The sequence below is a fragment of the Streptomyces sp. NPDC020742 genome (assembly GCF_040641675.1).
In the GTDB taxonomy this organism is placed as follows: domain Bacteria; phylum Actinomycetota; class Actinomycetes; order Streptomycetales; family Streptomycetaceae; genus Streptomyces.
Window position 1 is genome coordinate 1 of record NZ_JBFAEA010000034.1, and the last position, 56,761, is coordinate 56,761.

49 protein-coding genes (1 of these 49 cut by a window edge) are annotated in these 56,761 nt (G+C 73.5%); 14 read left to right on the forward strand and 35 right to left on the reverse strand.

The features are described 5' to 3' along the window. Positions 1-189 precede the first annotated feature (189 nt). Positions 190-1,089, reverse strand: a complete 900-nt coding sequence (locus AB0G84_RS33150; RefSeq protein ID WP_361329298.1) for a S1 family peptidase — start codon at positions 1,087-1,089, stop codon at positions 190-192. 977 nt (positions 1,090-2,066) lie between these two features. Between AB0G84_RS33150 and sepF the strand changes: the two genes are divergently transcribed. Further along, entirely contained in the window at positions 2,067-2,519 is a 453-nt protein-coding gene (gene sepF, locus AB0G84_RS33155) for a cell division protein SepF (protein WP_361329301.1), read from the forward strand. A 47-nt stretch (positions 2,520-2,566) separates the two neighbouring features. Here sepF and AB0G84_RS33160 read toward each other — a convergent pair whose 3' ends face one another. Beyond that, a complete protein-coding gene (locus tag AB0G84_RS33160) occupies positions 2,567-3,772 on the reverse strand; it encodes an acyl-CoA dehydrogenase family protein (RefSeq protein WP_361329305.1) in 1,206 nt (401 codons plus the stop codon). A gap of 130 nt (positions 3,773-3,902) precedes the next feature. After that, positions 3,903-5,549, reverse strand: a complete 1,647-nt coding sequence (locus AB0G84_RS33165; RefSeq protein WP_361329308.1) for an MFS transporter — start codon at positions 5,547-5,549, stop codon at positions 3,903-3,905. 212 nt (positions 5,550-5,761) lie between these two features. Between AB0G84_RS33165 and AB0G84_RS33170 the strand changes: the two genes are divergently transcribed. Beyond that, entirely contained in the window at positions 5,762-6,955 is a 1,194-nt protein-coding gene (locus tag AB0G84_RS33170) for a hypothetical protein (RefSeq protein WP_361329311.1), read from the forward strand. A 284-nt stretch (positions 6,956-7,239) separates the two neighbouring features. Further along, positions 7,240-8,274 (forward strand): phosphatase PAP2 family protein, encoded by a 1,035-nt coding sequence (locus tag AB0G84_RS33175; RefSeq protein WP_361329314.1) that lies wholly within the window; start codon positions 7,240-7,242, stop codon positions 8,272-8,274. Between the two features lie 115 nt (positions 8,275-8,389). Here the strand turns inward: AB0G84_RS33175 and AB0G84_RS33180 are convergent, their stop codons facing one another. From AB0G84_RS33180 to AB0G84_RS33195, 4 genes are all read right to left on the reverse strand, one after another. Then, positions 8,390-8,605: an I78 family peptidase inhibitor gene (locus tag AB0G84_RS33180; protein ID WP_361329317.1), complete on the reverse strand. Its 216-nt coding sequence runs from the start codon at positions 8,603-8,605 to the stop codon at positions 8,390-8,392. Positions 8,606-9,297: 692 nt separating this feature from the next. Then, positions 9,298-10,293, reverse strand: coding sequence for a hypothetical protein (locus AB0G84_RS33185; RefSeq protein ID WP_361329320.1), 996 nt, complete (start codon positions 10,291-10,293; stop codon positions 9,298-9,300). After that, complete coding sequence (locus tag AB0G84_RS33190) at positions 10,290-11,549, reverse strand: glycosyltransferase family 4 protein (protein ID WP_361329323.1); 1,260 nt, start codon at positions 11,547-11,549, stop codon at positions 10,290-10,292. The genes AB0G84_RS33185 and AB0G84_RS33190 overlap by 4 nt, the downstream gene beginning before the upstream one ends. A gap of 262 nt (positions 11,550-11,811) precedes the next feature. Then, positions 11,812-12,396, reverse strand: a complete 585-nt coding sequence (locus AB0G84_RS33195) for a transglycosylase family protein (RefSeq protein ID WP_361329326.1) — start codon at positions 12,394-12,396, stop codon at positions 11,812-11,814. A gap of 283 nt (positions 12,397-12,679) precedes the next feature. Between AB0G84_RS33195 and AB0G84_RS33200 the strand changes: the two genes are divergently transcribed. Further along, on the forward strand, positions 12,680-13,480 hold the full coding sequence (locus AB0G84_RS33200) for a hypothetical protein (protein WP_361329329.1): 801 nt from the start codon (positions 12,680-12,682) through the stop codon (positions 13,478-13,480). A 119-nt stretch (positions 13,481-13,599) separates the two neighbouring features. After that, entirely contained in the window at positions 13,600-13,938 is a 339-nt protein-coding gene (locus tag AB0G84_RS33205; RefSeq protein ID WP_361329332.1) for a hypothetical protein, read from the forward strand. Positions 13,939-14,037: 99 nt separating this feature from the next. Here AB0G84_RS33205 and der read toward each other — a convergent pair whose 3' ends face one another. The 5 genes from der to aroH form a co-directional block, all read right to left on the reverse strand. Then, positions 14,038-15,498, reverse strand: coding sequence for a ribosome biogenesis GTPase Der (der, locus tag AB0G84_RS33210; protein ID WP_361329335.1), 1,461 nt, complete (start codon positions 15,496-15,498; stop codon positions 14,038-14,040). Positions 15,499-15,564: 66 nt separating this feature from the next. Further along, positions 15,565-16,164 (reverse strand): lysophospholipid acyltransferase family protein, encoded by a 600-nt coding sequence (locus AB0G84_RS33215; protein WP_361329451.1) that lies wholly within the window; start codon positions 16,162-16,164, stop codon positions 15,565-15,567. Positions 16,165-16,271: 107 nt separating this feature from the next. Continuing rightward, a complete protein-coding gene (gene cmk, locus AB0G84_RS33220) occupies positions 16,272-17,003 on the reverse strand; it encodes a (d)CMP kinase (protein ID WP_361329338.1) in 732 nt (243 codons plus the stop codon). 86 nt (positions 17,004-17,089) lie between these two features. Further along, the gene (locus AB0G84_RS33225) at positions 17,090-18,175 is read right to left on the reverse strand and encodes a prephenate dehydrogenase (protein WP_361329341.1); all 1,086 of its coding nucleotides are present in this window, start codon (positions 18,173-18,175) and stop codon (positions 17,090-17,092) included. Continuing rightward, entirely contained in the window at positions 18,172-18,534 is a 363-nt protein-coding gene (gene aroH, locus AB0G84_RS33230) for a chorismate mutase (RefSeq protein WP_361329344.1), read from the reverse strand. The genes AB0G84_RS33225 and aroH overlap by 4 nt, the downstream gene beginning before the upstream one ends. A gap of 233 nt (positions 18,535-18,767) precedes the next feature. On the opposite strand from aroH, the gene AB0G84_RS33235 reads away from it, so the two are divergent. Continuing rightward, positions 18,768-19,463, forward strand: coding sequence for a nucleotidyltransferase domain-containing protein (locus tag AB0G84_RS33235; RefSeq protein ID WP_361329347.1), 696 nt, complete (start codon positions 18,768-18,770; stop codon positions 19,461-19,463). Here AB0G84_RS33235 and AB0G84_RS33240 read toward each other — a convergent pair. The 11 genes from AB0G84_RS33240 to AB0G84_RS33290 form a co-directional block, all read right to left on the reverse strand. After that, positions 19,449-20,345 carry a nucleotidyltransferase domain-containing protein gene (locus tag AB0G84_RS33240; protein WP_361329350.1) on the reverse strand — a complete coding sequence of 299 codons (897 nt, stop codon included), beginning with the start codon at positions 20,343-20,345 and terminating at the stop codon, positions 19,449-19,451. The genes AB0G84_RS33235 and AB0G84_RS33240 overlap by 15 nt on opposite strands. Beyond that, positions 20,338-21,360 carry an ADP-ribosylglycohydrolase family protein gene (locus tag AB0G84_RS33245; RefSeq protein ID WP_361329353.1) on the reverse strand — a complete coding sequence of 341 codons (1,023 nt, stop codon included), beginning with the start codon at positions 21,358-21,360 and terminating at the stop codon, positions 20,338-20,340. The genes AB0G84_RS33240 and AB0G84_RS33245 overlap by 8 nt, the downstream gene beginning before the upstream one ends. 129 nt (positions 21,361-21,489) lie before the next feature. Continuing rightward, positions 21,490-22,608: a pseudouridine synthase gene (locus AB0G84_RS33250; RefSeq protein WP_361329356.1), complete on the reverse strand. Its 1,119-nt coding sequence runs from the start codon at positions 22,606-22,608 to the stop codon at positions 21,490-21,492. Continuing rightward, a complete protein-coding gene (gene scpB, locus AB0G84_RS33255) occupies positions 22,608-23,363 on the reverse strand; it encodes an SMC-Scp complex subunit ScpB (protein ID WP_361329359.1) in 756 nt (251 codons plus the stop codon). The genes AB0G84_RS33250 and scpB overlap by 1 nt, the downstream gene beginning before the upstream one ends. Beyond that, positions 23,360-24,562 carry a segregation/condensation protein A gene (locus AB0G84_RS33260; RefSeq protein ID WP_361329362.1) on the reverse strand — a complete coding sequence of 401 codons (1,203 nt, stop codon included), beginning with the start codon at positions 24,560-24,562 and terminating at the stop codon, positions 23,360-23,362. Before AB0G84_RS33260 ends, scpB begins: the two co-directional genes overlap by 4 nt. Before the next feature lie 157 nt (positions 24,563-24,719). Continuing rightward, complete coding sequence (locus AB0G84_RS33265) at positions 24,720-25,376, reverse strand: hypothetical protein (protein ID WP_361329365.1); 657 nt, start codon at positions 25,374-25,376, stop codon at positions 24,720-24,722. Continuing rightward, the gene (locus tag AB0G84_RS33270; protein WP_361329368.1) at positions 25,361-26,377 is read right to left on the reverse strand and encodes a ParA family protein; all 1,017 of its coding nucleotides are present in this window, start codon (positions 26,375-26,377) and stop codon (positions 25,361-25,363) included. Before AB0G84_RS33270 ends, AB0G84_RS33265 begins: the two co-directional genes overlap by 16 nt. A 483-nt stretch (positions 26,378-26,860) precedes the next feature. Then, positions 26,861-27,976 (reverse strand): alanine dehydrogenase, encoded by a 1,116-nt coding sequence (gene ald, locus AB0G84_RS33275; RefSeq protein WP_361329371.1) that lies wholly within the window; start codon positions 27,974-27,976, stop codon positions 26,861-26,863. A gap of 168 nt (positions 27,977-28,144) precedes the next feature. Next, complete coding sequence (locus AB0G84_RS33280; protein WP_361329374.1) at positions 28,145-30,280, reverse strand: tetratricopeptide repeat protein; 2,136 nt, start codon at positions 30,278-30,280, stop codon at positions 28,145-28,147. 220 nt (positions 30,281-30,500) lie between these two features. Continuing rightward, a complete protein-coding gene (locus tag AB0G84_RS33285; RefSeq protein ID WP_361329377.1) occupies positions 30,501-31,127 on the reverse strand; it encodes an NUDIX hydrolase in 627 nt (208 codons plus the stop codon). Positions 31,128-31,225: 98 nt separating this feature from the next. Then, positions 31,226-32,881, reverse strand: a complete 1,656-nt coding sequence (locus AB0G84_RS33290) for a CTP synthase (protein WP_361329380.1) — start codon at positions 32,879-32,881, stop codon at positions 31,226-31,228. Positions 32,882-33,391: 510 nt separating this feature from the next. On the opposite strand from AB0G84_RS33290, the gene AB0G84_RS33295 reads away from it, so the two are divergent. Beyond that, positions 33,392-35,194 carry a glycoside hydrolase family 15 protein gene (locus AB0G84_RS33295; RefSeq protein ID WP_361329454.1) on the forward strand — a complete coding sequence of 601 codons (1,803 nt, stop codon included), beginning with the start codon at positions 33,392-33,394 and terminating at the stop codon, positions 35,192-35,194. A gap of 121 nt (positions 35,195-35,315) precedes the next feature. Here AB0G84_RS33295 and AB0G84_RS33300 read toward each other — a convergent pair whose 3' ends face one another. Both AB0G84_RS33300 and AB0G84_RS33305 read right to left on the reverse strand, forming a co-directional pair. Next, positions 35,316-36,521 (reverse strand): beta-1,3-glucanase family protein, encoded by a 1,206-nt coding sequence (locus AB0G84_RS33300; protein ID WP_361329383.1) that lies wholly within the window; start codon positions 36,519-36,521, stop codon positions 35,316-35,318. Then, the gene (locus AB0G84_RS33305; RefSeq protein WP_361329386.1) at positions 36,518-37,654 is read right to left on the reverse strand and encodes a glycoside hydrolase family 16 protein; all 1,137 of its coding nucleotides are present in this window, start codon (positions 37,652-37,654) and stop codon (positions 36,518-36,520) included. Before AB0G84_RS33305 ends, AB0G84_RS33300 begins: the two co-directional genes overlap by 4 nt. Before the next feature lie 475 nt (positions 37,655-38,129). Between AB0G84_RS33305 and AB0G84_RS33310 the strand changes: the two genes are divergently transcribed. From AB0G84_RS33310 to AB0G84_RS33320, 3 genes are all read left to right on the forward strand, one after another. Continuing rightward, positions 38,130-38,282, forward strand: coding sequence for a hypothetical protein (locus AB0G84_RS33310; RefSeq protein WP_361329389.1), 153 nt, complete (start codon positions 38,130-38,132; stop codon positions 38,280-38,282). Then, the gene (locus AB0G84_RS33315) at positions 38,275-39,315 is read left to right on the forward strand and encodes a LacI family DNA-binding transcriptional regulator (RefSeq protein WP_361329392.1); all 1,041 of its coding nucleotides are present in this window, start codon (positions 38,275-38,277) and stop codon (positions 39,313-39,315) included. Before AB0G84_RS33310 ends, AB0G84_RS33315 begins: the two co-directional genes overlap by 8 nt. A gap of 77 nt (positions 39,316-39,392) precedes the next feature. Continuing rightward, a complete protein-coding gene (locus tag AB0G84_RS33320) occupies positions 39,393-41,024 on the forward strand; it encodes a PucR family transcriptional regulator ligand-binding domain-containing protein (RefSeq protein WP_361329395.1) in 1,632 nt (543 codons plus the stop codon). 237 nt (positions 41,025-41,261) lie between these two features. On the opposite strand, the gene AB0G84_RS33325 is transcribed toward AB0G84_RS33320, so the two are convergent. The 3 genes from AB0G84_RS33325 to recN form a co-directional block, all read right to left on the reverse strand. Then, the gene (locus AB0G84_RS33325; protein ID WP_361329398.1) at positions 41,262-42,434 is read right to left on the reverse strand and encodes a glycosyltransferase family 4 protein; all 1,173 of its coding nucleotides are present in this window, start codon (positions 42,432-42,434) and stop codon (positions 41,262-41,264) included. Between the two features lie 741 nt (positions 42,435-43,175). After that, the gene (locus AB0G84_RS33330; RefSeq protein WP_361329401.1) at positions 43,176-43,967 is read right to left on the reverse strand and encodes a hypothetical protein; all 792 of its coding nucleotides are present in this window, start codon (positions 43,965-43,967) and stop codon (positions 43,176-43,178) included. A 198-nt stretch (positions 43,968-44,165) separates the two neighbouring features. Beyond that, positions 44,166-45,902, reverse strand: a complete 1,737-nt coding sequence (gene recN / locus AB0G84_RS33335; protein WP_361329457.1) for a DNA repair protein RecN — start codon at positions 45,900-45,902, stop codon at positions 44,166-44,168. Positions 45,903-46,202: 300 nt separating this feature from the next. Here recN and AB0G84_RS33340 point away from each other — a divergent pair, with 300 nt between their 5' ends. After that, positions 46,203-47,723, forward strand: a complete 1,521-nt coding sequence (locus tag AB0G84_RS33340; RefSeq protein ID WP_361329404.1) for a S41 family peptidase — start codon at positions 46,203-46,205, stop codon at positions 47,721-47,723. A 131-nt stretch (positions 47,724-47,854) separates the two neighbouring features. On the opposite strand, the gene AB0G84_RS33345 is transcribed toward AB0G84_RS33340, so the two are convergent. The 3 genes from AB0G84_RS33345 to AB0G84_RS33355 are packed head-to-tail and all read right to left on the reverse strand — an operon-like array spanning position 47,855 to position 49,897. Continuing rightward, on the reverse strand, positions 47,855-48,796 hold the full coding sequence (locus tag AB0G84_RS33345; RefSeq protein ID WP_361329407.1) for an NAD kinase: 942 nt from the start codon (positions 48,794-48,796) through the stop codon (positions 47,855-47,857). Next, positions 48,793-49,608, reverse strand: a complete 816-nt coding sequence (locus AB0G84_RS33350) for a TlyA family RNA methyltransferase (RefSeq protein ID WP_361329410.1) — start codon at positions 49,606-49,608, stop codon at positions 48,793-48,795. The genes AB0G84_RS33345 and AB0G84_RS33350 overlap by 4 nt, the downstream gene beginning before the upstream one ends. A gap of 7 nt (positions 49,609-49,615) precedes the next feature. Further along, positions 49,616-49,897: a hypothetical protein gene (locus AB0G84_RS33355; protein WP_361329413.1), complete on the reverse strand. Its 282-nt coding sequence runs from the start codon at positions 49,895-49,897 to the stop codon at positions 49,616-49,618. 293 nt (positions 49,898-50,190) lie between these two features. Here AB0G84_RS33355 and AB0G84_RS33360 point away from each other — a divergent pair, with 293 nt between their 5' ends. Then, a complete protein-coding gene (locus tag AB0G84_RS33360) occupies positions 50,191-50,538 on the forward strand; it encodes a sterol-binding protein (RefSeq protein WP_361329416.1) in 348 nt (115 codons plus the stop codon). Here the strand turns inward: AB0G84_RS33360 and AB0G84_RS33365 are convergent. The 3 genes from AB0G84_RS33365 to AB0G84_RS33375 form a co-directional block, all read right to left on the reverse strand. Then, positions 50,522-51,352: an ABC transporter ATP-binding protein gene (locus tag AB0G84_RS33365; RefSeq protein WP_361329419.1), complete on the reverse strand. Its 831-nt coding sequence runs from the start codon at positions 51,350-51,352 to the stop codon at positions 50,522-50,524. The genes AB0G84_RS33360 and AB0G84_RS33365 overlap by 17 nt on opposite strands. A gap of 103 nt (positions 51,353-51,455) precedes the next feature. Next, positions 51,456-52,553, reverse strand: coding sequence for an iron chelate uptake ABC transporter family permease subunit (locus AB0G84_RS33370; RefSeq protein ID WP_361329422.1), 1,098 nt, complete (start codon positions 52,551-52,553; stop codon positions 51,456-51,458). After that, positions 52,550-53,599 carry an iron chelate uptake ABC transporter family permease subunit gene (locus tag AB0G84_RS33375; protein ID WP_361329425.1) on the reverse strand — a complete coding sequence of 350 codons (1,050 nt, stop codon included), beginning with the start codon at positions 53,597-53,599 and terminating at the stop codon, positions 52,550-52,552. Before AB0G84_RS33375 ends, AB0G84_RS33370 begins: the two co-directional genes overlap by 4 nt. A gap of 61 nt (positions 53,600-53,660) precedes the next feature. On the opposite strand from AB0G84_RS33375, the gene AB0G84_RS33380 reads away from it, so the two are divergent. Together AB0G84_RS33380 and AB0G84_RS33385 are read left to right on the forward strand one after the other, a co-directional pair. Then, entirely contained in the window at positions 53,661-54,689 is a 1,029-nt protein-coding gene (locus AB0G84_RS33380) for an ABC transporter substrate-binding protein (protein ID WP_361329428.1), read from the forward strand. Positions 54,690-54,777: 88 nt separating this feature from the next. Next, positions 54,778-55,668 carry a siderophore-interacting protein gene (locus tag AB0G84_RS33385; protein WP_361329431.1) on the forward strand — a complete coding sequence of 297 codons (891 nt, stop codon included), beginning with the start codon at positions 54,778-54,780 and terminating at the stop codon, positions 55,666-55,668. 314 nt (positions 55,669-55,982) lie between these two features. Here AB0G84_RS33385 and AB0G84_RS33390 read toward each other — a convergent pair whose 3' ends face one another. Then, positions 55,983-56,761, reverse strand: the 3' portion of a protein-coding gene (locus AB0G84_RS33390) for an HAD-IIA family hydrolase (protein ID WP_361329434.1). 247 nt of this gene lie beyond the right edge of the window; 779 of the gene's 1,026 nt are visible here — the last part of the coding sequence; the start codon falls outside the window, past its right edge; it ends in the stop codon at positions 55,983-55,985.

Here is a 56,761-nt window from a genome sequence, read left to right on the forward strand (position 1 = left end):
CCACCTACATCAACACCCCTCCCATCACATTCCCCCCCACCCCGCCGCTCTCCCCCCGGGGGCCGGGGGGTGGGTGGCGCCCTCGCCGTTCGGCGCCCGGCCGGGGGGGGGCGGGGCCCCCGCCCCGCGCGCCGCGGGCCCGGGGGCCGGGGCCGGCGTGACGTCCGTACCTGGTTCAGCAGCCCCGCGTCAGTAGACGCTCACGCCGTACGCGCTGAGCGCCTCGGTGACGGGCTGGAAGAAGGTGGTGCCGCCGGAGGTGCAGTCGCCGCTGCCGCCGGAGGTCAGCCCCAGCGCCGTGCTCCCCGAGTAGAGGGGACCGCCACTGTCGCCGGGTTCGGCGCAGACGGTGGTCTGGATGAGGCCGGAGACGATGTCGCCGCCGCCGTAGTTGACGGTGGCGTTCAGTCCGGTCACCTTCCCGCTGTGGATGCCGGTCGTGGAGCCGCGCCGGGTGACCGACTGCCCGACGCTCGGGGTGCCGGCGCTGGTGATGTCCTGGCTGCCGACGGTGCCGGGGTGGGAGGCCGAGCCGGTGTACTGGACGATGCCGTAGTCGTTGCCCGGGAAGCTGCTGCCGACGGTGTTGCCCAGGCTCGCGCCGGAGCCGGTGCTCCAGGGCGGGTTGCCGTCCGTGCAGTGACCGGCCGTCAGGAAGTAGTAGGTGCTGCCCTTGCGTACGTTAAAGCCCAGTGAGCAGCGCCAACTGGGGGCGTAGATGGCGTCGCCGCCCGAGATGTACTTGCGAAAGGCGCCGGCGACCCGGTCGATGCGGACCGCGGCGGCATTGTCGCCCGCGGCCCGCTGGATCTCGGCGATCCCGGCGCGGGAGACGGTGCGGTCGGCGGTGACGACCAGAGTGTGGGTGGCGCTGTCGACCCGCCAGGCAGTGCCGGGGACGTCCGCGGCGCGTACCGCGGCGCCGGCGGCGCTGAGCTGGGTGGCGCTGAACGTCCGTGCCGGTGCGGGGATCTGGGCGTGGGCGGCGGGGACGGCGAGGGCCCCGATGGCCACCAGTCCGGACGCGACGGCGATCAGCCGGGTGCGTCTCGCGACGCCGCTGTGGGGGATGGTGCGCTCGTTCCTCACTGATTCCTCCGAGGGGGATCGGGGGGCCGCAGATGAGCAGCCCGGTGAGGCGCAGCCGAAGGGCACGCAGGAATCCGCACGTTCATTTTCGGCGTGCCCCTGACAAGCGCTGAGCGGAGTCTCGGGTGCACCGCCCCCACAGCGCAAGAGGCCTTCACTCACGTCTTTTCCGGGGCTCGGTCCGCGGCCGGCCCCCGGCCCCTGACACTCCGCCCCGGCAGCCGCGTTGGCGGGCTGCCGGGGCGGCGCTGACCCCCTCGGTCAGCACTGGGACGGGCCGGCGGACCATCCGGTTCCGCTCCCCGCGCAGAAAGTGCACGCCGGACGCCGGACCCGATGGCGTCCAGGACTTCGCCGCCCGACTCCGGGGCGAGCCGGGGCGGCTCGTCGAGGAGCGGCAGCCCGGATCCCCCGGGGTGAGAGCCCCCGCGAGGGCCGTTCGCCGCCGCTCCACCCGGGCCGCGGTCAACCGCTTCAAAGAGGGGGCACTTACGAGCGGAATCTCGCGCCCGAGGGAACCGCCCGTCGGCGCTCAGCACCGAGCGGAACGGCCCGCCGAAGATCGGATGAACCGGGGCGCACGGGGGCGCGCGCCCCCGGCTTCTGCAGCGGGACTTCAGAACCGGCCGGCGTTGTCCGATTATCGCGGTACTCCCCGTTCGGGGGAGGCCGGTCCACGAGACCGCCGGCCCGCGCGCCGGCCCCGTACGCCCGCGGGACCAGGGCTTTGCCGCAGATGCCGGCCCTGGAGCGGCACCACCGGCCAGCACCCGACACCACCCGGTCGGGTACCGAACGTCATGCTCTTCGTACTGTCAGTTTCCTTGCCGGGCGCGCAAGCTGATAGTGCGCCACCCTCTTTGCACCAGATGTGTCACGAACCCCCCGTGCGGCGGCTATCCGCTTGGCACACTGTCGGCCTCATGGACGACGATAGGGGTACACACACAGACACCGCGGGCTGAGAGGAGGCGTCAATGGGATCGGTGCGCAAGGCGAGTGCCTGGCTTGGCCTCGTCGACGACGGTGACGACGAGCGCTACTACGACGACGACTACGCCGAGGGACCCGATACGGGCGACTCGGGCGGCAGCAATCCCTGGGTGACCGACCCCCGGGTCCGGGTGGCCGACGAGACCGCCCACGACCAGGGCACCCGTATCGCCACGGTCACCCCGGAGAGCTTCCGGGACGCCCGCGGCATCGGCGAGCTGTTCCGGGACGGTGTCCCGGTGATCGTCAACCTGACGTCGATGGAGTCCGCCGATGCCAAGCGTGTGGTGGACTTCGCAGCCGGCCTGACCTTCGGCCTGCGCGGGTCGATCGAACGGGTCGCCACCCGCGTCTTCCTGCTCACCCCCGCCGACTACCGGGTGCTCAGCGGCGAGAGCCGCGACCACCGCAACGGCGGCTTCTTCAACCAGAGTTAGGGGCAGGGCCGCTCACCGGACGGCGCGCCGGGCACCCGCCGGTCCGGCTACCGGAAGGCATCCAGGCCGGTGAGCGCCTTGCCCAGCACCAGCTGGTGCATCTCGACGGTGCCCTCGTAGGTCAGCACCGATTCGAGGTTGGTCGCGTGCCGCATCACGGGGTACTCCAGCGAGATCCCGTTGGCGCCCAGGATCGTCCGGGACGTGCGGCAGATCTCGATCGCCTCCCGTACGTTGTTCAGCTTGCCGAAGCTGATCTGCTCGGGGCGCAGCCGTCCCGCGTCCATCCGCTGCCCCAGATGGTGGGCCAGCAGGATCCCCTTGTGCAGTTCGACCGCCATGTCGGCGAGCTTGGCCTGGGTGAGCTGGAAGCCGCCGATCGGCCTGCCGAACTGCTCCCGGCTCCGGGAGTACGCGAGCGCGGCCTCGAAGCTGGCGCGCGCGGCGCCCATGGAGCCCCAGACGATGCCGTAGCGCGCGTGGCTCAGACAGCCGAGCGGACCGCGCAGACCGGTGGCCCCGGGCAGCACCGCATCGGCCGGCAGCCGCACCTCGTCCAGGACGAGTTCGCTGGTCACCGAGGCCCGCAGGGACCACTTGTGGGTGATCTCGGGGGCGGTGAAGCCGGGGGTGCCGGCGGGGACGAGGAAGCCCCGGATGCCCTCGTCGGTACGGGCCCAGACCACCGCGACACCGGCCACCGAGCCGTTGGTGATCCACATCTTGCGCCCGCTGAGCACCCAGTCCGAGCCGTCGCGCTTGGCGTGGGTGCGCATCGCGGCCGGGTCGGAGCCGATGTCGGGCTCGGTCAGACCGAAGCAGCCGATGGTCTCGCCGGCCGCCATCGTGGGCAGCCACTGCTGCTTCTGCTCCTCGGAGCCGAAGCGCCAGATCGCGTACATGGCGAGCGAGCCCTGGACCGAGACCAGCGAACGGATGCCGGAGTCGGCGGCCTCCAGCTCCAGACAGGCCAGGCCGTACTGGATGGCGGAGGCGCCGGCGCAGCCGTAACCGGTCAGGGACATGCCGAGCGCGCCGATCGAGCCGAGCTCGCGGGCCAGTTCGCGGATACCGGGCAGCTCGCCCGCCTCGTACCACTGGGCGATGTGCGGCAGGACGCGGTCGGCGGCCCACCGGCGGACGGTGTCACGGACCGCCCGGTCCTCGTCGGTGAGCAGGTCGTCGAGGCCCAGCGGGTCGCCGGGATCGAACGGCGGGACCGTCGAGGAAGCAGCGGACGGCTGTGCGGACATGCGGGCCTCCGGCGGGTTCAGCGCTCGCGCCAAAACTAGCAGTGGTAGTTATGCGCTCCGACGGTACGGCCCGCGACGGCCGTGCGGCAAGGGTCACCGCCGCACGGCGCCGTGAGGAAAGACCGGGCCGTCAGCGGCCCGAGCGCGCCGCGGCCGGCTCGCCGCCGCAGCCGGCGCCCGCAGCGTCGGCCGGCGCGGCCTCGCCCTCGGCCTCCGCCCGCTCCGTGGTCTCCGCGGCCCGGCGCGGCAGCCGCAGCGCGATCCCGGCGCCGATCAGCAGCAGCACGGCGCTGGCGACCAGGGTGACGTGCAGTCCGCGTACGAAGGAGTCGCGGGCGGCCTCACGCAGCGCCGCCCGGGCGGCCCCGCCGAGGCCGGCAGCCACCTTGTAGGCCTCGCCGAGGGAGTGCGCGGCCGAGGCGGAGGCCTTCGCGGGCACCCCGTCGACGCGGCCCAGGCCGGGCGCGTAGGCGGCGTTCATCACGCTGCCGAGCAGCGCGACACCGATGCCGGCGCCCAGCTGGTAGGCGGTCTCGCCGAGGGCCGCGGCCCCGCCGGACTGCTCGGCGGGCGCCTCGTTGAGCATCGATTCGTACGCTCCGAAGAGCGTGGACTGGAAGCCGAAGCCGAGCAGGACGAAGCCGCCGGCCAGCAGCCAGGGGCGGTCCTGAGCGGACATCGCGGTCAGGCAGAGCACCGCGGCGGCGGTCAGCACGAAGCCGAACGAGACCATCGCGCGCGGGCCGAGCGCCTGCAGCAGCTTGGAGCCGGTGAGCCCGGCGGCCATCGCCGCGAAGACCAGCGGCAGCATCCGCAGCCCGGTCTCCAGCGGGCTGAGCCCCAGCACCAGCTGGAGGTACTGGACGGCGATCAGCTGCAGGCCGACCAGGGCCAGCATGGCCAGCACGATGCAGCCGACGGAGGTGCCGAACGCGGGCCGGGCGAACAGCCGCATGTCGATCAGCGGATGGGTCCGCCGGCGCTGGCGCCGGACGAAGAGGATCAGCAGCGCGACGCCGAGCACGATGGGCAGCAGGGTGGTCGGGCCGACCAGGGTGGCGCCGCTGCCGATCCGCTTGACGCCGAGCACAATGCCCAGCACACCGAGCGCCGCGACGATCGCACCGATCACGTCCCAGGGGCCGTTGCGCTCGCCCCGGGACTCCGGCAGCAGCCACCGGCCTATCAGCAGCATCGCGGTCATCATCGGGATGTTGATGAGGAAGACCGAGCCCCACCAGAAGTTCTCGACGAGGAAGCCGCCCAGCACCGGGCCGACCGCGGCACCGACGGCGGCCACCGCGCTCCACACCCCGATCGCCACCGCGCGCTCCCGCCGGTCGGGGAAGACCTGGCGCAGGATCGACAGTGTCGCGGGCATGATCATCGCGCCGCCGATGCCCAGCAGGGCACGGGCCACCATCAGGGTCTGCGGATTGGGCGCGAGCGCCGCGGCGGCCGAGGCCAGGCCGAAGAGGCCGTAGCCGAGGAGGAGGACGCGGCGGCGGCCGACGCGATCGCCGAGGGTGCCGAAGAGGATCAGCAGCGACGCCGCGATCAGCGGATAGACGTCGACGATCCAGAGCAGCTCCACCGGCCCGGGACGCAGATCCTCGGTCACCGACGGCACGGCGACGTAGAGGATCGTGGTGTCCAGCGCGACGAAGAGCAGGCTGACACAGAGCACGATCAGCACGGTCCAGCGGTTCACACCGCCGCCTGAAAGCCGGGGAACACCAGCCGCCCGTCCACTGCCGGACGCGGTCGTCCCGGACATAGCACCTCCAGTCATGCTTCTCGCGGCCACGGATCAGGGCGCGCAGAACGCCCCGGGAGAACCGGTGGCACGGGCGAGTTTGAGACGTCAGACTACGCGAGTCCCCGGAGCCGCCGCGTGGCTCACCTCACGATGAGACGCGCATCGCAGCCCCCTGCGTTCCCCCGCCCGCGGCCGACCGTCGTTCTTCGGCCACCTGGATAATCGTCGGGATGAGCGATCTTGCCTCTGCCGCCGTTCCCGGCCGGGCCCTGAGCGACGGCACCGGTGCCCGGGCCGCGCTGCGCCGGGCGGCGCCCGCACTGGCGGTGTACGCCGCCATCCGGCTGCTGGGCCTGACGGTGCTGGCCGCCTGGTCGGCGGCGGACGGCAAGAGCTGGCACACCCTGCTGACCGCCCGCTGGGACTCCCTCTGGTACACCCGGGTCGCCGAGCAGGGCTACGGCTACGCGGTGCAGCTGCCCAGCGGTGACATCCACTCCAACCTGGCGTTCTTCCCGCTGTTGCCCTGGCTGGAGCGCGGCCTGTCGGCGGCCCTGCCGGTGTCGCCCGCGGACGCCGGGATGGCGGTGGCCTGGCTGTCCTCGCTGGCCGCGGCGGGTGCGCTGTACCTGACCGGGGAGCGGCTGCACGGGCCGCGGGCCGGGGCCCTGCTGGCCGCGCTGTGGGCCGCACTGCCGGTCGGGATCGTGCAGTCCATGGCGTACTCCGAGTCCCTGTTCACCGCGCTGGCGGCCTGCGGGGTCTACGCCGTACTGACCGGGCGCTGGGTGTGGGCGGGGGTGCTGTCCTCACTGGCCGGGCTGACCCGGCCGGTGGGTGCGGCGGTGGTGGCGGCCGTGTGGATCACCGCGGCGGTGACGCTGTGGCGGGAGCGGACCGACGGCGCCGGGTTGCGGGCGGCGCTGCGCCGGCACCCCGGCCTGCTGTCCGGCGTCCTGCTCGCCCCGCTCGGCTGGTGCGGCTTCTTCCTGTGGGTCGGGGCGCGCCAGGGCTCGTTCACCGGCTACCTGGACGTCCAGGGCGGCTGGGGCAACGGCTTCGACGGCGGGCTCGCCTTCGGCACGTTCATCTGGCAGCAGTTGTCCGGGCCGGCCCTGCCCGCCGGGCTGGCGCTGCTGGCCGGCGTCGGGCTGGTGCTCTGGCTGTACGGGCACGGCGTACGGCGGGGCCAGCCGCTGCCGCTCATGGTGTACGGCGGGGTGGTGCTGCTGCTCGCGCTGACCGCCAAGGGCTACTTCGGGTCCAAGCCGCGGCTGATGATGCCGGCCTATCCGCTGCTGCTGCCGGTGGCGACGGCCCTCGCTCGGTGCCGCCCGGTGCGGGCCTGGTGGGTGGTCGGGCTGGTGGCGGCGGGCTCGGCGATCTACGGGGCGTTCTGGCTGAACGGGTCCGGCCCACCATGATCATCTTTCGGCCAGATGGCCCGAAGGTGGCGGTCCACCCGCGCGGCGACGGGGAAACGGTACACAGCGCCCGGGCAAATGAAGGATAAACTCCTCCAGGGAAAAGAAGATAAGGCGCTGAGCGGTCCGACACGCGGCCGCCGGCAAGGGATTCGGATTCGCCTGGAATTCGCTTCCAAATCCCAGCGACGAAGCCTCGATTGAGACTCATTCCACATCACATCGTCATTACAAAGCGCACAGTTTGACCAAGCGCCTACATCACACGCGGTAACGTCGATTGAGTGCGTACCGATGAGAAGCTCGACCAGATGGAGGAGCACCCGACCGATCGTGCCCGATCACCGCAGATGACCCGGACCCGCCATTGGCTGTTCGGCGGCACGCTGGCGGTGTACGCGGCGATCGTGGTCGGAGTGCTGACCACTTCATGGCTGGTCACCTTCGACTGGCAAGTCATGTTCTTCCGGCCCTACAAGCAGTGGCCGGAGATCCACGCGTTCCTCGACTACTTCGTGGTGCTCGGCCAGCGCGGCCCGACCGCGGTGGCGGTGGCGGCCTGGCTGGGCTGGCGCTGCTGGCGGCAACGGAACCTCCACCCGCTGCTGGTGCTCGGCGCCTCGCTGCTGCTGCTGAACGTCACCGTGGGCGCGGCCAAGCTCGGCATGAGCCGGCTCGGCCCGCACTACGCGACCACCGTCGGCGCCAACGAAATGGGGCTGGGGGGCGACATATTCCCCTCGGGCCACACCGCGAACGCCGTGGTCACCTGGGGCGTGCTGGCCTACCTGGCGACCACCCCGCTGCGCCGCCGCACGCTGTCGGTGATCGCCGCGCTGGGTGCGCTGGGCGTCGGCATGACGACGGTCTACCTCGGTACGCACTGGGTCAGCGATGTGCTGCTCGGCTGGGCGGCCGGCCTGCTGGTGCTGCTGGCGCTGCCGTGGCTGGAGCCCGGCATCATCTGGGTGGAGGACCGCCTCATGGGCATCCTGCTGCGGCTGTGGCTGCGGCTGCGCCCCGATTCCCTGCGCGGCCCGCTGCCGGCCGGCTCGCTGGCCCCCGGGGTCTCCCGGCAGCGCATCTCCCCCGAGGGCGAGGTGCTGGTCCGCGGGCCCATCGGCGCCCCGGCCTCCGTCCGTTCCGCCACCCGCGCCCCGGACGGCTGGCCGCACCACCCACCGCGCCCGCACACCGCCCGCTCCGAGCGCACCCCGGTCACCCCGACCGGCAGCCGCCGGCCGCCGCACGCGGACCGCGTCCCGCGGACCACGCCGCTGAGTCCGGCCTCCGGGCGCGGCCGCAACACCAACGGCTGACCGCCCCACCAGCCGCGGGGCCGGTACGCACACCCCACCCCGCCACGAAGGCCCCGGCCGCTCCATCTGGAGCGGCCGGGGCCTTCGTCGTCGTACGGGCCGGTGCCCGCCCCGCTCAGCCCTGCCAGCTGCGGCGCACCGCGCCGTCCTGCACCTCGAAGTTGAGCCGGCCGGCGAGGTACTCCATGGTGACGATCGCGCCCGGCGGCAGCGAGCGGACCGTGGTCCAGCCGCGCTCCCTGGCGCGCTCCTCGGCGTCCTGCTGGCCGAGGCCGACGTACGCCTCGACGTCGTCCGGCGGGTTGTCCGGAAGGTTCGGTAGATCATCCATGACGCCACCGTAGGCGCCGGCCCCCGGCCCGGGGAAGGCGGGGCCGTCGCACACCGCGGTGACTTTCCGGTCCGCCGATGGTCACACTTGTGTCACAGCTATCGATCCGGCGTTTGCCGGAACTTCCGTCACCCGTACGCGCCGGGTGACGGCGCAACCGGGTGGAAAATAAAACCGCCGGAATTCCGCCTTGATCAAACACGGAACGAACGGGTGTGGTCCGGGGCAGTCCAGCCGGGACGGCCGGCGATCCGGAATTTAATCAGTCGTCAGTGCCGGATTTCCCTTGCCGAGCGCCCCTAATCGACCGGCCGGAAATTAGCCAACGTGACACACCCCGCACACATTTTCCGCACATCGCCCAGCGGGCCGGATCACGGACACTTCTCCCGCGCCTGCCAGCGGCCTCGACCGGCCCGCCCCCGGGCCGCCGGTTCGGTGCTCGGTGCCCGGCACTCGGTGCTCGGTGCTCCGCGCCCGGGTGGGCCGTTCCCGGGGCAGCGGGGGCCGTGCGGTGGGGTGAGGGGGTCCAGTCGCTGCGCGGGGTCCGCCGGTCCGCGCGGCCGGTGTCACGAGGGGCGGCGGCAGCGAAGGGAGCTTCGGTCCATAGGACGGCGCGACCGCCCACCCGGGGCGGGCAGGCGGTCGGGCGTTCGGCCGGGAGTCGAGCGGGCAGGCGCTCGGCCGGGCGGTCAGCTCTGGTCCGGACCGGCGACCCGGACGGCCAGGTCGTTGTCGAGGGTGTAGTACGGGCCGACCCGGACCTGGCCGGCCGGGCAGCTCACCGCGAGCGCCGGATAGCTGAAGACCTGCTTCTTGTCGGCCACGTCGTCCAGGAGCCGGGCGATCCGGACCGGCCGGGCGCCCTCGGCGGGGCGCAGCCACAGGTCCCAGGGCTCGCTGCCGCTCTCCCAGTGCGCCGCCAGCTCCGCGTAGGGCAGGGTGAAGGTGAACTCCGGGCCCTCGATGTCCAGCGGGACGGTGACGGTGGCCGGTCCGCCGCCGTCCGGGGACTCCCCGCGACGCCGCGCCCGGGCCTCGGCCTGGGCGCCGGTGGCGGCCGGTGCGGCGCCGTAGAGACGCCCGGAGACCGTCATCCCGTCGGGCGCCACGAGGATGTCCCCGGCCTCCGCATGCGGGCCGCGCAGCCAACTGCGCAGTGCGAGGTTGCCGAACTTGGTGGCGTACGGGATCCGTACGCCGAGCCGGCCGATGCCCGCCAGTGGGCGGCGGTCCACCAGGGACCGCAGGTCGTTGACCCCGGGCAGCAGGCGGCGCGGGTCGCGGCCGTCGCCGAGGTCGGCATAGGCGTTCCAGCGGCCCTCGGCGAGCGCGACGGTGCTGGGCAGCACGGCGCGCAGCCGGCCGGCGCCGTTGGGCCCGAGCGGCAGCCGCACCTCGCCGTCGCCCGCGCCGTCGCCGCCGCGCAGCCGCAGCACCAGGGCCGCGCTCCAGGCGGCGGGCGCGTCCTGTGGGGCGGTCAGGTCGAAGGTGAGACCGCCGGCGGAGTCCGCGATGCAGTCGGCCCGCAGCTCCTCGGGCTCCGGCTCCCGGTCCTTACTCCTCCCCGGCGGGGTCCGCCGCTCGGCGCCGCCGGGGTCTGGTCTCACGGCTGTGGGTTCCTGCTCGATGGCGGCGGACTCCTTCGTCTCGTCTCCAGTCACGGTCATTTGGCGCGCTGCGGTCATGCCGTCCGCACCCCTCCCAGCACGGCGCGGGCCGCGTCCTTGGTGGCGTATGCGCCGCTGAGCAGGGCGCCCCGGGCACGGTGCAGGCTGCCGTGCAGCCGGCCGGACCCGCGGCGGGTGCACAGCTCGCGGAAGAGCTCCTCGTAGCGGCCGGCGATCCGGTCGGGGTCGAAGCGGGCGGACGAGGCCAGCGCCGCACGGCCCATCCGCGCCCGGGCGTCATCGTCCCGGATCAGGGCGAGCAGCCCGCCGGCCAGCGCCTCGGGGTCACCGACCGGCACCAGCGAGCCGTCCACGCCGTCGGCGATAATCTCGCCGGGCCCGTGCGGACAGTCGGTGGCCACAACCGGCAGACCGCACCGCATCGCCTCGACGATGGTCATCCCGAACGACTCCAGGCTGGAGGAGACCGCAGCGATCGAGCCCTTGGCCCACTCGGCCTCCAGGGGGTTGGCCGGGCCCATCAGGAACACGTGGTTGTACAGGCCGAGTTCGTCTATCAGGGCGCGCAGCGCGGCCTTCTCCGCGCCACCGCCGTAGATCCGCAGCCGCCAGTCCGGTCGTTCGGCGACGACCTGCGCGAAGGCCCGGATGAGCACGTCGTAGCGCTTGACGCGGGCCAGCCGGCCGGCCGCGACGACCCACTTGTTGCCGCCGTCCGCGGGCGGAAGTCCGGGCGCGGGCACACTGTTGGGCACGGCCTCGACGCGTACGCCGGGCAGCCGGAGCGTGCGGCGGTAACTGCGGGCGTCGGCCTCGGTGACGGTGGTGACCGCGTCCAGCCGCGGATAGGCGCTGCGCAGCGCCAGCTTGAGCGGCCGGCTGTGGGTGTCCAGGGTCAGGTGCTCCTGCCCGACGCGGACCGGGCCGCGGCGCGCCTGCTTGGCTATGTGGACGTTCAGCCCCGGCCGGGTGCCGACCACCACGTCCGCCGCCACCCCGCGCAGGTGCTGGGCTATCCGCTGGTCGGTCAGCTCGCTGTACTGGCCGTAGCGGTTCTCGGCGGCCGGGAAGACCTTGGCGGGACGGGCGTACGCCGGGTCGGCGCCGTCGTAGTCGGGGCTGGACTCCCTGATGTCGACGAGGTGCCGCAGCGCGACGCGGGGGCCGAAGTCGAAGACCGGGTCATCGCGGTGGCGCAGCACGGACACGATCTCGACGTCATGCCGCTCGGCCAGCGTCCGGGCCAGGTTGACCGTGGTCCGGATCGTCCCCCCTATGCCATAGGCATTGTGAATCAGGAATGAGATATGCATCCGTCCCCGTGTCCCCTGGTCTTCCGTGCGGATCCCCGCGCCCCCAGGGACCGCATCGCGCTCCCCTGCCGCGACGGGTCCCTCCCACCTACTGAACGCAGAGACCACGCGGGGCGGTTCCGGGTTGGGCGGTTTCGCCAAGATGTGCCGAAAGCGTTGCGGCATCGGTAACGGGCAGCGGGAACCCCGGGCCGATGGTTTCCGTCCACCCCGGTAGGGACACCGGGGCGGACGGGACAGCCGAACGCCTTGCGGGGACGCCCTAAGGGAGGATCAGCCGGGCGCCGGGCACCAGCCGGTTCGGGTTCGCCCCGAGCGCTTGCCGGTTGGCCTGGTGCAGCGCCTGCCAGCCGCCCGTGACGCCCTGTCTGCGGGCGATGTCGCGGAGGGTGTCTCCGGGCCGTACGACATACGTCCGCTCGCCGCGGACCAGACCGTAGCGCCTGGCGCACACCGGCCAGGCCCCCCATCCCTGGGCCGCCTGCACCTTCTTGGCGATCACGATCTGCTCCTTGCGGCTGGCGAGGTCGGCCCGCCGGGCGAAGGCCAGGCCGCCGAAGGCCTCCCAGGTCGGCTGCCAGAACTGCAGCCCGCCGTAGAAGGAGTTGCCGGTGTTGACGTGCCAGTCGCCGCTGCTCTCGCACTCGGCGAGGCAGCCCCAGGGCCACTGGTCGACGGCGCAGGCGTGCCGTGCCTTGTCCCCGTCGGCGTACGGGACCGCGGTGCCCCCCTGTGGTCCGTCGGCGGCGGCCCCGACGGGCAGGGCCAGGACCAGGGCGGTGGCCGCCGCGGTGAACAGCCCGGCGGTTCCCGGAAAGCGCCGTCGCGCCCATGAGTTGTCCGACATAGCCGGTGACCGTAAGCAGCCGTCCGCCGTCCACCCGCGCGCCACGCGCTCCCGGCCCCGGACCCACCCGCTCCGGTGTACGGAACACCGCCAACTGCGCCATCTGCGGCGCCTGGAGCGGCGGTGGGCGACGGCTCGGGGGAGGTCATTTCGTGGTTCTCGGCTGTGCGGAACCGGTTCGATTCCGTTCGCGTCGTCGCGTGACCCCTGCCGCAGGTCACCCGTTGTCCTTGTACGAGCCGGGAGACCACCCGGCGGACGCACAGAGATCGAGGAGCCACCCGTGCCGCGCATGCTCGACGTCAGTGACGACGTTCGCGCCGAGATCGGCGATGAAGAAGCCGACCGCCTGCTGGCCGGTGGCGACGCCCCCGGCAGCTACGACTGCACCTCCTGCCGGACCCCCGGGGACAGCGAGCAGGAGCGCACCAGCACCGTCCTGTTCGTGGGCGAGGAGACCGCGGTGCTCGCGTTCGCCCACGCCACCTGCATCCCCTCGCAGGTCGTCCCGGTTTCGGAGGAGCAGCTCAAGGGAGCCGTGCGCTCCATCACCGGCGAGGACACCGGCCCGGGACCGCACGCCGCACAGGCCACCCCGCTCCCGATCGGTGAGCGCCAGGCGACCCTCGGGATCACCTGCGGGCTGGTGCTGGTCGAGGACGATCTGCGCCCGGCCCTGGTCGTCGAGCCGGACGGCCCGATCGCCCGCCCGGGCTCGGTCGGCCTGGACGACAACTTCCTGCCGCTCCTGATGGAGCAGGGCTTCCAGCGGGTGACGGACATGAACCAGCTGCCGGCCCTCAACCCCGGCTGGTCCGCCCTGCTGGCCATGGGCAAGCTGCACGCCGTGCTGCAGCCGGGCAGCACCGGCGGCCAGGCGGCCTGGTGGCAGGCGCACCAGCCGCTGGCGGTCTCCGACGGCTGGCGCACCGCGGCCAACAAGGCCCAGACGGTACTGATGTACGCCGCGCCCGCGGGCACCATCGGCCACCAGCCGCGCGAGGACCTGATGCGGCAGGCGCTGGAGGAGGCCGCCGCCAAGGGCGCCCTGGTCGCCGCGGCGATGCCGCTCGCGGGCACCTGACGGCCCTGGTAGCACCCGATCGCGGGGGCGGACCGCCGAGCCGGCCGGTCATGCCCTCGCGATCCGCCATTTCCACCGCAAAGCCGCATCCCCCGGCGACCGGGGTCGTTGGCACAGACGTGCACGCATACGACCCCTCCGCCCGCGCCCCGTACGTCCCCATCCCCGCCATGCGCCCCTCGCACGAACGCGGGGCGGCGTACACGGTGGGACGCGGCTCGGCCACCCCGATCTACGACGAGCTGTACGCCGAGTACCGCCGTGCCTTCCGCGCGCTGCCCGGTGACCGTACGGACGAGCCGGAGCTTCCGGAGGTGCTGCGCGGCGGCGGGAGTTGGGGCCGCCCGGCGGCGGCCGGCGGGCACTGGGAGGTCATCGGGCGCCAGCCCTACCACCCGCGGGCGCACCTCCCGGCCCTTCCGCCGGGGCCGCGCGAGGCCCGTCCGCACGGCCACTGACCAGCCGCACGGCTCCCGTCCGCGTCCGCACGGCCACTGACCGCCCTGCCGGGGCCGGGCGTCCGCGGCTCAGGCCGCGGACCGTGCCCGGCGCGCCGGCTACTTCTTCTTGGTCCGCTTCTCCCGCACCCGCACCGAGAGGTGGATCGGGGTGCCCTCGAAGCCGAACTCCTCGCGCAGGCGGCGCTCGATGAACCGCCGGTAGCCGGCCTCCAGGAAGCCGGAGGCGAACAGCACGAAGCGCGGGGGCTTGGTGCCGGCCTGGGTGCCGAAGAGGATGCGGGGCTGCTTGCCGCCCCGGATCGGGTGCGGGTGGGAGGCGACGATCTCACCGAGGAAGGCGTTCAGCCGCCCGGTGGGGACACGGGTCTCCCAGCCCGCCAGCGCGGTCTCGATCGCCGGGACCAGCTTCTCCACATGGCGGCCGGTGCGCGCGGAGACGTTCACCCGCATCGCCCACGGGATCTGCACGAGGTCCCGCTCGATCTCCCGCTCCAGGTAGAACCGGCGCTCCTCGTCCAGGTTGTCCCACTTGTTGTACGCGATGACCAGGGCGCGCCCGGCCTCCACGGCCATGGTGATGATCCGCTGGTCCTGGACGCTGATGGACTCACCGGCGTCGATCAGGACGACCGCGACCTCGGCCTTCTCCACGGCCGCGGCGGTGCGCAGCGAGGCGTAGTAGTCGGCGCCCTCCTGGAGGTGCACCCGACGGCGGATGCCCGCGGTGTCGACGAACTTCCAGGTCTTGCCGCCCAGTTCGATCAGCTCGTCGACCGGGTCGCGGGTGGTGCCGGCGAGTTCGTTGACCACCACCCGCTCCTCGCGGGCGACCTTGTTCAGCAGCGAGGACTTGCCGACGTTCGGACGGCCGATCAGCGCGATCCGACGGGGGCCGCCGCCGGCCGCGCCGAAGGTCTGCGCGGGCGCCTCGGGCAGCGCCTCCAGCGCGGCGTCCAGCATGTCGCCGGTGCCCCGGCCGTGCAGTGCGGAGATCGGGTGCGGCTCACCGAGGCCCAGCGACCAGAGCATCGCGGCGTCGGCCTCGCCGGACGGGCCGTCGACCTTGTTGGCGACCAGGACGACGGGCTTGCCGGAGCGGCGCAGCAGCTTGACCACGGCCTCGTCGGTGTCGGTGGCGCCGACCTTGGCGTCGACGACGAAGACCACCGCGTCGGCGGCCTCGATGGCGAACTCGGCCTGCATCGCCACCGAGGCGTCGATGCCCAGGACGTCCTGCTCCCAGCCGCCGGTGTCGACGACCTTGAAGCGGCGGCCGTTCCAGTCGGCCTCGTAGGTGACGCGGTCGCGGGTGACGCCCGGCCGGTCCTCGACGACCGCCTCACGGCGACCGATGATGCGGTTCACCAGCGTCGACTTGCCGACGTTGGGGCGGCCGACGACAGCGAGGACGGGCAGCGGGCCGTGGCCGGCCGCGGCGATGTCGCCCTCGACCTCCTCGAGGTCGAAGCCCTCCTGCGCGGCGAGCTCCATGAACTCCGCGTACTCGGCGTCGCCAAGCGCACCGTGCTCGTCGCCGGTGGGGATCTGGTCGTTCATGAAGTCCGTTCCTCGTTCATCATCATCGGTGGACCGCTCGTCCGCGGCCCACTACTCATAGCTGGCTCAGCGCCCGGTCAGGCGCCTGGCCTCTGCCAGGTGGGCGGTCAGCCGCTCCTGGATCCGTACGGTCGCCTCGTCCAGCGCCTTACGGGTACGCCGGCCGCCACCGCCCCCGGCCCCTTCCTGGGCCTCGAAGGCGTCGCCGAAGACGACGTCGATGCGCCCGCGCAGCGGCGGCACGGCGCGGGTCAACCGGCTGTGCCGGTCCGTGCCGCCGAGCACCGCCACCGGTACGACGGGAGCGCCGGAGCGCACCGCGAAGTACGCCAGGCCCGCCCGCAGGGAGGCGAAGTCGCCGGTGCCGCGGGTGCCCTCCGGGAAGATCCCCAGCACCCCGCCGCGCTGCAGCACGCCGAGCGCGTCGGTGATCGCCTTGCGGTCGACGGTGCTGCGGTCCACCTTCAGCTGCCCGATGCCCCGTAGGAACGGGTCCAGCGGGCCGACGAAGGCTTCTTTCTTGATCAGGAAATGCACGGGCCGGGGCGCGGTGCCCATCAGCATCGGCCCGTCGATGGCGCCCGAGTGGTTGACGGCCAGGATCACCGGGCCGGCGGACGGCACCCGCCAGGCGCCCAGCACCCGCGGCCGCCACAGCCCGTACATCAGGCCGATGCCGATCCGGCGGCCGAGTACGGCGCCGGAAGCGCTCGGGGCGTCGGGCCGGGGCGAGGCCCCGGCGCCGGCCGGGGGCGGCACCGTGCCAGCTCCGGTCACCGGGCGAGTCCCGCCTTTTCGGCGCTGACGCCCTCGATGAGGGTGACCACGCACTCGATGACCTGCTCCAGCGTCAGCTCGGTGGTGTCCACCTCGACGGCGTCGTCCGCCTTGGCCAGCGGGGAGGTCTTGCGGGAGGAGTCGGCGGCGTCCCGCTTGATCAGTGCCTCGCGGGTGGCGGCCAGGTCGGTGGCGTCCTTGCCCTTGAGCTCCCCGGTGCGGCGGGCCGCACGGGCCTCGGCGGAGGCGGTGAGGAAGATCTTGAGGTCGGCGTCGGGCAGGACCGTGATGCCGATGTCCCGGCCCTCGACGACGATGCCCTTCGGCGCCGAGGCGGCGATGGAGCGCTGCAGGTCCGTGATCAGGGTCCGCACCTCGGGCACCGCGCTGACGGCGCTGACCGCGGAGGTGACCTCCTGGGTGCGGATCGGGCCCGCGGCGTCCAGGCCGTCGACGGTGATGGTCGGGGCGGCCGGGTCGGTGCCGGAGACGATCACCGGCTTGGCGGCGGCGTCGGCCACGGCGACGGCGTCCTTGACGTCGATGCCGTTGTTCAGCATCCACCAGGTGATGGCGCGGTACTGGGCGCCGGTGTCGAGGTAGCCCAGGCCCAGCTCGGCGGCCACCGCCTTGGACGTGCTGGACTTGCCCGTGCCTGCGGGTCCGTCGATGGCGACAATCACTGCAGCCGGGGCGGTCCGAGCGGCGGTTTCCACGGTGACGAACACCTTTCTTGTCCACGGGGCGGGGGTCCAAGGGCCGTAAGGGCCTCGCACAAGGTTACTGGCTCACCCGGACGGCGCCGTCCACGGTGTCACTGCCGGATCGACCACCCGCGCTCCCGCAGCTCCGCGGTCAGCACCGGCACCGTCTGCGGCTCGACCATCAGCTGGATGAAGCCCGCCTGCTGACCGGTGGCGTGCTCGATGCGGACGTCCTCGATGTTGACCCCGACCCGGCCGGCGTCGGCGAAGATCCGGGCCAGCTCGCCGGGCTGGTCGCCGATGTACACCGCGACGATCTCGTACGCGGCGGGGGCGGCGCCGTGCTTGCCGGGGACCCGCTCGCGGCCGGCGTTGCCGCGCCGCAGCACGTCCTCGATGCCACTGGCGCCGCCGCCGCGCTTCTCCTCGTCGGCGGACTCCAGGGCGCGCAGCGACCGCACGGTCTCGTCGAGGTCGGCGGCGACCTCGGCCAGGACGTCGGCGACCGGTCCGGGGTTGGCGGAGAGGATGTCGATCCACATCGCCGGGTCGGAGGCCGCGATCCGCGTCACATCCCGGATGCCCTGGCCGCAGAGGCGGACGGCGGTCTCGTCGGCGCCCTTGAGCCGGGCGGCGACCAGGCTGGAGAGCAGCTGCGGGGTGTGCGACACCAGGGCGACGGCGCGGTCGTGCGCATCGGCGTCCATCACCACCGGGACGGCCCGGCACAGCGCGACCAGCTCCAGGGCGAGGTTGAGCACCTCGGTGTCGCCGTCGGGCCGCGGGGTGAGCACCCAGGGGCGGCCCTCGAAGAGGTCGGCGGTGGCGGCCAGCGGGCCGGACCGCTCCTTGCCGGCCATCGGGTGGGTGCCGAGGTAGCCGGTCAGGTCACAGCCCCGCTCCTCCAGCTCGCGGCGCGGGCCGCCCTTAACGCTGGCGACGTCGATGTAGCCCCGGGCCACGCGGCGCCCGATGGCGTCGGCCAGCGCGGTGGCGACGTGTGCCGGCGGCACCGCCACCACGGCCAGGTCGACCGGCTCCGGCGGCACCTCGGCGGTGCCGGCGCCGAGCGCGGCGGCGGTCAGCGCCTGGGCCTGGTCGTGGTCCTCGAGGTACACCTGGACGCCGCGCGCGTGCAGCGCGAGGGCGGCCGAGGTGCCGATCAGGCCGGTTCCGATGACGAGTGCGGTTCTCACTGCGCGATGTCCTTTCGCAGCGCCGCGGCGGCACCGAGGTAGACGTGGGCGATGCCGGCCTTGGACAGTCCGGTCTCGACGTGGGCCAGCACCCGCACCACGCGTTCCATGGCGCCGTCGACCGCGAGCTCCTGGGCACAGATCAGCGGGACGTCGGTGATGCCCAGGGCACGGGCGGCAGCGGCCGGGAAGTCGCTGTGCAGGTCCGGGGTGGCGGTGAACCAGACGCTGATCAGGTCGTCCGCGAGCATCCCGTTGCGCTCCAGGACGGCGGTGAGCAGCTCGCCCACCCGCTCCTGCATGTGCGCGGCGTCGTCCCGCTCCAGTTGGACGGCCCCGCGGACCGCTCGTACCGCCACGTCACTGCTCCCCTTGTGTTGTGTGCCGTGTCACGCACCCGTGCTCGCACTGATCAGCGTAACCAGCCGCACTGACATTCCGTACGCGGCGGGTGACCGCGGGACGAGCCGGAACGCCTCCCGGCGCGGGCGGCGACCGCCCGCCCACCGAGGGTGATCATGCCGGTGACCACTGCGTGACGGGTGTCCCAAACCTGGTGACATCCGCCGCCCCACCAGCCACAATCGCCGCCATGCCGGAAGCCTCCGCAGAGCACTCGCTGGTCGTCGAGCACACCGTCTACGCGTGTGTGATGGGCTCACGCGCCTTCGGACTGGCGACGGAGAACAGCGACATCGACCGGCGCGGGGTCTTCCTCGCGCCGACCCGTCTGTTCTGGGGCTTCGAGAAGCCGCCGACCCATGTGGAGGGGCCGCGCGAGGAGGAGTTCTCCTGGGAGCTGGAACGCTTCTGCCAGCTGGCGCTGCGCGCCAACCCCACCGTCCTGGAGTGTCTGCACTCGCCGTTCGTCGAGCGGATCGACGACACCGGTCGGGAGCTGCTGTCGCTGCGCGGCGCCTTCCTGTCCCGGCAGGCCCACCGCACCTTCACCGGGTACGCCACGGGGCAGCTCAAGCAGCTGCGGGCGGATGTGCGGCAGCGCGGCGCACCCCGCTGGAAGCACGCCATGCACCTGCTGCGCCTGCTGGCCAGCTCGCGCGACCTGCTCCGCACCGGCGCCCTCACGCTCGACGTCGGCCCGGCCCGGGAAGAGCTGCTGGCCGTCAAGCGGGGTGAGGTGGCCTGGGAGACCGTGGAGCGGCGGATGGCACGGCTGTCCGAGGAGGCCGACGCTGCGGTGTCCGGCTCGCCGCTGCCGGCCGAGCCGGACCGGGCCCGGGTGGCGGACTTCCTCTTCCGGGCCCGGCGGACCTCAGCGCTCGTCTGAGGCCACGGCCCGCGGGCCGGGCTCCGGGTACCCGGGCGCCGCCAGTCGGGCCCGGACGACCAGGTCGTGGAGCGCCGCACGGGCGCCCGGTACGTCCGGCAGGGCGGTCGCGGCCTGCGCGGCGTCCAGCCGGGCGTGCAGCGCCTCGACGTCCGCGCGTAGCCGCGCCGCGTCCACTACGTCACCGGCCGCGCCGTGTTCGGCCGCCTCCTTGGCCGCGATCAGCTCGGGCACATAGGCGGGCGCGGCCACCTCGCCCACCAGGGTGGGCAGGTGGGGCTGCACCCGGCGGCCGGTCATCAGGTGGATCCCGGTGAGCAGCACCCGCAGGGTGTACAGCAGCGGCTTCAGCTCGCCGGTCTTCTCGAAGAGCCGCCACTGGGTCCGGGCGAAGCCGCGGTAGTGGTGGGCGTGGTGAGAGGTGAGCAGGTCGGGGGCGAGCGCGACCAGCTCCCGATGGACCTCCGTGGTGTGCACGACCAAGGGGGAGAGCAGCTGTTCCAGGACGTAGCCGTTGCGGCGCAACAACAGGCGGGCGAACTTCCGCAGGTCGTGGGAGACCAGGTCCGTCTCGACGCCGTCCCGGTCCCCCATCCGGGTCCGGGTCTCCTCCGGCTCGTGGAGGCCGACCAGCGCGGCCGTCGGCAGCAGGTGGGACCCGCGCAGGTCGACGTCGGAGTCGTGGGAGGGAAAGCCGTACAGATGCGCGCCGGAGACGGTGGCGAAGACCAGCGGGTCGTCCGCCTCCGCCAGCACCGCGCTCAGGTCGACGGCGGGCACCCCGGCCGCCCGGAGGACGGCGTCCCGCTCGGTGGCGCCGGTGAGGCCACGAGCGCTCTCAGGCGCGGCCTCGGGCGGGCTCTCGGGCAGGGTCTCAGGCATCCCAGGCCTCCCCCAGCGCCAGCAGCTCCTCGCGGTACTCGATACGGGCGACCCACTCCTCGGGCCAGGCGCCGGCTCCCCGATGGGCACCCGCGAAGGCGCCGGTGAGGCAGGCGATCGAGTCGGAGTCGCCGGAGGTGCAGGCGGCCCGGCGCAGCGCGGTGAGCGGCTCGTCGGGGAAGAGCAGGAAGCAGAGCAGGCCGGTGGCCAGCGCCTGCTCCGCGATCCAGCCGGCACCGGTGGCCAGGCAGGGGTCGGCCTCCGGGTCCGGTGCGGCGAGCGCCGCGTCCAGGCGGTCCAGCACCCCCAGGCACTCGTCCCAGCCCCGGGCGATGAACCTCGTCGGGGACGGGTCCTGGCCGTGCCGCCACAGGTCGCCGAGCCAGTCCTCCCGGTAGACGGTGCGCCCCGCGCGGGCGTAGGTCCGCAGCAGGTCCGGCAGCTCGGCGGGTCGGGCGCCGTCGGCGAGGACGCGGACGGCGAAGGCGGTCAGGTCGCTCGCGGCGAGCGCGGTGGGGTGCCCATGGGTCAGCGCGGACTGCAGCTGGGCGGCGCCGGACCGCTGCTGCGGACTCAACCCCGGGGCGAGCCCGAGGGGGGCGACCCGCATATTGGCGCCGCACCCCTTGGACCCGATCTGGCTCGCCGCGACCCAGGGCCGGGCCGGGGCGGCGAGCAACTCACAGGCGCGCAGGCAAGTGCCGCCCGGTGCACGGTTGTTGTCCGGCGAGCGCCACCAGGCGACGTACTCCTCGCGCACCGGCCCTTCGAGCCCCGCCGCGGTGAGTTCGCCGCGCCCCATGGCCGTCCGCAACCCCCGCCCCAGCGCCAGCGTCATCTGGGTGTCGTCGGTGACGAAGGCGGGCTCGGGCAGCGGCATGCCGCGCCACGGCCCCGCCTTCGCGAGGATCGCCGGTACGTCGTTGAACTCCGTGGGAAAGCCCAGCGCATCGCCGAGCGCCAGGCCGATCAGCGCGCCGGTTGCGGCGGACCGCGTTGCCCCCGTGGACCCCATGAAAAACCACCCCTTAATCGTCATGGTGACGTTAAGGGGTGGTGGGGTGCGACCGCAAGGCGATATCCGGGAGCGGCTCCCGGGATACCGCCAAGCGAGGCCCGGCCGGGCGGACCGGCCACGGCGTGCTTACAGCTCGACCTCGCGCATCAGCATGCCGACCTCGGTGTTGGTCATCCGGCGCAGCCAGCCCGACTTCTGGTCACCCAGCGAGATCGGCCCGAACGCGGTCCGCACCAGCTTGTCCACCGGGAAACCCGCCTCCGCCAGCATCCGGCGCACGATGTGCTTGCGGCCCTCGTGGAGCGTGACCTCGACGAGGTAGTTCTTGCCGGTGTTCTCGACCACCCGGAAGTGGTCGGCGCGGGCGTAGCCGTCCTCCAGCTGGATGCCGTCCTTGAGCTGCTTGCCCAGGTCGCGCGGGAGGGGGCCCTGGATCGCGGCCAGGTAGGTCTTCTTGACGCCGTAGCGCGGGTGCGTCAGGCGGTGCGCCAGCTCACCGTGGTTGGTGAGCAGGATGATGCCCTCGGTCTCGGTGTCCAGCCGGCCGACGTGGAACAGCCGCGTCTCGCGGTTGGTGACGTAGTCCCCCAGGCACTGGCGGCCGTCCGGGTCCTCCATCGTGGAGACGACGCCGGCCGGCTTGTTCAGCGCGAAGAAGAGGTACGACTGGGTGGCGACCGTCAGGCCGTCGACCTTGATCTCGTCCTTCTCCGGGTCGACCCGGACGCCCTGCTCCATGACGATCTTGCCGTTGACCTCGACCCGTGCCTGGTCGATCAGCTCCTCGCAGGCCCGCCGCGAGCCCATACCGGCTCGGGCCAGCACCTTCTGCAGCCGCTCGCCCTCCTGCTCGCCGAACGTCTTGGGCGTCTTGACCTGCGGCTTGTTGTGCCGGGCGCGGTTGCGCTCCTCGACCTGGGCGTCGTACTCACGGGGCCGCGCGGGGCCCTGACCGCGGCCCCGCTGGGGCCCGCCCTTGCCACCGGCACCGCCCTTGCCACCGGCCGCGGGCTTGGCGCCGGTACGGGGACCGCCCTTGGCACCACCGCGGGCCGCCGCGCCGCGGCTGCCACCGCCCTTGCGCTCGTCCTTGGCACCACCGGGGCCGCCCTGCCCGCCCACGTCGTAGCGGCGCTCCTCGGGACGGGGGCGGCCCGCGCGCTGCTGCTTCTCGTCCCTGCCGTTGCCGGCGCCGCGGTAGTTGCCGCGCCCGCTGTCCCTGTTGTTCCTGCCGCTGCTTCGCATCAATGATCCGTCTGAGAGTCGCCGCTGTCGTCTACGTCGAACGACGGGATACCTTCCGCAGAGTCGCCCTCGACCGCGTCCGCTTCCGGGAGGAACGGTGCGAGCTCGGGGAGCTCGTCCAGACCGCGCAGGCCCATCCGCTCCAGAAAGTAGTTCGTCGTCCTGTACAGGATCGCACCTGTTTCAGGTTCCGTCCCCGCCTCCTCCACCAGGCCGCGCTGGAGGAGCGTGCGCATCACACCGTCACAGTTCACTCCGCGGACGGCCGAGACGCGGGAACGGCTGACCGGCTGACGGTACGCGACCACGGCCAGAGTCTCCAATGCGGCCTGGGTGAGCCGGGCCTGCTGGCCGTCCAGGACGAAGCTCTCCACCGCGTCCGCGTACGCCGCGCGGGAGTAGAAGCGCCAGCCGCCGGCCACCAGGCGGAGGTCGAAGCCCCGGCCCTGGCGCGCATAGTCGTCGGACAGCTCGCGCAGCGCCAGCGCGACCGCGCGCCGGGGCCGCTGCAGCACGCGGGCCAGGTGCTCCTCGGTCGCCGGCTCGTCGACGACCATCAGCACCGCCTCCAGCGCGGGCTTCAGCTCCAGCTCGGCGACGCCCAGGGAACCGGTCGGCTCCTCCGGGCGCTCCCCCGGTCCGCCGCCGTCCGCGCCGGCCTCGGTGATGTCGTACGTCTCGGTGGTCCCGTACGCCTCGGAGGTTCCGTGGGGGCCGGTCGCCCCGTACGTGCCGCCACCGGCCGCGCCGTTCATGCCTGCTCCTCTTCCGCTTCCGCGCGCTCGTCCCGTCCCGCCCCGGTGGCGGTCCGCTCCCCCGGTTCCTGGTCGAACTCGTCCGTGACCTGTGGGACGGCCCCCTCCGCGCCCGTCCAGCGCACCGCCAGCGCGCCCAGCGCCTCCTCCTGGTCCAGCGCCACCACCCGCTCCCGGTAGAGCTCCAGCAGAGCCAGGAAGCGCGCCACGACGGTCAGGGTGTCCGGTGCGTCGGCGACCAGTTCCGCGAAGGTGGTCCCGCCCACCTCCCGCAGCCGCGCCATCACCACCTCGGCCTGCTCCCGCACGCTCACCAGCGGAGCGTGGATGTGGTCGACGAAGACCTGTGGTCGGGCCTTGGGCTGCATCGCCTTGACCGCGAGCCGGGCGAAGCCCTCGGCGCCGATGCTGAGGGCGACCTCGGGCAGCAGCTCGGCGAACTGCGGCTCCAGCCCGACCGTCCGGGGGTGGCACCGCGCCTCGTCCGTCAGCCGGCCGCTGAAGATGTCCGCGATCCGCTTGTACGCGCGGTACTGCAGCAGCCGCGCGAAGAGCAGATCGCGGGCCTCCAGCAGCGCGAGGTCCGCCTCGTCCTCCACCTCGGCGGCCGGCAGCAGCCGGGCCGTCTTCAGGTCGAGCAGGGTCGCCGCGACGACCAGGAACTCGGTGGTCTGGTCCAGGTCCCAGTCCGGCCCCATGGCCCGGATGTGCGCCATGAACTCGTCGGTCACCTTGGACAGCGCCACCTCGGTGACGTCCAGCTTGTGCTTGGAAATCAGCTGCAGGAGGAGGTCGAAGGGACCCTCGAAGTTGTCCAGGCGGAGGGTGAACCGTCCGTCGCCGCCGTCGGCCGGAGCCCCGTCGGAAGCATCATCGGACGCGATGCCGGAAGGAGCGCCGGACCCGGTATCGGAAGGAGCGCCGGACGCGGTGCCGCACGGAGGACCGGGCGCGGCATCGGCAGGGACGTCGGGAGCGCCATCGGACACCGCGTCGGAAGCGGCGTCGGCGGCCGGCGTCCCGGCGGAATCACCGGCCGCAGCGGGCGCATCCACCTCGCCCGACGCCGCGGGCGGAGCGGACTCCTCCGGCAGCTCCCCTCCCGCGGGCGCCGCCGGCTCCGCCGTCCCGGCGCCCGGCCCGCGCCCGAGTTGTCTGCGGGCGCGGGGCGCGGGGGCGTCGTCGTGGGTCGTCGGCATCGTGGTCCTGGTGCTGCGGTCCCGCGCCGGGGGCGACGGGCTGGTCACGGGCGGGAAGACCCGCCGGAGAGGCAGGTTATCCCCTCCCCGCCCGGGACACGCTCCAGGCCGCGCGGCAGGCCCCGCCCCGGAGCGGACGGGAGTGTGACGGCGGGGCCTAACGCCCGCGCAGCCGCCGTACCAGGATGCTGGCGTCGCCCCGCGACTCCAGGTCGGCGAGGACGACGGCGACCGCCTCGCGGACGATCCGGCCGCGGTCGACGGCGAGGCCGTGCTCCCCGCGCAGGACCAGCCGGGCGTGTTCCAGGTCCATGAGCTCCTCGGCGGAGACATAGACGGTGATCTTCTCGTCGTGGCGCTCCCGGCCGCTGGGGCGGCGGTTGGCGCCGCGGGTGCCGCCGCGCCGACGGCCCTGGCCACCCGCCTGCGCGGCTGCCGCGGCGTCGGGAGCGGACGGTCCGGACTGGCCTGCCTGTGCGCGGTGGCCCTTGGCCGGACTGCCGTCCGTCTCACGGCCGTTGTGCTCGGCGGGGGCCCCGACCGGAGGCACCCGGGGCGGGGTGGCCGGCCCGCCGTCACCCGCGGTCGCCGCGGCGTCCGGGGTGTCGTTCCCGGGCCGCCGCTGCCGGACCGCGGCGGCGGCCTCCGGCGCCTCGGCGGCCGGATCGGACTCGCCGGCCGGCGGGGGCACGCGGGGCGTCTCGCCGCCCGCCGCACCGTTCGCCGAACGGCGGGGGCTGGAGGGCTGCAGCCCCACCCCCCCGGTGGTGCGGAAGAGTTCGTCCGCTCCCGGCAGACTCACTCGGCGTGACACCGGGCGAGCACCTCCCTGGCGAGCTGGCGATAGGCGGCGGCACCGACGGAGTTGGAGGCGTACGTGGTGATCGGCTCGCCCGCGACGGTGGTCTCGGGGAAGCGGACCGTCCGGCCGATGACCGTGTGGTAGACGTGGTCGTCGAAGGCCTCGACGACCCGCGCCAGCACCTCACGGCTGTGCACGGTGCGGGAGTCGTACATCGTCGCGAGGATGCCGTCGAGCTGCAGCTCGGGGTTGAGCCGCTCCTGGACCTTCTCGATGGTCTCGGTGAGCAGCGCGACACCGCGCAGCGCGAAGAACTCGCACTCCAGCGGCACGATGACCTTGTGAGCGGCCGTCAGGGCGTTGACGGTCAGCAGGCCCAGGGAGGGCTGGCAGTCGATGACGATGTAGTCGTAGTCGGCCAGCAGCGGCTTCAGGGCGCGCTGCAGCGTCGACTCCCGGGCGACCTCGCTGACCAGCTGCACCTCGGCGGCGGACAGGTCGATGTTGCTGGGCAGCAGGTCCATGTTGGGGACCGCGGTCTTCAGCAGCACCTCGTCGGCCGACATCCCCCGCTCCATGAGCAGGTTGTAGACCGTCAGATCGAGTTCCATCGGGTTGACGCCGAGTCCGACCGACAGGGCGCCCTGCGGGTCGAAGTCGACGAGCAGCACCCGTCGTCCGTACTCGGCGAGTGCCGCGCCCAGGTTGATGGTCGAGGTGGTCTTGCCGACCCCGCCCTTCTGGTTGCACATCGCGATGATCTTTGCCGGGCCGTGGTCCGACAGCGGTCCCGGGATGGGGAAATAAGGGAGCGGGCGTCCGGTCGGGCCGACGCGTTCGCGGCGCTGGCGCGCGGCGTCCGGCGCGAGCGTCGCGGCGTATTCGGGGTCCGGCTCGTACTCCGCGTCCGGATCGTAGAAGTGCCCCTCGGGCAGGTCGTCGTAGTCGGCGAGACGGGCGGGTTCTCCACTGCCCCGGTCGCCGGCCATGGCGTTCACGTGATGGCCGTCCATGCTCTGGTGGGCTGTCGTGGAAATGCTGGCTGCGAAGGTGCGGACCGCGACGGAGCCGACAGCCTTCAGCCCCGGGGGACCCTGGACCCCTGCAACCGCTCCTGGTTGACCACCTCCGGGAGTAAATGTCGACTCATTCACAAGTCGTCTTACCTCCTTGGATGTGACCAGGAAACTTTATCGATAGGTCAGCGTGGCACCATGCCGACGGTTGGCGACTCTATGGCGTGTCGGGCGTCCGCAGCAACACAATCCACCGGACCCGGCACGATGTGTCGGTAACCGGACCCCTCGATGTCAAGAGCGCAAGCGGTATCGGACCGATGTTTCGGGGGTACACGAACCGGTTAAAGGGTTACGTTCACGGCGAGTTGGGGTCCGGCGATCCGGAACCCCTCCTTCCGGAGGTCGCACATGCGACCGGCCGGGCCCTGTTACCAAGGCCCGGCCGGATGTGCAGCGTTGACGCGCGTCGTTGACGCCTCAGCCGAGGAGGGTGCGCAGTTCGATGGTCTCCAGGCCGTGGGCCTCGGCGACCGGGCCGTAGACGACCTTGCCGTCGTGCGTGTTCAGACCCTTGGCCAGCGCCGGGTCACGGCGCAGCGCCTCGACCCAGCCGCGGTTCGCCAGCTCCACGATGTAGGGCAGCGTGGCGTTGGTGAGCGCGTGGGTGGAGGTGTTCGGCACCGCGCCGGGCATGTTGGCGACGCAGTAGAAGACCGAGTTGTGGACCTGGAAGGTCGGCTCGGCGTGGGTGGTCGGACGGGAGTCCTCGAAGCAGCCGCCCTGGTCGATCGCGATGTCGACAAGGACACTTCCGGGCTTCATCTTGGCGACGAGCTCGTTGGTGACCAGCTTGGGGGCCTTGGCACCGGGGATCAGGACCGCACCGACGACGAGGTCGGCCTCGATGACGGCCTTCTCCAGCTCGAAGGCGTTGGAGACGATCGTCTGCACCTTGGTGCCGAAGATCTTGTCGGCCTCGCGGAGCTTGTTGATGTCCTTGTCGAGCAGGGTGACGTGGAAGCCCAGGCCCACGGCGATCTGCACGGCGTTCCAGCCGGAGACGCCACCGCCGATGACGACGGCCTTGCCCGCGTGCACACCGGGGACGCCACCGGGCAGCACACCGCGGCCGCCGGCCTGGCGCATCAGGTGGTAGGCGCCGACCTGCGGGGCGATCCGGCCCGCGACCTCGGACATCGGGGCGAGCAGCGGCAGCTGACGGCCGGCCGTCTCGACGGTCTCGTAGGCGATGGCGGTGGTGCCGGACTCCAGCAGCGCGTCCGTGCACTCCTTGGAGGCGGCGAGGTGCAGGTAGGTGAAGAGCGTCTGGTCCTTGCGGAGGCGGTGGTACTCCTCCGCGATCGGCTCCTTGACCTTCAGCAGCAGGTCAGCGGTGCTCCAGACCTCGTCCGCGGTGTCCAGGATGGTGGCACCGGCGGACACGTACTCCTCGTTGGTGATGGACGAGCCGAGGCCGGCGTCCTTCTCGAGGAAGACCTGGTGGCCGTGGCGGACGAGTTCGTTGACTCCGGCGGGCGTGATGGCCACGCGGAACTCGTTGTTCTTGACCTCGCGGGGGATACCGACCTTCACGTCGATCACGGTCCTTGAAAGAGAGGGTGCAGGAGGAATTATCCCCTCATGCGATGCATGACGGAACTGGCCGCGCCGTACGCGGTTCAGCCAGTCTATTGAAGGAGCCGTTCTTGTCTAGCCTTGCAAAGCATTAATTTCTGCGAGAAGCACCACCGATTTCGTAGGTCAGTCCGGATGATCTCCGAGGAGGTGCTCCCCCACGGAACGGTGGAGGCCTGCCGCCGCGGGGTCGCCGAGCCGGTCGAGGGTGTCCGCAATCCGCAGTTGCAGCACCGCCTCCAGGTGTCCGTCCGCCGCCTTCCGGGCCAGGTCGAGGGCCTCCTGGCAGATCCGCAGGGCCCGCTCGGGCCGCCCCGCGCCCTCGTGCACCCGGGCCACTTCACCGGTCGCCCGCGCCTGACCTGCCCCGTCGCCGAGCCGGCGGTACGTCCTGGCCGCGGCCCGCCAGTGCCTGAGCGCCTCCTCCCACCGGCCCACGGAGCTGTGCGCGCCGCCGATCCGGCCGTACAGCCGCGCCGCGTCCGGGGTCTCCCCACGGGCCAGCCGCAGCTCCAGCGCCCGCCCGTACCAGTCGGCGGCCCGCTGCCCGTCGCCCAGCTCGGTGTAGGTGTCGCCCAGCGACTCCAGCGCCCGGCCGGTGGCCACCGGGTCCTTCACCGAACGGGCCGCCTCCAGCGCTCCCCGGTAGCGCGTGGCCGCCTGGGCGGTGCGTCCTGCCCGGGTGTCGAGGTCGGCGAGGTTCAGCAGGGCCGCGGCCCGCTCCCTCGGCAGGCCGCGCCGCTCGGCGACCCGGAGCACCAGCCCGTGCAGCGCGTAGAGGTCCGGAGCGGCGGCCTCGTCCCCCAGGTGCACCAGCAGCGAGCGGGTCAGCACGGCCATCAACCGCCGGTCCAGGGTGTCGAGTTCACCGTCCGCGACGGCGACGGCGGCGGCGTCCAGCAGCGCACCGCGGCGGCTGCGCAGCCAGTACGCCGCGGCGTCGCCGGAGGCGAAGCGCATCGGGCGGGGCAGCGCGGCGGCCTTCTGGCGGGCGGGCGCATCGGCCGGCTCACCCATGGCCCGGCAGGACTGCAGCAGCCGCACCGTCCGCTCCAGCATCCGGGCCCGGGCCAGCCGGATCTCGGCCGGCCGTTCGTGTTCCCCGAGCAGGGCGCGTACCTGCGGATCGAGGCAGCCGGGGAGGGTGTAGGCGGGGTACAGGGCGCCATCGGGCATCCGGACGCCCGGGGGCGGGCCGTCACCGGCGGGCGCCGGCCGCAGCAGGCCCAGCGCCGCGAAGTCCCCCAGGGCAGTGGCGGCCGTGGCCACCGAGCACCCGGCCAGCGCCGAGGCGATCTGGGCGTCCACCAGACCGGCCGGTGCCAGGGCGGTCAGCCGCAGTATCCGGGCGGCGGCGGGCGAGAGTGCCTGGTGGGCCAGGTGGAAGGCGCGGAACAGCGGACGGGCGCCGCCGGCCAGGTCCGGGGGCACCGGGACGGCTTGCAGCGCCCGGAGCAGGTCGGCGACGGAGGAGGTGGGGCGGGCGGCCAGCCAGGCACCGGCCAGGATCAGTGCGGCGGGCTGGCCGCCGCACTCCTCGGCGACGCTGTCGGCGGTCCGCGGATCGACGGTGATCCTGGTCGGACCGGCGTAGCGGCTGAGGATCTCGACACCGGCCGGGCCGTCGAGGCCGCCCAGCGCGCACGGCCGGACGTCCGGGATGCCGGTCAGCGGCCCCCGGGAGACCACCACGACCAGGCAGTCGGGGGCGTCCGGGAGCAGCGGTGCGACCTCGTCGGCCCCCGGGGCGTCGTCCAAGAAGAGCAGGACGCGGCGGCGGGCGAGCGCGCGGCGCAGCTGTTCGGTCAGCTCGTCCTCGACCGAGCCCGGGGAGACCCGCGCCCCGAGCGCGGCCAGCAGGTCCCGCGCGATGCGGCCGGTGTCGGTGACCGCACCGTCCGGCCCGGTCAGCCTGGCCCGCAGCACCCCGTCCGGGTAGCGGTCGGCCAGCCCCCGCAGCAGCTCCTCGGCCAGCGCGGTACGGCCGGACCCGGGCCGGCCGGCGATCAGCAGCACCCGGCTGCGGGCGCCCTTGCGGCCGGAGAGGGTGTCCAGACCGGCCCGGGCGATATCGGCGTGCAGCTCCTTGAGCTCGCGGCGCCGGCCGGCGAACCCGGTGGCGGGCGGCGGGGGGCCGGCAGGGCGGGCGGCGGCGCCGTCCGCGCGGCGGGACTCCGGTGCCCGCCGGCCCGGTGCCGCCACGGCGGGCACCTCCACCGTCCGGGGCGGGAGGTGTCCCCCGCCCACCGCCTGCTCCGTCACCGGTCACGCTCCCGTCCGCCCGCGCGTACGCTCCCGGCGCACGCGCGCACGGGACACCGCTGTCGAGCGTAGTTCACAGCCTGTCACGTTCCGTACGGAGCGCGGCGGTTGGGCCACTCGATCGGATCGGCGGATCATGCGACCGGCGCCCTGGACGGGGCACGGCGGGGCGGACCGGTACGCCGTGCCGGGAAGGTGCGGAGCGGGCGGGGCCGGGGCGTCAGGCTTGGAAGGGGCGGGCCGGCCAGGGCGCATCGGCCGGCCGGAGCGCGTCCAGGCTCCCGGCGCCCTGCGCCGCGGTGAGCGCCAGCACCCCCACCACCAGGCAGTTGTTGTGCAGCTCACCGGCGAGGACGCCGCGCACCAGCTCGTCCTGCGGCACCCGCGCCAGCTCCATGTCGGCCTCCTCCTCGGAGACCTCGAACCGCTCGCCCTCGGCCGCGGACAGCCCACGGGCGAGGAAGATCCGTACCGCCTCGTCGCAGCCGCCGGGCGTGGTGTAGACGTCGGTCAGCACCCGCCAGTCCTCGGCCTTGACGTGCGCCTCCTCGTAGAGCTCGCGCTGTGCGGCGTGCAGCGGGTTCTCCCCGGGGACGTCCAGCAGGCCGGCCGGGATCTCCCACAGCCGCTGGCGGACGGGGTGGCGGTACTGGCGCAGCACCAGCACCCGGCCCTCGTCGTCGAGCGCGAGGACGGCGACCGAACCGGGGTGGACCTGGTAGTCACGGGTGACCGACGAACCGTCCGGCATGACCACCTCATCGGTGCGCACGCTGGTCTTGTTCCCGGTGAACGGCGTCGTGGTCGCGGTGACCGTCCACTCCTCCGGGATGTCCTTGATCGCCATGGCGCGTCCTCCTGTGATGAGCGTTGACCCACGTGGAACCGGGGTACGGCCGGTCACTCCCGGCCGTACCCCGGCAACCGTATCCGCCGGTCCGCCGCCTACTTCGCGGTACCCGTCTTGCGCGCGACCGCGGCCTTCACCAGCCCCGCGAACAGCGGGTGCGGGCGGGTCGGGCGGGAGCGCAGCTCCGGGTGCGCCTGGGTGGCGACCAGGTAGGGGTGGATCTCGCGCGGGTACTCGACGTACTCGACGAGCTTGTTGTCCGGCGAGGTGCCGGAGAACTGCAGGCCGGCCTTCTTCTCCAGCTCACCGCGGTAGGAGTTGTTGACCTCGTAGCGGTGGCGGTGGCGCTCCTCGACGTACGGGGCGTCGCCGTAGACCTCGCGGACGATGGAGCCCTCGGCGAGCTTGGCCGGGTACATGCCCAGCCGCATCGTGCCGCCCATGTCGCCCTCACCGGCGACGATGTCCAGCTGCTCGGCCATCGTGGAGATCACCGGGTGGGCGGTCGCCGGGTCGAACTCGGTGGAGTTGGCGCCCTCGATGCCGGCGAGGTTGCGGGCCGCCTCGATGACCACGCACTGCAGGCCCAGGCACAGGCCCAGCAGCGGGAGCTTGTTCTCCCGGGCGTAGGTGATCGCGCCGACCTTGCCGTCCACACCGCGGTCGCCGAAGCCGCCGGGGATGCAGACCGCGTCGCAGTCGGAGAGCTGGGCCGCGGCGCCGGCCGGGGTCTTGCAGTCGTCGGAGGTGACCCACTTGAGCTTGACCCGGGTCTTGTTCGCGAAGCCGCCGGCGCGCAGCGCCTCGGTGACCGACAGGTAGGCGTCGGGCAGGTCGATGTACTTGCCGACCAGCGCGATCTTGACCTCGTGGTCGGGGTTGTGGACGCGCTCCAGCAGGTCCGCCCACTGGGTCCAGTCGACGTCGCGGAAGGGCAGGTCCAGCTTGCGGACGACGTAGGCGTCCAGGCCCTCGGCGTGCAGCACCTTGGGGATGTCGTAGATCGACGGGGCGTCGATGGCGGCGACCACGGCGGCCTCGTCGACGTCGCACATCAGCGAGATCTTGCGCTTGATGGCGGTGGGCACCTCGCGGTCGGCGCGCAGCACGATCGCGTCGGGCTGGATACCGATGTTGCGCAGCGCGGCGACCGAGTGCTGGGTCGGCTTGGTCTTCAGCTCGCCGGACGGGCCGATGTAGGGGAGCAGCGAGATGTGCACGACGAAGACGTTGTCCCGGCCGACCTCGTGGCGGACCTGGCGGACGGTCTCCAGGAACGGCAGCGACTCGATGTCGCCGACGGTGCCGCCGACCTCGGTGATCACGACGTCGACGTCCTCGGTCGCCATCCGCCGGATGCGGTGCTTGATCTCGTTGGTGATGTGCGGGATGACCTGCACGGTGTCGCCGAGGTACTCACCGCGGCGCTCCTTGGCGATCACGGTGTTGTAGACCTGGCCGGTGGTGACGTTCGCCGAGCCGTCGAGGTCGACGTCGAGGAACCGCTCGTAGTGGCCGATGTCCAGGTCGGTCTCGGCGCCGTCGTTGGTGACGAAGACCTCACCGTGCTGGAACGGGTTCATCGTGCCGGGGTCGACGTTCAGGTACGGGTCGAGCTTCTGCATCGTGACCCGCAGGCCCCGCGCCTTCAGGAGGGCACCCAGGCTGGAGGCGGTGAGCCCCTTGCCGAGCGAGGAGGCGACGCCCCCGGTGACGAAGAGGTGCTTGGTCGTCGTGGATTTGGGCGGCATGGCCAAGAGGGGGCTCCCGTGGTCGCGAGGTGGAGAGGTGCGAAGCGGCGCCGTCCCGGTTGTGTCAGGGGTGCCGTCGCTGCGGTTCGGGGGTGCCGTGATATCTGCTGCGACATCGGTTGGGCCCACCGGTCCACGGGGTACCAGGCTATCAGCGCCGGGACATGGTCGCGCCCGGCCACGCACCGGAACCTCGTACGACGACTCCCCGGTGACCGTGGGTGACGGCAGGGCCTGACAGTGTCACGTGATGGAGGCCACCCGTTCGGAGCACCTCACTCGTCGCGAGGGTCGCGCGGATCACCCGCGTGCGTCGTATCCTGCTCGGACACTCGCTACGAGCCGTCCGGGAAGGCACCACCCTCCCCCAGCCACCGCTGGACGGTGCCCCAGCTACCGCTGGGCGGTGCCGCCAGCCCGATTTCCGGTCCCGCTGCTCGGCGACGTTTCATGGGCAGGACGGACAGATCACAACGTCCCATGGGGGGCGTGACTCCAGTTCGACGGGAGATGCACGTGGCCGGGCGCATCGAGGACTACGCACTTATCGGCGATATGCAGACCGCCGCTCTAGTGTGCAGGGACGGGACGGTCGATTGGCTGTGCCTGCCCCGCTTCGACTCGCCGGCGGTCTTCGCAGGGCTGCTGGGCACGGAGGAACACGGTTTCTGGCGGATCGGGCCGCTGGGCGGCGAACGGCCGAAGCAGGCCGACCGCAGGCGCTACCGCGGTGATTCGCTGGTGCTGGAATCGGAGTGGGACACCCCGCGCGGTACCGTCCGGGTGATCGACTTCATGCCGCCGCGGGACGGGGCGCCGCAGGTGATCCGCATTGTGGAGGGCGTCAGCGGACGCGTGCCGATGCGCTCGGAGCTGCGGATGCGGTTCGCGTACGGCTGGGTCGTGCCGTGGGTGCACAAGGTCGACGACCGTACGGTGGCGGTGGCCGGGCCGGACTCGGTGTGGCTGGACACCGAGGCCGAGACCTACGGCAAGGACCTGACCACCTACTCCGACTTCACCGTCTCCCCGGGCGAGCGGATCGCGTTCACCATCAGCTGGGAGCCCTCGCACAAGCGGGCGCCGGCGGTGGCCGACCCGGAGGGGTCGCTGGAGGCGACCGAGGAGTTCTGGCGCGAGTGGGTCGAGCACTGTACGTACCACGGCCCCTACCGGGACGCGGTGGTGCGCTCGCTGATCACGCTGAAGGCGCTGACGTACGCGCCGACCGGCGGGATCGTGGCGGCGCCGACGACCTCGCTGCCGGAGTGCATCGGCGGGGTGCGCAACTGGGACTACCGCTTCACCTGGCTGCGGGACGCGGCGATCACCCTCTCCTCGCTGCTGCGCACCGGCTACCGCGAGGAGGCCATGGCCTGGCGGGAGTGGCTGCTGCGCGCGGTGGCCGGCGATCCGGACAACCTGCAGATCATGTACGGCATCGCCGGTGAGCGGGAGTTGGGCGAGAACGACCTCACCTGGCTTCCCGGGTACGAGAACTCCCGTCCGGTACGGGTCGGCAACGGCGCGGCCGGGCAGCTCCAGCTCGATGTCTACGGCGAGGTCACCGAGGCGCTGCACCTGGCCCATATGACGGGCCTGGCGCGCAACGACTACGCCTCGCTGCTGCAGCTGAAGCTGATCCAGTGGGTGGAGAAGCACTGGGACGAGCCGGACGAGGGCATCTGGGAGGTGCGCGGCCCGCGCCGGCACTTCGTGCACTCCAAGGTGATGACCTGGGTCGCGGTCGACCGCACCGTCAAGCTGATCGAGTCCGGCGATGTGGACGGCCCGTTGGAGCGCTGGCGGGACCTGCGCGAGACGATCCACCGCGACGTCTGCGAGAAGGGCTACGACAAGGAGCGCAACACCTTCACCCAGTCCTACGGGTCCCGGGAGCTGGACGCGTCGCTGCTGCTGATCCCGCAGGTGGGCTTCCTGCCGCCGGACGACAAGCGGGTGATCGGCACCATCGAGGCGATCCAGCGGGAGCTGTCCACCGAGGACGGGTTCGTGCTGCGCTACCCCACGGCCGATGAGGGCGTGGGCGTGGACGGCCTGGAGGGCGAGGAGGGCGCGTTCCTGGCGTGCTCGTTCTGGCTCGCCGACGACCTGGCGATGATCGGCCGGGTGGACGAGGCCCGCAAGCTCTTCGAGAAGCTGCTCTCGCTCCGCAACGACCTGGGCCTGCTGGCCGAGGAGTGGGACCCCAAGCTCAAGCGCCAAGTGGGCAACTTCCCGCAGGCGTTCAGTCACGTTCCGCTGATCGACACCGCACTGCGGCTGACGGCCAGCGGGGCGTACGGGGGCTAGCGGACGTACGAGAGCCGACGTACGAGGAGGCCGCCGCCGGTTGCACACGCTCCGGGGGCGGCCTTCTTGCACGTCGTCCTCCTCGCACCGGGTCTCCGGGCGCAGGGTCGGAGCCAGGGACTTAGAACGGGGTCAGGGTGAGGGTGATCTCCCTGGGCGCGCTGTCCTCGATGTACGAGGCGAAGCCGGCGACGTCGTCGAAGGCGAAGCCGTAGGCCTTGCCGTCCTTGGTCGCGGCGTGCAGTTCCCTGGCGTAGTGGTTGGTGAGCCGCTGCTGGTAGAACGCGGCCGGGTCGGTGGTGGGCTGGTGGTCCTGCGCGGTCAGCGTGGAGCGGTTGAGGGCGGCGCCCAGGACGGCGGCCACCGGTCCGGTGGTGCCGTCGTTGGGAGCGGCGAGGGCGCCGTCGCAGAAGAGGACGTCGCGGGTGGTCGGCTTGTCGAAGGAGACCGATCGGGGGCCGGTGAAGGTGAGCCGGCCGCCGCTGACCCGGCCGGTGAAGGTGCCGGCGTCGGTGGTGACGGTGAGGTCCTTGGCGGTGTAGGCGGACCAGGCCTCGTCGATGGCCGGGGCGAGGTAGTCCTGGGCGAACAGCCCGCTGTCCAGGCCGTGGCCGGGGGCGATCACCCGCTTGTCGCCGACGACCAGGCGGTCGAAGCCCTCGGCGGCCTTGACGGCGGAGAAGACCGTGGCCCGGGCCCCGTCCTTCAGGGTGCCGGTGGTCTGCTCCTTGGCCCCGGAGAGCGTGAGGGACAGCGGGACGCTGAACATGTCGACCATGGTGGTGTTGCAGTACATCCCGCCGGCGGTGAACGTGAACTCGGCGCAGTCGTGCAGGACGTCGTAGTTGGGGTCGCCGGCGACCCAGCCCGCGGGGTAGGCCAGGGCGGCCTTGCCGTTGCCGTCCTGGACCGCCTTGAACTTCAGCTTGTCGCCGAGTGCGGTGTAGATCCGGCCCGACATCCGGGGCAGCTGGAGGGTCGTGGTGCCGCTCGCGGCCAGCGGGATGGCGTAGTCGGTGAAACCGTCCGGGCCGTTGTCGGCCAGGGCGACCGGCCTCAGTTCTCCGTCCTGGGTGACGTGTACCTGCTGGGTGCCGTCATTGCCGACGAGGTAGATCCACACCGAGGCGTTGGCGTACTCGCCGGAGTTGTTGATGATGTGCAGCGGCATGCCGGCGGAGCGGGCGGGCCCTGCGGATCGGGCGGGCCGTGCGGATCCGGCGGGCGCGGTGGCGGGGGTGCCGCTCGCCCGGCCGGCCAGGGCGAATCCGGAGGCGGTGGCGGCGCCGGCGGCGAGCCCGCCGAGCAGGCTGCGGCGAGTGATCATGCGGTGGCTCCTTGCGGTGCGGTGGGGCGGGCGGCGGGGGCGGGCGGCGTGGGATGGGCGGCGGCGCTGGTGGTCGGGCCCGGCCGGGAGGCGGCGGGCGGGCCGGGGCGCGCAGCGGGGGCCGGTCGTTCCCCGGCGGGGGCGGCGGGCTGCTGTACGGAGACCGCGACCTGGTCGACGAGGAGCGAGCCGTCGGGGCGGGTGGCATCGGTGGGGGTGGCGAAGCCGGCGACACCGTCCGGGAATCCACCGCCCATCGCGAGGTTGAGCAGCAGGAAGTGGCCGTGGTGGGTGGCCCTCGCCCAGCTGTCGGCGTCCATCTCGGAGGCGTTCACGGTGTGGAACTCCTGGCCGTCGACGTACCAGTGCAGGGCTTCGGCGGCCGGGTCGGTGCGGTCCAGCTCCAGTGCGTAGGTGTGGAAACCCGCCTGGCAGGCGCTGCCCGGGCACGGGCGGGAAGTGCCTCTGCCCTGGGTCTCGTTGCACGGACCGCCGGGGCTGACGCCGCAGTGCAGGGTGCCCCACACCTTGTCGATCCCGTTGACGTTCTCCATGACGTCGAACTCGCCGATGCCCGGCCAGTTCTGGTAGTTGCCGCGGAAGTCGGCGCCCAGGGTCCAGAAGGCCAGCCAGTAGCCGAGTGCGGCGTCCCCGGTGACCTTGGGCATCCGGACGCTCGCCTCGATGCGGAGCCTGCCGCCGGCCGGGGCGGCGAAGTCGGCGCGCCGGGACTCGATACGGCCCGAGGTCCAGGTGGTGCCGTCCTTCCGGGCGGTGATCCGCAGATGACCCGCGCCGTCCAGCTGGAGGTTCTCGGGACGGTCGGTGTAGGTCTGGCGCTCGCCGGTGCCCCAGTTCGGCGGGCCGCCCGGATAGCCGGTACCGGTGTCGATGATCCAGTCGTCGTCGGAGGGCCGTGCGCCCGCGGCACCGTCGAAGTCCGTGCGCCACACCTCCGCGAAGGCCGCGGTCCGGTCGGGGCGGCCGGGGGGACCGGGGGGACCGGCTTCCTGGGCGGAGGCGGTGGGGAGGGTGACCGTGCCGGCGGTGACGAGTGCGGCGCTCGCGGCGAAGAGCACCGCTCTGCTGCGGAATCCGGCCCGCATCCGGGACCGATACACGCGCATGTTCATGACATTCTCTCCTCGGCGCTGTGGGGGTGGTGAGGAGTGCGGTGGCGCGGGGTGAAGAGTGCGGACCGGCGGGGGCGAAGGCGGGGCGGAGGCGGGGCGAGGGCGGGCCGGTGATCAACCGATGAGGGCCGGTGCGAACGGCTGGGCCGGTGAGGACGGTTGGGAGGGCTTCGGGGGCGGCTTCGGGAGAGCTTCGTGGGAGCTTCGTGGGGGGGGGAACGCCTTCCTGAGAGCGCTCTCACTCCGCGCTCCGTGCACCCTGCCGACTTCGTGGCACACCGTCAAGTGTGCGTAGGGAAAACGCAGTTGAGGGCGGGGGTGGGGCCGGGGAGCGCCGGTCGGGCGATGGTGGGGGGCGTCGGACGGTGGTGCCCGAGCCGTCGGAAAGTGGCACCTGGACCTTGGCGGTGACACCCGAATCGTCGGGCGGTGGGAGTGAACCGTCGGTCAGTGGTAGGCGAGGAAGGGGCACTCGGTGGACTGGGAGAGCGCGCCACACGGTGTGCGGGAGAGCTGGTCGTCCGGCGTCCGGGAGAGCCGGTCGTTCAGCGTGCAGGAGAGCTGGTCGTCCGGCGCCCGGGAGAGCCGGTCGTCCGGCGAGCAGGAGGAGGGGTCGCACGGTGTCTGAACCGAACGGTGGTCGGCCGACGCTGGAGGCGGTCGCGGCGCTCGCCGGGGTCTCCCGCGCCACGGTGTCCCGGGTGGTCAACGGCGGTACGGGCGTACGGGAGGCGGTCCGGGAACGGGTTCGGCAGGCGGTGCGCGAGCTGGGCTACGTCCCGAACAGCGCGGCCCGGACCCTGGTCACCCGCCGTACCGGAGCGGTCGCCGTGGTCATCGCGGAGCCGGAGACCCGGGTCTTCTCCGACCCGTTCTTCGGCCGTCAGCTGCGCGGGATCAGCCGCGAACTGGCCGCCGCGGACACCCAGCTGCTGCTGCTGCTCGTCGAGCACCGCGCCGACTACGACCGCATCGGCCGCTATCTGGCGGCCGGCTATGTCGACGGTGCGCTGATGTTCTCGCTGCACCGTGACGACCCGCTGCCCGCGATGGCGGACCGCGCCGGACTCCCCACCGTCTACGGTGGCCGGCCTGATTGGGAAGACACCGAGCGCGCAGCGCGGACCCTGTACGTCGACACCGACAACCGCGACGGCGCCCGCCAGGCCGTACGCCATCTCCACGCCCGCGGCCGCCGCCGGATAGCGGTGATCACCGGCCCGCTCGACCAGACCTCCGCCATGGACCGGCTCGACGGCTACCGCGAGGCGCTGGGCGGGGCGGAGTCGGACCCGCGGCTGATCGCCGACGGGGGATTCACGGCAGCCGGCGGCGAGCGTGCGATGGCCCGGCTCCTGGACGCCGCACCGGACCTGGACGCCGTCTTCGCCTGCTCCGACCTGATGGCGAACGGTGCCCTGCGCACGCTGCGGGCGCGCGGGCGCCGGGTTCCCGACGAGGTGGCGGTGGTCGGCTACGACGATCTGGAGCCGGCCGCCTGGGCGGACCCCCCGCTGACCACGGTCCGCCAGGACGTGGAGGAGATGGGGCGGTTGATGGCCCGGTTGCTGCTGCGGCGGCTGGGGGTGCCGACGGCGATCCCGATGGAGCTGGCACCGGTGATCACGGAGGCCCGGCTGGTGGTGCGGGAGTCGACGTGAGCAGGGGCACCACAGGAGCCGGCGTCACGGGCGGCCGTTCCGCTCCGCATGGCGGACTACCGGTACCGTTCCTGGCCATGGGGCCGGAAGCAAAGATCGAAGCCGAGATCACGGTACGCAGGGCACTGGAGCTGCCCGCGCTGCGGCGCGGGCTGCCGGAGGTGCTGGCCGGTGGGGACCGGCTGGACCGTGCGGTGCGGTGGGTGCACGCCGGCGAGGTGCCGCATATCGCTTCCCTGCTCAAGGGCGGTGAACTGCTGCTGACCACCGGCCTGGGGCTGGGCACCCGGCCCACGGAGCAGCGCGCCTTCATCCGCAAGCTGGCGGACCGCGAGATCGCCGCTCTCGTCGTGGAGCTGGGCTCGCGCTTCGAATCGCTGCCCGCTGCGCTGGTCGAGGCCGCGCGGGACTGCGGGCTGCCGCTGATCCAGCTGCACCGCGAGGTCCCGTACGTCACGGTCACCGAGGCGATCCACACCGAGATCATCAACAGCCACTACGCACAGCTGCGGCGGGCCGACGAGATCCTGCGGCGCTGTACGGACGTGCTGCTGCGCGGCGGCGGCGCCCCCGAGGTGCTGCGGCTGCTGGCCGTCTTCACCGGCAACCCGCTCTGTCTGGAGGCCCCCGACGGCAGCCCGCTGTACGCGGCCGGCCCGGAGAGCGGCGACGGCGGTCCCGCGGACGCCGACCCGCTGCTGGCCTGGGAGGGCCTGCGGGACACCGGCGTACGCATCGATGTGCCCGGCGGCGGCCACGGCCCGGACGCGGTCCGCGCCCGTCTGGTCCTGCTGCCCGTCAACGCCCCGGTGGCGCCGGTACACCGGATCGCCGCGGAGCGCGCCGCCGATCTGCTCGCCGTGGTGATGCTCCAGTCCCGCCAGGAGGAGGTGCTCGCCGCCCGGGGGCGCGGCGACTTCCTCGCGGACCTGGCGGAGGGCCGGATCTCGGCGGCCGAGGCACCGGCCCAGGCCCGGCTGCTCGGCTTCCGCCCCGGCTCGGACCCCGTCCTCCCGGTGGTGATGCGACTGCCCGCCGGTCTCCCCACGCCCGGCAGCTGGGCCCTGCTCGCCCAGGCGCTGCGCGAGGAACTCGCCGCGCCGGGCGTGCCGGTGCTGCTCGGCGTGCGCCCGGTGGAGGGCCGGGTCCCGGTGCTCGTGGCGCTGCGCACCGGGCAGGACCGCGCGGCGCTCGCCGACCGGATCGCCGAGGCGCTGCGCGCCGGCGTGGTGCGCGCGGGCCTGGACCGGCCGACGGCGCACCGCCCGGTGGTCGTCGTCGGTGCGGCCGGTGACTGGGCGGCGGCCGGGCCCGGGCTGCGGCATGCGGCGGAGGCGGCAGCGGCGGCACAGGGCCTGCCGGAGCAACCCTGGTACGACGCCCGCCGGCTCGACATCGAGCTGCTGCTGTGGCGGATGCGCGAACAGGGCGAACAGGGCGTCCTCACCGACTTCGTGGAGCGCGCCATCGGCCCCCTGCTCGCGCACGACCGCAGTGCCCGGCAGCCTCTGCTGCCCACACTGGAGGCCTATCTGGCCAGCGCGGGCCGCAAGGCGGAGACCGCCCGCGACCTGAACGTCAACCGCCAGACGCTCTACGACCGGCTGGCCCGCATCTCCCAGCTCCTGGGCACGGACCTGGACGATCCGCAGACGGTCCTGGGCCTCCGACTGGCCCTGCGCGCCAGGCGTCACACGAACCGGTCGTAGGGCGGGCTACGACGGAGGGCGGCGCCGTACCCGGCCCGTGCACCCCGCGACCAGCAGCCGCCACCCGTGGTGATCACCGCGTCGCCCCCCCGCAGAGGCGTGGCACCGGGCACCGAGGCCGGAGTCCGGTCGGGACAATGAGGCCACGCCGGCTCGACTCGGATCGGGCCACGTCCGGTCACGCCAAGCCAGGTCCGGTCCGGCCATGTCAGGCCACGCCCGGCCAGCCATGTCAGGTCACCGCGGCTGGACCGCCTCGGCCGGCTGCGTCAGTTCGTCGTAGACGCTGAGGACCTGGGCAACGGTGTCGTCCTCGGTCGGCCAGCCGGCCGCCTGGAGCCGGCCCGCCCCGGCCAGCGCCTCCCGGCGTGCGGGGTCCGCGAGCAGCGCCAGTACGGCACGGGCCAGGGCGGCGGCATCGCCGTAACGCACCAGTTCCGCGGCCGGGCCGACCAGTTCCCTGGTGCCGCCGGCATCGGTGGCGACCAGCGGCACCCCGGCCCGCAGTGCCTCCTGGGCGATCAGTGAACGCGCCTCCCACCTGCTGGGCAGCACCACCAGGTCGGCGGCGGCGAGCAGTTCGGGCACGTCGTCACGGCGGCCGAGCAGGTGGACCGGCAGTTGCTCGGCGTCGATCCGCCGCTGCAGCACGGCCCGTTGGTCCCCCTCCCCCGCGATGACGACCAGCGGCTGGGGATCGAGCGCGCACCAGGCGTGCGCGGCGTCCAGCAGCAGGTCATGGCCCTGGCTCGGGTCGAGGCGGCCGACCGCGAGCAGCAATGGGCGGTCCACCGCGCCCAGTTCGGCACGCTCCTTGTGGCGCGTCCGGTCGGCCTCCTGGGGCTCGGCCGGGGCGCCGCCGGACCGTGGGCGGGGAATGGCGACCGGTGCCAGCCGTGCGTCACGGGCGCCCCGCTGACGTGCGCGGTCCACGAGATCGGAACAGGCCCCCAGGACGACGGCGGCGGCCCGGGCCACCCGTCGCTCCATGAGGTGCACCAGCCCGGCCCGGGGGCCCTCGGTGTGTGTCTTGGTGTGCCAGGTCATCACCAGGGGGACGCGCCGTCCGCCCCGGGGACCGCGCAGTCCGCGCAGCGCCATCGAGGCCCGCATTCCGGCCCGCAGCCCATGGGCGTGGACCAGGTCGGCGTCCCAGCAGGCGCTGCGCAGCGAGGCCACGCCCGCCGGGTCCATCCGCGGCGGAACATGGACGAACCGGGCACCAACGCCGGTGAAGTCGTAGGCCTCCTCGATGTCCGGCGTGGCACAGACCGTCACCCGCACACCGCGCGCGACCAGCCCTTCGGCCAGCGAGCGGACGTGTGCCGCGCTGCCGGCGCTACCGTGCCCGAGCACCTGGACCGTGCGCAGCGGCGACAGCCCGTGCGTCGAGGTCGGGGTGCTGATCACGTGGTCGGCGCTCCTGGGTCGGGGCGGGGCGGGCCGTACCGGGAGGTCGGCCCGCTGCTGCGGTGTGCGGCGGCCCACCACCGGGCGACCGCCGTCCCGCCCGTCAGGGCGGCACACGGCGAGCGCGCCCGGAACCGGGCACCGCGCCCAGGATGCCAGCCCGGCGACGTCAATTCGGCACCGTCGGCCTGCCGTTCCGGTGGGAAGTCTCACCCCGGCACATACCGGATCACTCACATGGGTGACAAACCGCCCGCGCGAGCCACCGGTTCCTCTGGGTGAAGCGCCCCCCGGAGCACGCCCGCCACCACGACATAGGGCGCGCACGCGGTTGTCCGGGGCGCATCCGTTTTTGTCCGGATCAAGGGCATACGGGAGGGGCGCGGAGTCGCGCGTAACGGACGTGGGCCGCGCGAACGGGCAGGCGGGGCGCGCGGGGTCCGCTCCCTGTCGTGGAACGGGCGCGGGGAGGAGACGGCGCGCATGGCCCGGGCGGGGCGCAGTGCGCGCGGGGCATGGTGCGCCGCGGGGCAAGGTGCGCCGCGGGGCAAGGTGCGCCGCGGGGCAAGGTGCGCCGCGGGGCAAGGTGCGCCGCGGGGCATGGTGCGCCGCGGGGCGAGGTGCGCCGTGGCGCCGCTCGCCGGCGTGGAACGGCATCGCGCACGGCCGCGCCTCCCGCCGGTCCCGCCCCTCCTCCCCGTAGCGGTCGCCCCGTGACGGCGCAACGGGCCGCCCATGACGTCAGAGCGCCGCTGCCGCCCGGGTCACACGGTCCCCGACGGCCGCCGCGGCGATCAGTCCCGCGGCGTGGGCGGCCAGTCCACCGCGCCCGTTCGCCGTCACCACGGCGAGCCCCAGGGCCGCGCCGAGCGCATGCGCCCCGGCGTCGCCGAGCATGGTGCGCTCCCCGACGTCCTCGGCGACGACGGCGGCCGCGGCCCCCATGGGCGCGGCGGCCAGCGCTCCCGAGGGGCCGTTCCGCAGCAGGCCGGGCGCCCCGAGGGCCAGCACGGCACCGGCCGCCCGCCCCGGCCGGACGTCGAGGAGGTTCACCAGGTGCGCCGAGCCGGCGATGACCACGCCCGCCAGCAGCCGATCGGCCGGGCGCTCCTTCACCAGGGCACCGGCCACCAGCCCGGCGGCGCCGATCCCGAACAGCTTCACCGCACCGCTGGTGACCTCCCGCTGCCGCAGCGCGGAGAGGTGTGCCCGGAATCCGCGGCGGGAGTCATCGGCGCCGACGGCGTCGTCGTACGCCCCGCAGCCGCCGGCGGCCAGTACGGCCAGTGCGGACGCGGCACGGGCGCGGGCGGGCAGGCCCGGAGTGGTCGCGGCGGCCAGTGCGGTGCCGGCGGTCGTCGCGAGCCCGGCGTGCAGGTGCACGGTGCGGCCGGCGTAGTTCTTGCGCTCCCAGCGGGCGGCGCCGCCCGGCGGCCGCTTCCGCAGCACCTGGTAGGCGGCACGGGTCGCCGCTGCCGCCCCGAGCAGCGCCGTGATCCGGCCCCGCACTCCGTTGTCTCCCGCCGTCACCATGTCGCTCCCCTTGCCTGGCACTCCGCCACGCTCGACTCTCTGTTGTCCGGGGCGCGGTCCCCCTCGGTGACCTTGCCCCCTCCCCCGCGGGCCCGGCCGGCAGCGCGTGCCACACGGCGTCGGCCCGACGGCTGGGAAAGTTTCTTTGGGATCTTCGAGCCCACGAAGATCCCAAGGAGGCGTCCTACGGGCCAGCCCTCAGCTCCCCCGCCGCGCCGTCTCCAGCAGCTCCTCGGCGTGTGCCCGGGCCGTTTCGGAGTCCTCCTGGCCGGCCAGCATCCGGGAGAGCTCGCGGACCCGCTCCTCGCCCTCCAGGACCGTCACGCCGCTCCGGGTGACCGAGCCGTCGTTCGTCTTCGCCACCAGCAGCTGCCGGTCCGCAAAGGCCGCGACCTGCGGGAGGTGGGTGACGACCACCACCTGCGCCGACTTCGCCAGGCGGGCCAGCCGCCGGCCGACCTCGACCGCCGCCTTGCCGCCGACGCCGGCGTCGACCTCGTCGAAGAGGTACGTCGGCACCGGGTCGGAGCCGGCGAAGACCACCTCCACGGCGAGCATCACCCGGGACAGCTCACCACCGGACGCCCCCTTGGCGATCGGCCGGGGCGGGGCGCCCGGGTGCGGTGCCAGCAGCAGCTCCACCTCGTCGGCGCCGTACGGTCCGTAGGCGACGGCGCGGCCACCGACCTCGATGCCGTCGACGTCGTCGACGTCGTCGGCGACCTCGGTCTGGCGGATCTCGACGCTCACCCGGGCGTGCGGCATGGCCAGTTCGGCGAGTTCGGCGGTGACCGCGTCGGCGAACCGCTGGGCCGAGGCCGTGCGGGCGTCGGTGAGCTCCTGCGCCAGCTCGCCGAGTTCGGTGCGCAGCGCGTCCCGTTCGTCGGTGAGCTCGCCGATCCGGTCGTCGTCGCCGTCCAGTTCGGCGAGCCGGGCGGCGCTCTGCTCGGACCACGCCAGGACGGCCGCGATGTCCGCGCCGTACTTGCGGGTGAGCTGGTTCAGGGCGGCCCGGCGCTCCTCGACGGCCGCCAGCCGCAGCGGGTCGGCGTCCAGGCCGTCGGCGTAACTGGCCAGCTCGCCGGCCACGTCCGCCATCAGGATGCCGATCTCGCCGAGCCGGTCGGCGAGCGCGGACAGCTCCTGGTCGTGGCTGCGCACGGCCTCCAGTGCCCGGTGCGCACCGGCGAGCAGCGTGGTGGCCTCGACGCCCTCGGGGTCCTCGGGGTTGCCGGCCAGCGCGGCGTGCGCGGCGGTCGCGGCGGAGGCCAGCGCCTCGGCGTGCCCGAGCCGCTCGGCCTCGGCGGCGAGTTCGGTGTCCTCACCGGGCAGCGGCTCGACGGCCGCGATCTCGTCGAGGCCGAAGCGCAGCAGATCCGCTTCCTGCGCGCGCTCACGGGCCCGGGTGGTCAGCTCCTCCAGGTCGGCGGCGACGGCGCGCAGCCGGCGGTGGGCGGCGGTGTACTTGGCAAGCGGCACGGCGACCGCGTCCCCGGCGTAGCGGTCCAGGGCCTGGCGCTGGCGGGCCGGCCGCAGCAGGCCCTGTTGGTCGGTCTGGCCGTGCACCGCGACCAGGTCGTCCGCCAACTCACCCAGCAGGCCGACCGGTACGGACCGGCCGCCCACGTGGGCGCGGGAACGGCCCTCGGCGGAGAGGGTACGACTGATCAGGAGGGCGCCGTCGTCCAGCTCTGCGCCGGCCTCCTCGGCCCGTATCGCGGCGGGCGCCTGGGGGCCGACGCTGATCCGGCCTTCCACGACCGCCGATTTGGCGCCGATCCGCACGAGGGCGGGGTCAGCGCGCCCGCCGAGCAGCAGGCCGAGGCTGGTGACGACCATGGTCTTGCCCGCGCCGGTCTCGCCGGTCACCGCGGTGAAGCCGGGGGACAGCTCGACGACGGCGTCATCAATGACACCCAGGGACCGGATCCGCATCTCCTCCAACACGGATAAGACCTTACGAGGTCTTGGGGCCGCCCCGCGACGGCCTCCCCCCTCCCTCGCACCGCGGTACTGAGGAAAACCCCACCGCACCTCGGAGGAATTCCTCATGGTGAGTGATCACGCTCGGCCGTCACGCTGGTCACGGAACGGAACGAAAGGTGTGCTCATGTCCAGCGGATCGGCGCGTGCGGCGCTGCGCTCTCGCCCCGCTGCGCCACTACGCCTCTGCAGCCCACGCCGCCACGCCCCGCAGACCCTGGACGTGGCCCGACCCCATCCCGAGGTAACGCCATGAACGACCCCGTCACCGGCCCACGGCATCGCCGCCGGCCCCGCGGCACGGCCCGGCTGCTGGCCGCGGTCACGGCCTTCGCCGCCCTCACCGCCTGCGCCGGACCGGCCCGCGCGGATCGCCCGGGCGGCCGCCCCGGTGCGGGCCCCGGCACCGCCCTCCCCGCAACGGCCGGGGCCCCGGGCGGCCGCGGCGCCGCGCTGGACGGCGTCTGGCGGATGGACGGCTACGGCACCCTCGTCACCCTTGAGGGGCGCGCCCTGCGCAGCTATGAGACCACCGCCGTCAGCTGCCTGCCCGGCTCCCTCCGGGGCACCCGGGCCGGCGCCCCGGATCCGCACGGCCGGAGCCGGTTCACGGTGCCCGGCTCGGCCCCGGTCACCGTCGCCCCGGCCGGCGCCGGCCGCGCCCAGCTGACCATCGAGGACAACCTCGGCGTACGGGCCCTGCGCCGTATCGGGGCGCTGCCCCGACGCTGCACACAGCGCCCCGCGCGCGACCCCAGGGCCGTGTTCGACGTCTTCTGGCAGACCTTCGCCGAGAACTACCCCTTCTTCCGCGCGAAGAAGACCGACTGGACGGCGGTCCGCGACCGCTACCGGCCCCGCATCACGGCCCGGACCACCGATGACGAGCTCTTCGCCGTGCTGCGCGAGATGATCGAGCCGCTGCACGATGCCCACACCCGGGTCGTGGCGAGCCCGCAGCAGTGGTTCGCCGGTATGCGCCCCGGCACGGTACTGCCCACCCCGGATTTCACGGCCCGGGTCGACCGGGCGATCGCCACCGGGCTCGGTGCCGGCACCGTCCAGCGGCGCTGGGCCCGGGGCCGGCTGAGCTACGCCGATCTGCCCGGCCGCATCGGCTACTTCAGGGTCACCCAGTTCGCCGGCTACACCGCCAAGGGCGACTACGCCGGTGATGTCGCCGCGCTCGACCGGGCCCTCGACGCGGTGTTCACCCGGGCCCGCACCCACGGCCCGGGGGCGCTGCGCGGCCTGATCGTCGACGTCCGGCTGAACGGCGGCGGTGCGGACCCCCTCGGCCTGCGCATCGCCTCCCGGCTCACCGGCCGCCCCTACCTCGCGTACCGCAAACGGGCGCGGAACGACCCCCGCGATCCCGGCAGGTTCACCACGCCGCAGCCGCTACGGGTCCGGCCGCACCGGGGCCCGGTCTACACCGGCCCGGTCGCGGTGCTCACCGGACGGCTGACGATCAGTGCGGGCGAGACCTTCACCCAGTCCTTGATGGGCCGCTCCCCCGCACCGGTCCGCATCGGCGAGCCCACCCAGGGCGTCTTCTCCGACGTACTGGGCCGCTCCCTGCCCAATGGCTGGACCTTCGGCCTGCCCAACGAGGAGTTCTGCACGGCCGACGGCCGCACCTTCGACGGCACCGGCATACCCCCGGCCGTCGCCACCCCCGTCTTCACCGAGGAGGAGCTCGCCGGCCGGCGCGACTCCGCCCTCGCCCGCGCCCGGCAGCTCCTTGCGCGCGGGGCCTCCAAGGACGACTGACCGGAGGCGTCCCGGGGCACCGGGGCCTGGGCGGGAGGTGCCGCGGAGGCCGGCCCGGGCGGCCCCGGACGGCCCCGCGGTCCCCACGGGTCAGGCAGTCCGCCCGCCCCGGGCCGTCCCCATCGGGCGGACTACTGCGGCGCCCCCCGCCAGCCCGCCACCGGCAGGGCGAACTTGGCGACCAAACGGTCCGTGAAGGAGGCATGGTGCAGCCGGGCCAGGCGTACCGGGACGGCGCCGCGGCGCACCTCGACGCGGGCGCCGGCGGGGAGTTCGACACTGCGGCGGCCGTCGCACCACAGCACGCCGTGCGGGGTCTCGGGCTGTACCTCGACCGCCAGGACGGAGCGCGGCGAGGTGACCAGCGGCTTGGCGAAGAGGGCATGGGCGCTGATCGGCACCATCAACAGCGCCTCGACCTCGGGCCAGACGACCGGGCCGCCGGCCGAGAAGGCGTAGGCGGTCGATCCGGTGGGCGTGGCACAGACCACGCCGTCACCGCCGAAGCGCGAGACCGGGCGGCCGTCGACCTCGGTGACGACCTCCAACATCCGCTCCCGCGCGGCCTTCTCCACCGACGCCTCGTTGAGGGCCCAGTCGGTGTGCACGACATTGCCGTTGTTGCGGACGAGGACGTCGAGCGTCATCCGCTCCTCGACCTCGTAGGCACGGGTGACGACCCGGTCGACCACCTTGTCGAGGTCGTCGCGTTCGGCCTCGGCGAGGAAGCCGACCCGGCCGAGGTTGACGCCGAGCATCGGGACGCCGGACGTCCGGGCGAAGTCCGCACCGCGCAGCAGCGTGCCGTCACCGCCCAGGACCACCAGGAGTTCGCAGCCCTCGGCGGCGCACTGCTCGGACTCGACGCGCTGGACGGCCGGCGGCAGCGGCAGGTCCGCGGCCTCCTCCGCCAGCACCCGCACCCCGATGCCGGAGCGCAACAGCCCCTGGACGACGAGTTCGGCGCTGCGGATGGCCGCGGGGCGGCCGGTGTGGGCGAGCAGGAACACCGTCCGCCCGGCTCCGGTGTTGTCGGATGCTGCGCTGTCTTCAACTGCCTGGGTAGTGGTCAACGAGGCCCCTCCGCCACTGCACGGTCGACATCCGCCGGGTCGAGTGCAGGCGCCCCGGCGCGCAGCCACAGAAAGTACTCGACATTCCCGGAAGGTCCAGGCAGCGGGCTCGCAACTACTCCAAGTACGCCAAGTCCCAGCTCCGCCGCCCGGCTCGCGACGGTGCGCACGGCCTCGGCCCGCAGCTCCGCACTGCGCACCACCCCGCCGCTGCCCAGCCGTTCCTTGCCGACCTCGAACTGCGGCTTGACCATCAACACCAGGTCCGCGTCCGGCGCCGCGCAGCCGGCCAGCGCCGGCAGCACGAGCCCGAGCGGGATGAAGGAAAGATCGCCGACGATCAGGTCGACGGGCTGCCCGTCGATCTGCTCCAGCGTCAACTCACGTACGTTGGTGCGGTCCTTCACCGTGACCCGCTCATCGCTCTGCAGCGACCAGGCGAGCTGTCCGTATCCGACGTCGACGGCGACGACATGACCGGCACCGGCCCGCAGCAGCACATCGGTGAAGCCGCCGGTCGAGGCGCCCGCGTCCAGGGCCCGCCGGCCGTCGACCTCCAGGCCGCGCGGGACGAAGGCGGCGAGGGCGCCGGCGAGCTTGTGGCCGCCGCGCGAGACGTAGTCGGGGTCGGTCTCGTCGGCGCGGACGACCAGGGCGGCGCTGGTCTCCACCTGGGTGGCCGGCTTGGTCGCGGTCGCGCCGGCGACGGTCACCCGGCCCGCGGCGATCAGCTGGCTGGCGTGCTCGCGCGAACGGGCCAGCTTGCGGCGCACCAGCTCCGCGTCGAGTCGGCGTCGTGCCACTCCTGCCACCTGTGGTTCAGCTCCTGTTGTCGTGCTTCGTCGGGGACGGGGCGGGCGGCCCGGCGTGCTGGTCGAGACCGGCCAGCACATCGCGCAGCCCCCGGTGCACATCCTCGTACACGGGGAGGTGTCCGCTCGACGGGAGGTGGTCGGCGTCGGCGAGCCGCCGCAGCGCGGCGTCGACGGCGGGCTGTCCGGTGGGCGTCACGCCCACCCCGAGCGGCTGCGGCCCTTCCTCGGGCGCGGCCGGCTCTCCGTACGCGGGCGACTCCCCGGATGCACCGGGCTCGGCGTACACGGGGGACTCCCCAGAGGAACCGGGTTCCGCATCGTCCCCGGCCGCCCCGGGCTCGCCACGCCTCCTAGACTCCCCGGACTCCCCACACTCCCCGGACCACACGGGCTCGGCCGGCAGGGCTCCGACGCTCTCCCCCGCCCCGGCGTCTGCGGTGGCCCCCGCACGGTCCGCGGTGTCCCCGGTCGCCTCCGGCTCCGGGCCGGACATCGGCTCTTCCATGCCCCCGACGCTACCCCGGCGGACCGGGCCACGGGCGAACGAGCCGCCCCCGACCTGGCGTATCGTCGGTCGCGATGGCAACTCTCGACCAGTGCCGTGCCGCGCTCGACCGGCTGGCCCAGAACCTCTCCGCGGCCGACGGCGGCGTACGCAGCGCCGCCGCCCTCGACCGCTCGCTCAGCTGCCGGATCACCGATCTCGATGTGACCTTCCTCGGGCGGCTGGCCGACGGCACCCTCCAGAGCGTGACCAGCGTGCCCGGACCACCGCCGGACAAGGCCGAGATCAGACTGGCCATGGCGGGCGACGATCTGGTCGCACTGGTCGACGGCCGGCTGAACTTCGCCAGGGCCTGGGGCAGCGGTCGCGTCAAGCTGGAGGCCGGTCTGCGCGACCTGCTGCGTCTCAGGTCGCTGCTGTAGCCGCCCGCTCCGGCGCCCGCCGGCCGCCGCGCGCCGTACGCGCCGCCGGCACCACCAGCGGCGTCCCGGTCTCCGGGTCGTCGATGATCTGGCAGCGCAGTCCGAAGACGCGTTCCACCAGCTCCGCGGTGACGATCTCGCCCGGCGCGCCCTCGGCGATGATCTCGCCGCCCTTCATGGCGATGAGGTGGGTGGCGTAGCGGGCGGCGTGGTTGAGGTCGTGCAGCACGGCGACGAGCGTGCGGCCCTGCTCCTCGTGCAGCTCGGCGCAGAGGTCCAGCACCTCGATCTGGTGCTGGATGTCCAGGTAGGTGGTGGGCTCGTCGAGGAGGAACAGCGGCGTCTGCTGGGCCAGCGCCATCGCGATCCACACCCGCTGCCGCTGCCCTCCGGAGAGCTCGTCGACATAGCGGTCGGCCAGCTCGGCGACGCCGGTCGCGGCCATCGACTCCTGGACGATCCGCTCGTCCTCGGCCGACCACTGCCGCAGCAGCCCCTGGTGCGGATAGCGGCCCCGCGCCACGAGGTCGGCGACCGTGATCCCGTCCGGGGCGACCGAGGACTGCGGCAGCAGCCCCAGCGTCCGGGCGACCTTCTTGGCCGGGAGCGAGGTGATCGCGGCGCCGTCCAGCAGCACCGAGCCCCGGGCCGGCTTCAGCATCCGTGACAGGGCGCGCAGCAGGGTGGACTTCCCGCAGGCGTTGGGGCCCACGATGACGGTGAAGGAGTGGTCGGGAATGGCGACCGAGAGGTTCTCGGCGATGACCCGCTGGTCGTAGGCGAGCGTGACGTTCTCGGCCGTAAGGCGGCTCACTGGGGAACTCCTGGGGTTGTGGTGGTGCTGCTGTTGCCCGGTACGGGCCCGACCGGTGCCGGGCGGTCGCGGCGCACCGGCCGGCCGCCGCCGCGGTCCGCTCTCACACCCGTCCCGCCTTCCGCTCGGTGGCCAGCAGCCAGAGCAGGTAGCCGCCGCCCAGGACGCCGGTCAGCACGCCCACCGGCAGCTGGTCGGCGCCGAACAACCGCTGGGAGGCCCAGTCCGCGGCCACCAGCAGGACGGCTCCCATCAGGGCGGAGAGCACCAGGTTGGGGCCGGGCAGGGGGCCGCCCTGCGCGCCCTTGCGGAAGCGGGGCACGTTCAGCCGCCGGGCCAGCTGGGGTGCGGTGAGCGCGACGAAGGAGATCGGCCCGGCCGCCGCGGTGGCGGAGGCGACCAGCACCACCGCGGCCAGCAGGGCCACGACGCGGACCCGGCCGACCCGTACGCCCAGCGCGTGGGCGGCGTCGTCGCCCATCTCCAGCATGCGCAGCGGCCGTCCGTGCAGCAGGACCACCGGGAGGCAGACGGCGCAGACCGCGGCCAGCGGCCATACCTGGTCCCAGTCACGGCCGTTGAGGGAACCGGTCATCCAGGTGGTGGCCCGGGTCGCCTCGACGATGTTGGCCTTGGTCATCAGGTAGAGCACCAGCGCATAGAGCATGGCGCCGGCCCCGATGCCGACGAGCACGAAGCGGTAGCCGTGGACGCCGCGCTTCCAGGCGAGGAGGAAGATGGCCAGGCCGGTGGCGACCCCGCCGACGACCGCGCCGGCTGCCACCGCGACGGTGCCGGCCTGGAAGTAGACGATGGCCACCAGCGCGCCGACGGAGGAGCCCTGGGCGAACCCCAGGACGTCCGGGCTGCCCAGCGGGTTGCGCAGCACGGTCTGGAAGACCGCGCCGGCGGTGCCGAACGCGGCGCCGACCAGCAGGCCCACCAAGACCCGCGGCAGCCGCAGCTCCTGCACGATGAACTGCTGCCCGGCATCGCCGCCGCCGGTCAGCGCGCCGATGACCTCGTCCGGCGTCATCGGGTAGTCGCCGGAGCCGATCAGCGCGACGGCGGCGGCCAGCGCCACGGCCACCAGCAGCAACCCGGCGACGACGGCGCGGACGTCCAGGCGCAGCGAGAGACCGCCCTTGGTACGCAGCACCCCGGTCCGTTGCGGCCTGCGGGGGTTCACGGTCGTACTCACAGCTGGGCCATCCTCCGACGACGGACGAGAAAGATGAAGACCGGGCCGCCGACGACGGCCGTGACGATGCCGACCTGCAGCTCGCCGGGCCGGGCCACGACCCGGCCGAGGATGTCAGCGCCGAGCAGCAGGACCGGCGAGAGCACCGCGGAGTACGGCAGGATCCAGCGCAGGTCGGGCCCGGTGAGGGCGCGTACGGCGTGCGGAACCATCAAGCCGACGTAGACGATCGGGCCGCACGCCGCGGTGGCCCCGCCGCACAGCAGGGTGACCGCGAGCATCGCCAGCACGCGGGTGCGGGTCAGCCGGGTGCCCAGGGCCCGCGCCTGGTCGTCGCCGAGGGCGACGGCGTTCAGCGGGCGGGCGAGCAGCAGCGCGAGCACCGCGCCGACGGCGAGGAACGGGGCGATCTGCGTGACCGTCGGCAGGGTGGCGGAGGCCAGCGAACCGACCGTCCAAAAGCGCATCCGGTCCAGCGCCGCCGAGTCCAACAGATTGACCGCGTTGATGTAGCCGATCAGGACGGCGGTCAGCGCGGTACCGGCGAGGGCCAGCCGGACGGGCGTGGCGCTGCGGACGCCGCCGAGGACGTACACCGCGACCGAGACGAGCGCGGCGCCGGCGAAGGCGAACCACACATAGCCGGTCAGCGAGGTGACGCCGAGGAAGCTGATGGCGGAGACGACGGCGGCCGAGGCGCCGGCGTTGATGCCCAGGAGGCCGGGGTCCGCCAGGGGGTTCCGGGTCAGGGCCTGCATGACCGTGCCGGCCAGCCCCAGGGCGGCGCCGACGATCAGTCCGAGCAGGGTGCGCGGGATGCGGAGGTCGTGGACGACCACGTCGGTGTCGTTGCCGGAGTAGTGGAACACCCCGTGCCACACCTGGTCGAGGGGGATCTGTTTGGCGCCGACGGCGATGCCGAGGACGGCGACGACGGCCAGCACAGCCACGGAGGCGACCAGCCCCGCGGAGCGGAGGACCTGGCGCCGCCGGGGTGCCGCGGAGGCCGGGGCCGCTGGTGCTTCGGAGGGACTGTCAACCAACACGTCGGTTAGGTTAGCCTATCCTCACATCAACTCGCAGACTCCCAGAGAGAAGCGCACCCACATGAGCACCTCCCGCAGCGTTTCCCCGTCCCGTCGCGGCGTCCTGGCCGCGGGCGGCGCCCTCGGCATCGGTGCCCTGCTCGCCGCCTGCGGCGGGGACAAGGGCGCGGCGGGCGCCAACGGCGGTGCCAAGGGCGGCCCGTGGTCCTTCACCGACGACCGCAAGCAGAAGGTCTCCCTGGAGAGAACGCCCCAGCGGATCGTCGCCTTCACCGGCACCGCGGCCGCCCTGCACGACTTCGGGATCGACGACCAGATAGTCGGCGTCTTCGGTCCCACCAAGCTGAAGAACGGCAAGCCCGATCCGCAGGCCGGCGACCTCGACATCAGCAAGGTCACCCTCATCGGCAACGCCTACGGCCAGTTCAACGTCGAGAAGTACGCCGGGCTGCGCCCCGACCTGCTGGTCACCAACATGTACGAGCCGGGTGCGCTGTGGTTCGTCCCGGACGACAGCAAGGACAAGATCACCAAGCTGGCCAAGTCGGTGGCCCTCACCTCCTCGCGGGTGTCCCTGGTCACGATCATCGAGCGCTACGCCGAGCTGGCGCGGTCGCTCGGTGCCGACCTGAAGGCCAAGCAGGTCACCGACGCCAAGACCCGCTTCGAGCAGGCCTCCGCGCGGCTGCGCAAGGCCGCCAAGGCCCACCCCGTCAAGGTGCTCGCCTGCTCCGGCAGCGCCGACCTCTTCTACGCCTCCAACCCCGGCATCAACGCCGACCTCATGTACTACAAGTCCCTCGGCGTGGACCTGATCGTCCCCGACCACCTGGACAAGGGCGGCTACTTCGAGAGCCTGAGCTGGGAGAACGCCGACAAGTACCCGGCCGATGTGCTCCTGCTGGACAACCGGACCGCCACCCTCCAGCCCAAGGACCTGGCCGCCAAGCCCTCCTGGGCGAAGCTGCCCGCCGTCAAGGCCGGCCAGCTCACCCCCTGGTCGAGCGAGCCGCGCTTCTCCTACGCGGGCGCCGCCCCGCTCATCGAGTCGCTGGCCGAGGCGATCGAGAAGGCCAAGAAGGTCAACTGACCCACGACGCACCGGCCGTGGCGCGGCGTGAGCCCTCGCGCCGCACCACGGCACCCCGCCCCCACCACCGTCCCGGGAGGTCTCCCGTATGACCGCGACCGTCGCCCCCGCCACCGCCCCGTACCGCTTCTTCGAGGTCCACGTCGTCCGCTCCCGGCGGCTCGGCCCGTCCATGGTGCGGATCACCTTCGGCGGCGAACGGCTGACCGAGCTGGTGTCCGGCGGTCGTGACCAGCGCTTCAAGCTCTTCCTCCCGCAGCCCCACCAGGACCGGCCGGTCTTCCACGACACCAGCGACGGGTGGTACACCGCCTGGCGGGCCCAGGACCCGGCCGAGCGCGCGGTGATGCGCTCCTACACCCTGCGCGAACAGCGCCCCGCCTCAGGGGAGTTCGACGTCGACTTCGCCCTGCACGGCGCCGACCCGGAAGCCGCCGTACTGAGCGGCGGCCCGGCCTCCCGCTGGGCGGCCCGGGCCCGGCCCGGCGACCGGCTGACCGTGCTCGCCCCGGCCGTCGAGGACAACGGCGGCGTCGACTTCCGCCCGCCGGCCGGCACCGACTGGATCCTGATCACCGGCGACGAGACGGCGCTGCCCGCGATCGGCGGCATCCTGGCCTGGCTCTCCCCCGGCACCCGGGCCGAGGTCTGGATCGAGGTCGGGCACGAGGACGACCGGCAGCAGCTGCCGACCTTCGCGGACGCCGAGATCACCTGGCTGGTCCGGGACCCGGCTGCCACGGCGGACCACGAGCCGGTGCTCGACGCGCTGCGCGCCGCCGACCTCCCCGAGGGCACTCCGTACGCCTGGATCGCCGGGGAGTCCGGCACCGTCAAGGCGGTGCGCCGGCACCTGGTCCGCGAGCGCGGATTCGACCGCAGGGCCGTCAAGTTCACCGGCTACTGGCGGCGCGGCGCCACCGAGGAGGACCTGCTCGCGGAGCTGACCGCCGGTACGGCCACGAACGACAAGGACTGAACCGTCCGCCGCCGTACCCTCCTCCGCCGCCGTACCGTCCCTCGCCGTGCGGCACCGCGTCCCGGAGGCCGGCCGGCACCCGGAAGCACACCGGCGCCCGGCCGGCCGGCAGGACACCGCCGCGCCGGTCCGGCCACTCGCGCCCGTCCCGCCGGACGTGCTGGTTTCACCGCCCCACGGGTCCCACCGGTCGCGCCCACCCCGCCGAAGATGACGGCCCCACCGGACGCACCGGTCCCACAGCTCCCACGGGCGGGCCCCACCGGACGCGCCGGTCCCACAGGTCCCACGGGCCCCACCGGACGCGCCGCCCCTCACATCCCGATCCGCGCCAGCGCCTTCCCCGCGTCCGCGCCGCAACTGCCCTCGCCCGCCGCCGTCCAGGCCGCCGCGCACAACGCCCGCAGCCCGTCCAGCGGGGTGCCCCGGCCGTCCACCGTGAAGGAGCCCCCGGCCGCCTCAGCCCGCCAGCCGCCGCACCGGAAGCCGCCGCCGTCCGCGGTGACCTCCGGCTGCGGTGCCAGCAGCCCGCGCAGGTCGGCGTCCACATACGTCGGGCGGTGCTGCGGCGGGGCGGCGAGCAGCGCGGCGGGGGTGGTGACGCCGGTGAGCACCAGGAGCGAGTCGACCTCGCCGTTGTAGGCGCCCTCGATGTCCGTGTCGAGCCGGTCCCCGACCACCAGCGGCCGACGGGCCCCGGTGCGCAGCACCGTCTCGCGGTGCATCGGCGGCAGCGGCTTGCCGGCCACCTGCGGTGCGCCGCCCGCCGCGGTCCGCACCACCTCCACCAACGCGCCGTTGCCGGGGGCGATTCCGCGCTCCTTGGGGATCGTCAGGTCGGTGTTGGACGCGAACCACGGCACCCCGCGCTGCACCGCGTACGCGGCCTCCGCCAGCCGCCCCCAGTCCAGCGTGGGGTCGAACCCCTGCACCACCGCCGCCGGAGCGGCGTCCGCCGAGAACACCGGCAGCAGGCCCCGCTCGCGCAGCGCCACCACCAGTCCCTCACCCCCGACGACCAGCACCGGTGCGCCCGCCGGCACCTGCTCGGCGATCAGCCGGGCCACCGCCTGCGCCGAGGTGATCACATCGT

Bases quoted from the DNA above. Each gene is read 5' to 3' on its own strand.
- AB0G84_RS33290 (WP_361329380.1), bottom strand. From the start codon at position 32,881: ATGCCGCCCAAATCCACGACGACCAAGCACCTCTTCGTCACCGGGGGC.
- AB0G84_RS33285 (WP_361329377.1), bottom strand. From the start codon at position 31,127: ATGGCGATCAAGGACATCCCGGAGGAGTGGACGGTCACCGCGACCACG.
- AB0G84_RS33360 (WP_361329416.1), top strand. From the start codon at position 50,191: ATGGCAACTCTCGACCAGTGCCGTGCCGCGCTCGACCGGCTGGCCCAG.
- recN (WP_361329457.1), bottom strand. From the start codon at position 45,902: ATGCGGATCCGGTCCCTGGGTGTCATTGATGACGCCGTCGTCGAGCTG.
- AB0G84_RS33250 (WP_361329356.1), bottom strand. From the start codon at position 22,608: ATGCGAAGCAGCGGCAGGAACAACAGGGACAGCGGGCGCGGCAACTAC.
- AB0G84_RS33195 (WP_361329326.1), bottom strand. From the start codon at position 12,396: ATGTCGGACAACTCATGGGCGCGACGGCGCTTTCCGGGAACCGCCGGG.
- AB0G84_RS33240 (WP_361329350.1), bottom strand. From the start codon at position 20,345: ATGCCTGAGACCCTGCCCGAGAGCCCGCCCGAGGCCGCGCCTGAGAGC.
- AB0G84_RS33235 (WP_361329347.1), top strand. From the start codon at position 18,768: ATGCCGGAAGCCTCCGCAGAGCACTCGCTGGTCGTCGAGCACACCGTC.
- AB0G84_RS33300 (WP_361329383.1), bottom strand. From the start codon at position 36,521: ATGATCACTCGCCGCAGCCTGCTCGGCGGGCTCGCCGCCGGCGCCGCC.
- sepF (WP_361329301.1), top strand. From the start codon at position 2,067: ATGGGATCGGTGCGCAAGGCGAGTGCCTGGCTTGGCCTCGTCGACGAC.
- AB0G84_RS33260 (WP_361329362.1), bottom strand. From the start codon at position 24,562: ATGCCGACGACCCACGACGACGCCCCCGCGCCCCGCGCCCGCAGACAA.
- AB0G84_RS33170 (WP_361329311.1), top strand. From the start codon at position 5,762: ATGAGCGATCTTGCCTCTGCCGCCGTTCCCGGCCGGGCCCTGAGCGAC.
- AB0G84_RS33380 (WP_361329428.1), top strand. From the start codon at position 53,661: ATGAGCACCTCCCGCAGCGTTTCCCCGTCCCGTCGCGGCGTCCTGGCC.
- AB0G84_RS33160 (WP_361329305.1), bottom strand. From the start codon at position 3,772: ATGTCCGCACAGCCGTCCGCTGCTTCCTCGACGGTCCCGCCGTTCGAT.
- scpB (WP_361329359.1), bottom strand. From the start codon at position 23,363: ATGAACGGCGCGGCCGGTGGCGGCACGTACGGGGCGACCGGCCCCCAC.
- AB0G84_RS33180 (WP_361329317.1), bottom strand. From the start codon at position 8,605: ATGGATGATCTACCGAACCTTCCGGACAACCCGCCGGACGACGTCGAG.
- AB0G84_RS33330 (WP_361329401.1), bottom strand. From the start codon at position 43,967: ATGGTGACGGCGGGAGACAACGGAGTGCGGGGCCGGATCACGGCGCTG.
- AB0G84_RS33270 (WP_361329368.1), bottom strand. From the start codon at position 26,377: ATGGACGGCCATCACGTGAACGCCATGGCCGGCGACCGGGGCAGTGGA.
- AB0G84_RS33190 (WP_361329323.1), bottom strand. From the start codon at position 11,549: ATGCATATCTCATTCCTGATTCACAATGCCTATGGCATAGGGGGGACG.
- der (WP_361329335.1), bottom strand. From the start codon at position 15,498: ATGAACGACCAGATCCCCACCGGCGACGAGCACGGTGCGCTTGGCGAC.
- AB0G84_RS33295 (WP_361329454.1), top strand. From the start codon at position 33,392: ATGCACGTGGCCGGGCGCATCGAGGACTACGCACTTATCGGCGATATG.
- AB0G84_RS33185 (WP_361329320.1), bottom strand. From the start codon at position 10,293: ATGACCGCAGCGCGCCAAATGACCGTGACTGGAGACGAGACGAAGGAG.
- AB0G84_RS33245 (WP_361329353.1), bottom strand. From the start codon at position 21,360: ATGGGGTCCACGGGGGCAACGCGGTCCGCCGCAACCGGCGCGCTGATC.
- AB0G84_RS33385 (WP_361329431.1), top strand. From the start codon at position 54,778: ATGACCGCGACCGTCGCCCCCGCCACCGCCCCGTACCGCTTCTTCGAG.
- AB0G84_RS33320 (WP_361329395.1), top strand. From the start codon at position 39,393: ATGGGGCCGGAAGCAAAGATCGAAGCCGAGATCACGGTACGCAGGGCA.
- AB0G84_RS33305 (WP_361329386.1), bottom strand. From the start codon at position 37,654: ATGAACATGCGCGTGTATCGGTCCCGGATGCGGGCCGGATTCCGCAGC.
- AB0G84_RS33215 (WP_361329451.1), bottom strand. From the start codon at position 16,164: ATGTACGGGCTGTGGCGGCCGCGGGTGCTGGGCGCCTGGCGGGTGCCG.
- AB0G84_RS33165 (WP_361329308.1), bottom strand. From the start codon at position 5,549: ATGTCCGGGACGACCGCGTCCGGCAGTGGACGGGCGGCTGGTGTTCCC.
- AB0G84_RS33340 (WP_361329404.1), top strand. From the start codon at position 46,203: ATGAACGACCCCGTCACCGGCCCACGGCATCGCCGCCGGCCCCGCGGC.